This is a genomic window from Pseudomonas sp. LFM046 (assembly GCF_000949385.2).
GTDB lineage: Bacteria > Pseudomonadota > Gammaproteobacteria > Pseudomonadales > Pseudomonadaceae > Metapseudomonas.
Window position 1 is genome coordinate 450,001 of the sequence record NZ_JYKO02000001.1, and the last position, 56,291, is coordinate 506,291.

Consider the following 56,291-nt stretch of genomic DNA (forward strand, 5'->3'; position numbering starts at 1 on the left):
TCGGAGTGAAAGGCTAATCAAGCTCGGAGATAGCTGGTTCTCCTCGAAAGCTATTTAGGTAGCGCCTCACGTATCACTCCAGGGGGTAGAGCACTGTTTCGGCTAGGGGGTCATCCCGACTTACCAAACCGATGCAAACTCCGAATACCTGGAAGTGTCAGCGTGGGAGACACACGGCGGGTGCTAACGTCCGTCGTGAAAAGGGAAACAACCCAGACCGTCAGCTAAGGTCCCAAAGTTGTAGTTAAGTGGGAAACGATGTGGGAAGGCTTAGACAGCTAGGAGGTTGGCTTAGAAGCAGCCATCCTTTAAAGAAAGCGTAATAGCTCACTAGTCGAGTCGGCCTGCGCGGAAGATGTAACGGGGCTCAAACTACACACCGAAGCTACGGGTTCGTCGTAAGACGAGCGGTAGAGGAGCGTTCTGTAAGCCTGTGAAGGTGAGTTGAGAAGCTTGCTGGAGGTATCAGAAGTGCGAATGCTGACATGAGTAACGACAATGGGTGTGAAAAACACCCACGCCGAAAGACCAAGGGTTCCTGCGCAACGTTAATCGACGCAGGGTGAGTCGGCCCCTAAGGCGAGGCAGAAATGCGTAGTCGATGGGAAACGGGTTAATATTCCCGTACTTCTAGTTACTGCGATGGAGGGACGGAGAAGGCTAGGCCAGCTTGGCGTTGGTTGTCCAAGTTTAAGGTGGTAGGCCGAACACTTAGGCAAATCCGGGTGTTCAAGGTCGAGAGCTGATGACGAGTGTTCTCTAGAACACGAAGTGGTCGATGCCATGCTTCCAGGAAAAGCTTCTAAGCTTCAGGTAACTAGGAACCGTACCCCAAACCGACACAGGTGGTTGGGTAGAGAATACCAAGGCGCTTGAGAGAACTCGGGTGAAGGAACTAGGCAAAATGGCACCGTAACTTCGGGAGAAGGTGCGCCGGTGAGGGTGAACGATTTACTCGGTAAGCCCATGCCGGTCGAAGATACCAGGCCGCTGCGACTGTTTATTAAAAACACAGCACTCTGCAAACACGAAAGTGGACGTATAGGGTGTGACGCCTGCCCGGTGCCGGAAGGTTAATTGATGGGGTTAGCGCAAGCGAAGCTCTTGATCGAAGCCCCGGTAAACGGCGGCCGTAACTATAACGGTCCTAAGGTAGCGAAATTCCTTGTCGGGTAAGTTCCGACCTGCACGAATGGCGTAACGATGGCGGCGCTGTCTCCACCCGAGACTCAGTGAAATTGAAATCGCTGTGAAGATGCAGTGTATCCGCGGCTAGACGGAAAGACCCCGTGAACCTTTACTGTAGCTTTGCACTGGACTTTGAGCCTGCTTGTGTAGGATAGGTGGGAGGCTTTGAAGCGAGGACGCCAGTTCTCGTGGAGCCATCCTTGAAATACCACCCTGGCATGCTTGAGGTTCTAACTCTGGTCCGTCATCCGGATCGAGGACAGTGTATGGTGGGCAGTTTGACTGGGGCGGTCTCCTCCTAAAGAGTAACGGAGGAGTACGAAGGTGCGCTCAGACCGGTCGGAAATCGGTCGCAGAGTATAAAGGCAAAAGCGCGCTTGACTGCGAGACAGACACGTCGAGCAGGTACGAAAGTAGGTCTTAGTGATCCGGTGGTTCTGTATGGAAGGGCCATCGCTCAACGGATAAAAGGTACTCCGGGGATAACAGGCTGATACCGCCCAAGAGTTCATATCGACGGCGGTGTTTGGCACCTCGATGTCGGCTCATCACATCCTGGGGCTGAAGCCGGTCCCAAGGGTATGGCTGTTCGCCATTTAAAGTGGTACGCGAGCTGGGTTTAGAACGTCGTGAGACAGTTCGGTCCCTATCTGCCGTGGACGTTTGAGATTTGAGAGGGGCTGCTCCTAGTACGAGAGGACCGGAGTGGACGAACCTCTGGTGTTCCGGTTGTCACGCCAGTGGCACTGCCGGGTAGCTATGTTCGGAAGAGATAACCGCTGAAAGCATCTAAGCGGGAAACTCGCCTCAAGATGAGATCTCACTGGGATCTTGAATCCCCTAAAGGGCCGTCGAAGACTACGACGTTGATAGGTTGGGTGTGTAAGCGCTGTGAGGCGTTGAGCTAACCAATACTAATTGCCCGTGAGGCTTGACCATATAACACCCAAACAATCTGGTGATTGTTGCGTNAGGCTGATACCGCCCAAGAGTTCATATCGACGGCGGTGTTTGGCACCTCGATGTCGGCTCATCACATCCTGGGGCTGAAGCCGGTCCCAAGGGTATGGCTGTTCGCCATTTAAAGTGGTACGCGAGCTGGGTTTAGAACGTCGTGAGACAGTTCGGTCCCTATCTGCCGTGGACGTTTGAGATTTGAGAGGGGCTGCTCCTAGTACGAGAGGACCGGAGTGGACGAACCTCTGGTGTTCCGGTTGTCACGCCAGTGGCACTGCCGGGTAGCTATGTTCGGAAGAGATAACCGCTGAAAGCATCTAAGCGGGAAACTCGCCTCAAGATGAGATCTCACTGGGATCTTGAATCCCCTAAAGGGCCGTCGAAGACTACGACGTTGATAGGTTGGGTGTGTAAGCGCTGTGAGGCGTTGAGCTAACCAATACTAATTGTCCGTGAGGCTTGACCATATAACACCCAAACAATCTGGTGATTGTTGCGTGTGGTGGTGAAGTCGATATAGACCGAAAATTTGCCAGAACCGCAAAAGCCAAACTTGTCACATACCTGATTCGGGGTCGCGTCTCGCGACGAGGCCCCTACCGAATTGCTTGACGACTATAGAGCGTTGGAACCACCTGATCCCATCCCGAACTCAGCAGTGAAACGACGCATCGCCGATGGTAGTGTGGAGCTTCTCCATGTGAGAGTAGGTCATCGTCAAGCTTCTATCCCAAACCCCCGATACGCCCCGGCGTGTCGGGGGTTTGTCTTTGCGCGCGGGAAAAACCGTGCGCTGACGTCAGCCAGTTGCTCTGCGTCTGCTCACGATTTTGAGTGAGGTGCTTGGGTATGCCGGATTTCTATGCAACCTGAGTGTGCATGGATATGATGCCTGCCTCATTGTGAGCCGGATCCAGCACATGCTGACCCTATTGAAACTTCTGCAGGACGGGCACTTCCATTCGGGAGAGGCCTTGGGAGCTGCGCTCGGTGTGAGCAGAAGTGCTGTCTGGAAGCAGTTGCAGCATTTGGAGGCCGAACTCAATCTGCCTATCTACAAGGTGCGTGGGCGTGGCTACCGGCTGCAAGGCCCGTTAAGCCTGCTCGATTGTGATGCCTTGAATAAAGAAGGCAGCCCTTGGCTACACCAGGTATGCGACTCCCTGGACTCGACCAATGCGGAGGTGATGCGGCGTTTGGCCTCGGGCGACGCGCCGCCTTTCGCGGTCATCGCTGAGCGGCAAACCGAAGGTAGAGGTCGTAGAGGGCGTCGTTGGGTCAGTCCCTATGCTCAGAACCTGTACTACAGCCTTGCGCTGCGCATCGATGGCGGTGCTCGTCAGCTGGAAGGCTTGAGCCTAGTCGTCGGGCTCGCTGTGCTGTCTACCTTACGCTCTTTCGGATTGGCTGCTGCGGGACTCAAGTGGCCTAACGATCTCTTGATCAACAATCGCAAGATCGCAGGAATTCTCCTTGAACTAGTTGGTGATCCTGCTGACATCTGTCACGTGGTTGTTGGAATCGGGGTCAACGTGAATATGCAGCTGTCCCCCGAGGAAATTGATCAACCGTGGACCTCCATGCAGAGCGAGTCTGGGGTTCTGGTGGACAGGAATCTACTGGTCGCGCGGTTGAGTGCTTGTCTCCAGGATTACCTTGGGCGGCACCAGCGAGAGGGGTTCTCCGCACTTCGCGAGGAGTGGGAAGCCGGGCATCTCTGGCAGGGAAGGATGGTCAATCTGATTGCGGGTGTGCACCAAATCCAGGGAAGGGTCATAGGAATCGACGCAACAGGCGCAGTGCGCCTGAATGTCGACGGCGAGGAACGAGCTTTTAGCGGTGGAGAGCTCAGTTTGAGGTTGAGTGATGATTCTTGAGCTGGACTGCGGCAACAGTTTTATTAAATGGCGGGTAATCGACGCCTCCCAAGCAGCGACTCTGGCGGGGGGGGTTGTCGGTTCCGACGAGGAACTGATAGCCGCATTGCGCGGAACGGCAGGCTTGGCGCTTCGTTTCTGCCGACTCGTCAGTGTCCGGTCTGATGAGGAGACTCGGTCTCTGACATCGCGCCTGCAGGATGCATTCGGAGTCGCTTGCAGCTGTGCGACACCTGCGCAGGAAATGGCTGGCGTGCGCAATGGATATTCCGAGTATCAGCGGCTTGGACTGGATCGCTGGTTGGCTGTGCTGGGGGCGTATCACATTGCTCACAAGGCCTGCCTGGTCCTGGACCTGGGGACGGCTGTCACCTCTGATCTGGTTTCCGGGGATGGTGAGCACCTGGGCGGTTTTATCTGTCCAGGTATGCCACTGATGCGTAATCAGTTGCGCACCCATACTCGCCGCATTCGCTACGACGATGAGGCGGCAGAAAAGGCGCTATTGGACATGGCCCCCGGACGCTCGACTGTTGAAGCGGTTGAGCGGGGCTGCCTTTTGATGCTGAAAGGCTTCGTCCAGATTCAGATTGAGCTCGCTGCCGAGCATCTTGGAGAAGATTTCGAAGTCTTCCTCACCGGTGGCGACGCACTCCTGGTGCGTGATGTGCTGCCCCGTGCCAGGGTGCTGCCCGATTTGGTGTTCGCCGGACTGGCGATCGCCTGTCCATTGCAATGAGGTCGATCCATGCGTTGGTTGTTCCTGTTCCTCCTTGTCATCAACTTGTTCTATTACGTTTGGCATCAGCAGCAGGCTCCCTTGCGCCCCAAGGAAGTGGAGACGCTTTCGCTGTACAAGGGTGGGCAGCAGGATATTCGTCTGCTCAGTGAGTCTGGAAATGTCCAGCAAAGGCGTAGCGCTGCGCCGGCGGCAGCCACTGAAGAGACCGTCTGCCTTTTTCTGGGCGGCTTCGAGGGTGAGGAGCAGGGCAGGGAGCTCGAGCAGCGTCTGATCAGCCTCGATGTTCGCTCCCAGATTCAGCCGATTGATGCGGCGGCCGGCACGGATTACTGGGTGTACCTCGCACCGCTTGCTTCCCGTGAGGCATCCTTGCGGCAATTGAAAGAACTGCAGGCGCGGAAGATCGACAGCTACATCGTGACCCAGGGAGATCTGGTGAACGGGATTTCGCTTGGGATATTTCCACGCCTGGACTCAGCGGAAAGCGTGATGCAGCGACTGCGCGATGCTGGATATGAGCCTTTTATGCGTGAATTGGCCCGCGCGCACCGGGAATACTGGGTTCGTGTAGCCCCTGAAAGCCGCAGGCTGATTGATGATTCGCTGCTCGAACAACTGTCCCGAGATTTTTTGGGCTTAAAACATCAACTTATGCAGTGCGAGGGTGTTGCATCTCCTCGCTAGCTTGAATAGAATGGCGCCCGCTTCGCAGGGTGGCCCAAAAAGCTAAAATGCGAAGCAGCTGTCAAATGAAGCTAACCTCAAGATTTTAATGAGAAAAAGCTTGACAGCAGGGTGGCAGAAGTTGAGAATGCCGCCTCGTTTGGAGGGGTTCCCGAGCGGCCAAAGGGATCAGACTGTAAATCTGACGTCATAGACTTCGAAGGTTCGAATCCTTCCCCCTCCACCAGATTCAAAGCGAGAGCTGTGAGCTCCGCGGGTATAGTTCAGTGGTAGAACCTCAGCCTTCCAAGCTGATGATGCGGGTTCGATTCCCGCTACCCGCTCCAGGTTTGCTGTTTTCGTAATGTGTTTGGCTCATGTAGCTCAGCTGGTAGAGCACACCCTTGGTAAGGGTGAGGTCAGCGGTTCAAATCCGCTCATGAGCTCCATCCTAACAAAGGCAGATATGAAAATATCTGCCTTTGTTTTAATGGTGGCGTGAATCGCTCAATTCTTGATCGGAGACGTTCTCGATGGCTAAAGAAAAGTTTGAACGTAACAAACCGCACGTCAACGTCGGCACCATTGGTCACGTTGACCATGGCAAGACCACTCTGACTGCTGCTCTGACCAAGGTCTGCTCCGAGACCTGGGGCGGTTCCGCTCGTGCGTTCGACCAGATCGACAACGCGCCGGAAGAGAAGGCTCGCGGTATCACCATCAACACCTCCCACGTTGAGTACGATTCCGCCATTCGTCACTACGCTCACGTTGACTGCCCCGGTCACGCTGACTACGTGAAGAACATGATCACCGGTGCTGCCCAGATGGACGGCGCGATCCTGGTTTGCTCCGCTGCTGACGGCCCCATGCCGCAGACCCGCGAGCACATCCTGCTGTCCCGTCAGGTAGGCGTTCCCTACATCGTCGTGTTCCTGAACAAGGCCGATATGGTTGACGACGCCGAGCTGCTGGAACTGGTCGAAATGGAAGTTCGCGACCTGCTGAACACCTACGACTTCCCGGGCGACGACACTCCGATCGTGGTCGGTTCCGCTCTGATGGCTCTGGAAGGCAAGGACGACAACGAAATCGGCGTTTCCGCCGTTCGTAAGCTGGTAGAGACCCTGGACTCCTACATTCCGGAGCCGGTGCGTGCCATCGACCAGCCGTTCCTGATGCCGATCGAAGACGTGTTCTCCATCTCCGGCCGCGGCACCGTGGTAACCGGTCGTGTTGAGCGCGGCATCGTCAAGGTGGGCGAGGAAATCGAAATCGTCGGTATCCGTCCGACCACCAAGACCACCTGCACCGGCGTTGAAATGTTCCGCAAGCTGCTCGACGAAGGTCGTGCTGGTGAGAACGTTGGCGCCCTGCTGCGCGGTACCAAGCGTGACGATGTAGAGCGTGGTCAGGTTCTGGCCAAGCCGGGCACCATCAAGCCGCACACCAAGTTCGAGTGCGAAGTGTACGTGCTGTCCAAGGAGGAAGGTGGTCGTCACACCCCGTTCTTCAAGGGCTACCGTCCGCAGTTCTACTTCCGTACCACCGACGTAACCGGTAACTGCGAACTGCCGGAAGGCGTTGAGATGGTAATGCCGGGCGACAACATCAAGATGGTTGTCACCCTGATCGCCCCGATCGCCATGGAAGATGGTCTGCGCTTCGCGATCCGCGAAGGCGGTCGTACCGTTGGTGCCGGTGTTGTAGCCAAGATCATCGAATAACGACTTGATCTTGGCGTGTCAGGCCGGCATAATGGTCGGCCTGACTTTGTTACAGGCCAGTAGCTCAATTGGCAGAGCGGCGGTCTCCAAAACCGCAGGTTGGGGGTTCGATTCCCTCCTGGCCTGCCAGATTCCAAGAACGAGAATCTGGCATTTCTCTCACAGGATCCTAGCTGATGAATGCCAAGGCTGAAGCCAAAGAAACACGCTTCGACGTTCTGAAGTGGGTCGCTGTGGTGGCTCTTGTCGCTGTCGGCGTAGTCGGTAATCAGTATTTTTCAGCTGAGCCGATCCTGTACCGCGTCCTCGCGCTTCTTGCTCTTGCCGCTGTTGCTGCTGTTGTGGCTCTGCAGACTGCAAAGGGTCAGGCTTTCTTTGCTCTTGCTAAGGAAGCTCGTGCGGAGATTCGCAAGGTTGTTTGGCCGACCCGTCAGGAAACCACCCAGACCACTCTGATCGTTGTGGCTGTCGTGCTGGTAATGGCGCTGCTGCTGTGGGGGCTTGATACCCTGCTCGGCTGGCTTGTTTCGTTGATTGTTGGTTAATAGGTGCGCCGTGGCTAAGCGTTGGTACGTTGTGCATGCCTACTCGGGTTACGAGAAGCATGTCATGCGCTCGCTGATCGAGCGCGTCAAGCTGGCCGGCATGGAAGATGAGTTCGGCGAGATTCTGGTTCCCACCGAGGAAGTGGTGGAGATGCGTAATGGCCAGAAGCGCAAAAGCGAACGCAAGTTCTTCCCCGGCTACGTGCTGGTTCAGATGGAGATGAGCGAGGCGACTTGGCACTTGATCAAGGATACGCCGCGCGTTATGGGCTTTATTGGCGGTACTGCTGACAAGCCTGCTCCGATTACCGAAAAGGAAGCTGAAGCTATCCTGCGTCGCGTAGCTGACAGCGGTGATAAGCCGAAGCCGAAGACTCTGTTTGAGCCGGGTGAGACTGTTCGTGTAATCGACGGTCCGTTTGCCGACTTCAACGGTGTCGTCGAAGAGGTTAACTACGAGAAGAGCCGGATCCAGGTGGCCGTGCTCATCTTCGGCCGCTCTACCCCGGTAGAGCTGGAGTTCAGTCAGGTCGAGAAGGCTTAACTGAAAATGGCATCCCAACCCCGCAGCCCTAGGTTGCGGGGTTTTGTCGTCACTGGGATAAACGCGAAAGCAATCGGGGAGCCTTCGGGCGCTTGAACCCGTAACTGGAGTTTTAAATGGCTAAGAAGATTCAAGCTTATATCAAGCTGCAAGTGAAGGCCGGTCAGGCCAACCCGTCGCCGCCGGTCGGCCCTGCTCTGGGTCAGCACGGCGTGAACATCATGGAATTCTGCAAGGCGTTCAACGCCAAGACTCAGGGCCTCGAGCCGGGTCTGCCGACTCCTGTGATCATCACCGTATACAGCGACCGCAGCTTCACCTTCGAGACCAAGAGCACCCCGGCTTCCGTGCTGCTGAAAAAAGCGGCCGGCATCGCCAGCGGTTCTCCGCGTCCCAACACCCAGAAAGTAGGCACCGTTACCCGTGCTCAGCTGGAAGAGATCGCTAAAGCCAAGAAGGCTGATCTGACTGCAGCTGACCTGGATGCGGCCGTGCGTAGCATCGCCGGTTCCGCTCGTAGCATGGGCCTGAACGTGGAGGGTGTGTAATGGCTAAGCTGACCAAGCGCCAAAAGGCAATCGCCGAGAAAGTAGAAGCTGGCAAGCAGTACGCTTTCGAAGACGCCGCCAAACTGTTGGCTGAACTGGCTACCTCCAAGTTCAAAGAGTCCGTAGACGTTTCCATCAACCTGGGCGTCGATCCGCGTAAATCCGACCAGGTCGTTCGTGGTGCCACCGTTCTGCCGAACGGCACCGGTAAGAGCGTCCGCGTTGCCGTGTTCACCCAGGGCCCGGCTGCTGAAGCTGCTCTGGCTGCTGGTGCCGAGAAAGTCGGTATGGATGAACTGGCTGCCGAAATGAAAGCTGGCGACCTGAACTACGACGTCGTAATCGCCTCCCCGGACGCGATGCGTGTTGTTGGTCAGCTGGGCCAGATTCTCGGCCCGCGCGGTCTGATGCCGAACCCGAAAGTCGGCACCGTGACCCCGGACGTCGCCACCGCTGTTAAGAACGCCAAAGCCGGTCAGGTACGTTTCCGTACTGACAAGAACGGCATCATCCACGCTTCCGTGGGCAAGGTCGACTTCGAGCCCGTCAAGCTGAAGCAGAACGTAGAAGCTCTGCTGGCTGATCTGAAGCGTCTGAAGCCGTCCACCTCCAAGGGTGTGTACCTGAAGCGCGTGACCCTGAGCACCACCATGGGCCCGGGTCTGCAGATCGATCAGGCTTCCCTCGAAGGCTAAGTGATAAAAGCGCGACGGATTCGTCCGTCGCGCCAGGTATTGGGGTCCCTGCCTGGCGGGGGCTGTCCAAGACCGTAGGCGGCGAAAGCCTTAAACCGGGGAGTAATTCCCTTGCCTACGCAGATGGTGCTCCCGATTCGTTTACCGAATCAGACACCAAAACGCCGTCCGGCTCCGGCTGGACGAAACGGTAACATCCAGGAGTTAGACCCGTGGCAATTAAACTCGAAGACAAGAAGGCCATCGTCGCTGAAGTCAACGAGGCTGCCAAAGCTGGCCTGTCCGCTGTCGTGGCTGATGCCCGTGGCGTGACCGTAGCCGCTATGACCGGACTCCGTAAAGAGGCCCGCGAAGCTGGCGTTTACGTACGTGTCGTACGTAACACCCTGGCTCGCCGCGCCGTTGCCGGCACTCAGTTCGAAGTGCTCAACGACGTGTTCAAAGGCCCGACCCTGATTGCGTTCTCCAATGAACATCCGGGCGCTGCCGCCCGTATCTTCAAGGAATTCGCCAAGGGTCAGGACAAGTTCGAGATCAAAGCCGCTGCATTCGAGGGCCAGTTCCTCGCAGCCAATCAGATCGACGTACTGGCGACCCTGCCGACCTACAACGAAGCCGTTGCACAGCTGATGAGCGTAATCCAAGGCGCTACCAGCAAGCTGGCTCGTACTCTGGCGGCTATTCGCGACCAGAAAGAAGGCGCTGCTGCCTGATCCAGGCTGCATAGTCACTTTCACGAAATCTTTTAATTTTGATGGCCGCGAAGGCTGTCCACCAATACAGGAATTAGAGTCATGGCTCTGACCAACGAAGACATCATCAACGCCGTATCCGAAATGTCCGTCATGCAGATCGTTGAACTGATCAAGGCGATGGAAGAGAAGTTCGGTGTTACCGCTGCTGCTGCCGTTGCCGCTGGCCCGGCTGCTGCCGCTGCTGTTGTTGAAGAACAAACCGAGTTCACCATTGTTCTGGCCGAAGCTGGCGAGAAGAAAGTGAACGTGATCAAGGTCGTTCGCGAACTGACCGGTCTGGGCCTGAAAGAAGCCAAGGCTGTTGTTGACGGCGCCCCGGGCGTGGTCAAGGAAGGCGCTTCCAAGGAAGAGGCCGAAGCTGCCAAGAAGGCTCTGGAAGAAGCTGGCGCCAAAGTCGAGCTCAAGTAAGCGACGACCTTGCGTCTACAGCCTCCGCGCCTCGCGCAAGGCTGACGGCTGGTGGCTTATGCCACCGGCCTTTTTCCGTTCTAGGTGGTTGTCTCCGAGGCACCACCTGGAGCGTGAACCGACCTCCATTGGGAGGCGGCGCAAACCAAGGGGTTTGCACGATTTTCTGGCTACTCCCGTCGGAGGGGCCAAACAAGCAGGTGACCAAGCTGGGGAACGCTGATGGCTTACTCATACACTGAGAAAAAACGTATCCGCAAAGACTTTAGCAAGTTGCCGGACGTCATGGATGTACCCTACCTCCTGGCCATCCAGCTGGATTCGTATCGCGAATTCCTGCAGGCGGGAGTCAGCAAAGAGCATTTCCGTGACATCGGCCTGCACGCGGCCTTCAAGTCTGTTTTCCCGATCATCAGCTATTCCGGTAACGCCGCTCTGGAATACGTCGGCTATCGCCTGGGCGAGCCGGCTTTCGATGTCAAGGAATGCGTGCTGCGCGGTGTGACCTTCGCCGTGCCGCTGCGGGTAAAAGTCCGTCTGATCATTTTCGACAAAGAGTCGTCGAACAAAGCGATCAAGGACATCAAGGAACAAGAAGTCTACATGGGGGAAATCCCCCTGATGACCGAGAACGGTACCTTCATCATCAACGGTACCGAGCGTGTCATCGTTTCCCAGCTGCACCGTTCGCCGGGCGTGTTCTTCGATCACGACCGCGGCAAGACCCACAGCTCGGGCAAGCTGCTGTACTCCGCTCGTATCATCCCTTACCGCGGCTCCTGGCTGGACTTCGAGTTCGATCCGAAGGACTGCGTATTCGTCCGTATCGACCGTCGCCGCAAACTGCCGGCCACCGTCCTGCTGCGCGCGTTGAACTACACCACTGAAGAAGTGCTGAACGCGTTCTACGCGACCAACGTCTTCCACGTGAAAGGCGAAGGCCTGCACCTGGAGCTGGTTCCGCAGCGTCTGCGCGGTGAAATCGCCGTGTTCGACATCAAGGATCAGACTGGCAAGGTGATCGTGGAGCAGGGCCGTCGTATCACTGCCCGCCACATCAACCAGCTGGAAAAGGCTGGCATCAAGGAGCTGGAAGTACCGCTGGATTACGTGCTTGGCCGTACCTCTGCCAAGGCCATCGTGCATCCGGCTACCGGCGAGATCATCGCGGAGTGCAACACCGAGCTGACCACCGACCTGCTGGTGAAAATCGCCAAGGCTCAGGTCGTCCGCATCGAGACCCTGTACACCAACGACATCGACTGCGGTCCGTTCATCTCCGATACCCTGAAGATCGACTCCACCAGCAACCAGCTGGAAGCCCTGGTCGAGATCTACCGCATGATGCGCCCGGGCGAGCCGCCGACCAAGGAAGCCGCCGAGACCCTGTTCAATAACCTGTTCTTCAGTGCCGAGCGTTACGACCTGTCCGCCGTTGGCCGCATGAAGTTCAACCGCCGCATCGGTCGTACCGAGATCGAAGGCTCCGGTGTGCTGAGCAAGGAAGACATCGTTGACGTACTGAAGACCCTGGTCGATATCCGTAACGGCAAGGGCATCGTCGACGACATCGACCACCTGGGTAACCGTCGCGTACGTTGCGTCGGTGAAATGGCCGAGAACCAGTTCCGCGTTGGCCTGGTGCGTGTAGAGCGCGCGGTCAAGGAACGTCTGTCCATGGCGGAAAGCGAAGGCCTGATGCCGCAGGACCTGATCAACGCCAAGCCGGTGGCGGCCGCGATCAAGGAGTTCTTCGGTTCCAGCCAGCTGTCCCAGTTCATGGACCAGAACAACCCGCTCTCCGAAATCACCCACAAGCGCCGCGTTTCCGCACTCGGCCCAGGTGGTCTGACCCGTGAGCGCGCAGGCTTCGAGGTTCGTGACGTACACCCGACCCACTACGGCCGCGTGTGCCCGATCGAAACCCCTGAAGGTCCGAACATCGGACTGATCAACTCCCTGGCCACCTACGCCCGCACCAACCAGTACGGCTTCCTGGAAAGCCCGTACCGCGTGGTCAAGGAAGGTCAGGTCACTGACGACATCGTCTTCCTCTCCGCGATCGAAGAGGCTGACCACGTCATCGCCCAGGCCTCCGCCACCCTGAACGAACAAGGGCAGCTGGTGGACGAACTGGTAGCCGTGCGTCACCTGAACGAATTCACCGTGAAGGCGCCGGAAGACGTGACCCTGATGGACGTGTCGCCGAAGCAGGTCGTCTCCGTCGCTGCCTCGCTGATTCCGTTCCTCGAGCACGACGACGCCAACCGTGCACTCATGGGCTCCAACATGCAGCGTCAGGCCGTGCCGACCCTGCGTGCCGACAAGCCTCTGGTGGGTACCGGCATGGAGCGCAACGTAGCGCGCGACTCCGGTGTGTGTGTGGTTGCCCGTCGTGGTGGCGTGATCGATTCCGTCGACGCCAGCCGTATCGTGGTTCGCGTCAATGACGACGAAGTCGAGACCGGCGAAGCCGGTGTGGACATCTACAACCTGACCAAATACACCCGTTCCAACCAGAACACCTGCATCAACCAGCGTCCGCTGGTGCAGAAGGGTGATGTGGTCGCGCGTGCCGACATCCTCGCCGATGGTCCGTCCACCGACATGGGTGAACTCGCTCTGGGTCAGAACATGCGCGTAGCGTTCATGCCCTGGAACGGCTTCAACTTCGAGGACTCCATCTGCTTGTCCGAGCGCGTGGTGCAGGAAGATCGCTTCACCACCATCCACATTCAGGAGCTGACTTGCGTCGCTCGTGACACCAAGCTCGGCCCAGAAGAAATCACCGCGGACATCCCGAACGTGGGTGAGGCTGCGCTGAACAAGCTGGACGAAGCTGGCATCGTCTACGTTGGCGCTGAAGTGCAGGCTGGCGACATCCTGGTCGGCAAGGTCACTCCGAAAGGCGAGACTCAGCTGACTCCGGAAGAGAAGCTGCTGCGCGCGATCTTCGGTGAGAAGGCGTCCGACGTGAAGGACACCTCCCTGCGCGTGCCGACCGGCACCAAGGGCACCGTGATCGACGTCCAGGTCTTCACTCGCGACGGCGTTGAGCGCGACTCCCGCGCCCTGTCCATCGAGAAGATGCAGCTGGACGAGATCCGCAAGGACCTGAACGAAGAGTTCCGCATCGTCGAAGGCGCAACCTTCGAGCGTCTGCGTTCCGCTCTGGTTGGCCAGATCGCCGAAGGCGGCGCCGGCCTGAAGAAGGGCACCGAGATCACCGACGAGTACCTCGACGGCCTCGAGCGCGGCCAGTGGTTCAAGCTGCGCATGGCGGAAGACGCTCTGAACGAGCAGCTGGAAAAGGCCCAGGCCTACCTGTCCGACCGTCGCCAGATGCTGGACGACAAGTTCGAAGACAAGAAGCGCAAGCTGCAGCAGGGCGACGACCTGGCTCCGGGCGTCCTGAAGATCGTCAAGGTCTACCTGGCTATCAAACGTCGCATCCAGCCGGGCGACAAGATGGCGGGCCGTCACGGTAACAAGGGTGTGGTCTCCGTGATCATGCCGGTCGAAGACATGCCGCACGACGCCAACGGCACTCCGGTGGACATCGTTCTGAACCCGCTGGGCGTACCGTCTCGTATGAACGTCGGTCAGATCCTCGAAACCCACCTGGGCCTCGCAGCCAAGGGTCTGGGCGAGAAGATCAATCGCATGATGGAAGAGCAGCGCAAGATCGCTGAGCTGCGCGAGTTCCTCCACGAGATTTACAACGAGATCGGTGGCCGTCAGGAAAACCTGAACGAGCTGAGCGACCAGGAAATCCTGGATCTGGCGAAGAACCTGAAGGGCGGCGTTCCCATGGCCACCCCGGTGTTCGACGGCGCCAAGGAAAGCGAGATTAAGGCCATGCTGAAGCTCGCTGACCTGCCGGAAAGCGGCCAGATGCGCCTGTTCGACGGTCGTACCGGCAACCAGTTCGAGCGTCCGACCACTGTCGGCTACATGTACATGCTCAAGCTGAACCACCTGGTCGACGACAAGATGCACGCACGTTCCACCGGTTCCTACAGCCTGGTTACCCAGCAGCCGCTGGGTGGTAAGGCGCAGTTCGGTGGCCAGCGTTTCGGGGAGATGGAGGTGTGGGCATTGGAAGCCTACGGCGCTGCCTACACCCTGCAGGAAATGCTGACCGTGAAATCGGACGACGTGAACGGTCGTACCAAGATGTACAAGAACATCGTGGACGGCGATCACCGCATGGAGGCCGGTATGCCCGAGTCCTTCAACGTGCTGATCAAAGAGATCCGCTCGCTCGGCATCGACATCGAACTGGAAACCGAATAACACGCGACGCCCAAAACGCTACGGCTGGTCAAGGCCGGTCGTAGCGGGTCCGTGAGGAGGAAAGGCCTTGAAAGACTTGCTGAATCTGTTGAAAAACCAGGGTCAAATCGAAGAGTTCGATGCCATCCGTATTGGTCTGGCCTCGCCCGAGATGATCCGTTCCTGGTCCTTCGGTGAAGTGAAGAAGCCGGAGACCATCAACTACCGTACCTTCAAGCCGGAGCGTGATGGCCTGTTCTGCGCCAAGATCTTCGGCCCGGTGAAGGACTACGAGTGCCTGTGCGGTAAGTACAAGCGCCTCAAGCATCGCGGTGTGATCTGCGAGAAGTGCGGTGTGGAAGTCGCCCTGGCCAAGGTGCGCCGTGAGCGTATGGGCCACATCGAGCTGGCTTCGCCCGTTGCCCACATCTGGTTCCTGAAGTCCCTGCCGTCCCGTATCGGCCTGCTGCTGGACATGACCCTGCGTGACATCGAGCGCGTGCTCTATTTCGAGAGCTACGTGGTGATCGATCCGGGCATGACTACCCTGGAAAAGGGGCAGCTGCTGAACGATGAGCAGTACTTCGAAGCCCTCGAAGAGTTCGGTGACGACTTCGACGCCCGCATGGGTGCCGAGGCTGTTCGCGAGCTGCTGAACGCCATCGATCTGGATCACGAGATCGGCCGCCTGCGCGAAGAAATTCCGCAGACCAACTCGGAAACCAAGATCAAGAAGCTGTCCAAGCGCCTGAAGCTGATGGAAGCCTTCAAGGACTCCGGCAACCACCCTGAGTGGATGGTTCTGACCGTCCTGCCGGTGCTGCCGCCGGACCTGCGTCCGCTGGTTCCGCTGGATGGCGGTCGCTTCGCGACTTCCGACCTGAACGATCTGTACCGTCGGGTCATCAACCGTAACAACCGTCTGAAGCGCCTGCTCGACCTGGCCGCTCCGGACATCATCGTGCGCAACGAAAAGCGCATGCTGCAGGAAGCCGTCGACGCCCTGCTGGACAACGGCCGCCGTGGCCGTGCCATCACCGGTTCGAACAAGCGCCCGCTGAAGTCCCTTGCCGACATGATCAAGGGTAAGCAGGGTCGCTTCCGTCAGAACCTGCTTGGCAAGCGCGTGGACTACTCCGGCCGTTCGGTAATTACCGTAGGTCCGACCCTGCGTCTGCACCAGTGCGGCCTGCCCAAGAAGATGGCTCTGGAGCTGTTCAAGCCGTTCATCTTCGGCAAGCTGGAAGCCCGTGGCATGGCCACCACCATCAAGGCGGCCAAGAAGATGGTCGAGCGCGAACTGCCCGAGGTTTGGGACGTTCTCGCCGAAGTCATCCGCGAGCATCCGGTTCTCCTGAACCGTGCACCGACGCTGCACCGTCTGGGTATCCAGGCGTTCGAGCCCGTGCTGATCGAAGGCAAGGCCATCCAGTTGCACCCGCTGGTCTGCGCCGCGTACAACGCCGACTTCGACGGTGACCAGATGGCCGTTCACGTTCCGCTGACCCTCGAGGCACAGCTGGAAGCGCGCGCGCTGATGATGTCCACCAACAACATCCTGTCGCCCGCCAACGGCGAGCCGATCATCGTGCCGTCCCAGGACGTGGTTCTGGGTCTGTACTACATGACTCGCGAAGCCGTTAACGCCAAGGGCGAAGGCCGCGTGTTCGCCGACCTGCAGGAAGTTGACCGCGTATTCCGTGCCGGCGAAGCGTCCCTGCACGCCCGAGTCAAGGTCCGGATCAACGAGACCGTCAAGGATAAGGATGGCGGTATTACCAAGAACACCCGCATCGTCGACACCACCGTCGGCCGTGCGCTGCTGTTCCAGGTAGTTCCGGCCGGACTGTCGTTCGACGTGGTCAACCAGCCGATGAAGAAGAAGGCGATCTCCAAGCTGATCAACCAGTGCTACCGCGTGGTGGGTCTGAAGGACACCGTCATCTTCGCTGACCAGCTGATGTACACCGGTTTCGCGTACTCCACCATTTCCGGCGTTTCCATCGGCGTGAACGACTTCGTCATTCCGGACGAGAAGGCTCGCATCATCGATGCCGCCACCGAGGAAGTGAAGGAGATCGAATCTCAGTACGCCTCCGGCCTGGTAACCCAGGGCGAGAAGTACAACAAGGTGATCGACCTGTGGTCGAAGGCCAACGACGAAGTGTCCAAGGCGATGATGGCCAACCTCTCGAAAGAGAAGGTGGTGGATCGCGAGGGCAAGGAAGTCGACCAGGAGTCCTTCAACTCCATGTACATGATGGCGGACTCCGGTGCGCGGGGTTCCGCAGCCCAGATCCGTCAGCTGGCCGGTATGCGCGGCCTGATGGCCAAGCCGGACGGCTCCATCATCGAGACGCCGATTACCGCGAACTTCCGTGAAGGTCTGAACGTACTCCAGTACTTCATCTCCACCCACGGTGCTCGTAAGGGTCTGGCGGATACCGCACTGAAGACCGCGAACTCCGGTTACCTGACCCGTCGTCTCGTCGACGTCGCCCAGGACCTGGTAGTGACCGAGATCGATTGCGGCACCGAGCATGGCCTGCTCATGACTCCGCACATCGAAGGCGGCGACGTAGTTGAGCCGCTGGGTGAGCGCGTTCTGGGCCGTGTAATCGCCCGTGACGTGTTCAAGCCTGGCAGCGACGATGGCGAAGTCATCGTTCCGGCCGGCACCCTGATCGACGAGAAGTGGGTCGAGTTCATCGAGCGCATGAGCGTCGACGAAGTGGTCGTGCGTTCGCCGATCACCTGCGAAACCCGCTATGGCATCTGCGCCAAGTGCTACGGTCGCGACCTGGCTCGTGGTCACCAGGTGAACATCGGTGAAGCTGTCGGCGTTATCGCCGCCCAGTCCATCGGTGAGCCGGGTACCCAGCTGACCATGCGTACCTTCCACATCGGTGGTGCGGCCAGCCGGACCTCGGCTGCCGACAACGTCCAGGTGAAGAACGGCGGCACCATCCGCCTGCACAACCTGAAGCACGTAGAGCGTGCCGACGGCGCCCTGGTTGCGGTATCCCGTTCCGGTGAGCTGGCTGTTGCCGACGACTTCGGTCGTGAGCGCGAGCGCTACAAGCTGCCGTACGGTGCCGTGATTTCCGTGAAGGAAGGCGACAAGGTCGATCCGGGCGCAATCGTTGCCAAGTGGGACCCGCACACCCACCCGATCGTGACCGAGATGAAGGGTACCGTGACCTTCGTCGGCATGGAGGAAGGCATCACCATCAAGCGTCAGACCGACGAACTGACCGGCCTGACCAACATCGAGGTTCTGGATGCGAAGGATCGTCCGGCTGCCGGCAAGGACATTCGTCCGGCCGTGAAACTGGTCGACGCCAACGGCAAGGAGCTGCTGCTGCCGGGCACCGACGTTCCCGCCCAGTACTTCCTGCCGGCGAACGCCCTGGTTGGCGTGGCCGACGGTGCCCAGGTGGGTGTGGGTGACGTTATCGCCCGTATCCCGCAAGAAACCTCGAAGACCCGCGACATCACCGGTGGTCTGCCGCGAGTGGCCGACCTCTTCGAAGCGCGTCGTCCGAAAGAGCCGTCCATCCTTGCGGAAATCAGCGGCACCATCTCCTTCGGCAAGGAGACCAAGGGCAAGCGTCGCCTGGTCATCACTCCGAACGACGGTACCGATCCTTACGAGGAGCTGATTCCGAAGTGGCGTCACCTGAACGTGTTCGAAGGCGAACAGGTAAACCGCGGTGAAGTGATCTCCGACGGTCCGAGCAACCCGCACGACATCCTGCGCCTGCTGGGCGTCAGCTCGCTGGCCAAGTACATCGTCAACGAGATCCAGGACGTCTACCGCCTGCAGGGTGTGAAGATCAACGACAAGCACATCGAGACCATCCTGCGTCAGATGCTGCGTAAGGTGGAGATTGCCGAGTCCGGCGATTCCAGCTTCATCAAGGGCGACCAGATGGAGCTGACCCAGGTGCTGGAAGAGAACGAGCGTCTGGCGACCGAAGACCGCTTCATCGCCAAGTACGAGCGCGTTCTGCTGGGTATCACCAAGGCCTCGCTGTCTACCGAGTCGTTCATCTCCGCGGCGTCCTTCCAGGAAACCACCCGCGTCCTCACCGAGGCGGCGGTTACCGGCAAGCGCGATTACCTGCGCGGCCTGAAGGAAAACGTGGTGGTGGGTCGTCTGATCCCGGCCGGTACTGGCTTGGCCTACCACAGTGAGCGCAAGCGTCAGCGCGATGCCGGCAAGCCGGTTCGCGTGAGCGCCAGCGAAGTGGAAGCAGCGCTGACCGAAGCGTTGAACTCCAGCAGCAACTAAGTGCGATGCCCCCGGAGGTCTTGACCACCGGGGGCTTTGCCTTGACGGGGGCATTGAGTCTCTTTAGACTCATGCACCCCTAAATTTGGCAGGGCGCATTGCCCTGTCATTTTGCTTTCTTTGTAAGGCAATAGCGTCGAAAGACAACAGTGGAGCAATTAGATGGCAACTATTAACCAGCTGGTGCGTAAGCCGCGCAGCCGTATCGTCGAGAAATCCGACGTACCTGCGCTGCAGAACTGCCCGCAGCGTCGTGGCGTATGCACCCGCGTCTACACCACCACGCCGAAGAAACCGAACTCCGCACTCCGTAAGGTTTGCCGTGTTCGCCTGACCAACGGCTTCGAAGTAACTTCGTACATCGGTGGTGAGGGTCACAACCTGCAAGAGCACAGCGTAGTGCTGATCCGTGGCGGTCGTGTAAAGGACCTTCCGGGTGTGCGTTACCACACTGTTCGCGGTTCGCTGGATACCACCGGCGTTAAAGACCGTAAGCAGGGTCGTTCCAAGTACGGTACCAAGCGTCCGAAGTAATTCGGTGCTTGACCAGTTTTCATATTCATTGAGTCGATAAGAGTAAGGTCGGGCGTAACCAAATGGTTATGGTCCCGGGCTAACCTGAAGACCGTTTGAGGGCTTATCAATGCCAAGACGTCGTGTAGCAGCAAAGCGTGAGATTCTGGACGATCCGAAATACGGAAGCCTGATTCTCGCCAAGTTCATGAACCACGTGATGGAAAGCGGCAAGAAGGCTGTAGCCGAGCGCATCGTTTACGGTGCCCTGGATACCGTCAAAGCACGCAAGAACAGCGATCCCCTGGAAATCTTCGAGAAAGCTCTCGACGCCATCGCTCCGCTGGTCGAAGTCAAGTCCCGCCGTGTAGGCGGTGCCACTTACCAGGTTCCGGTCGAAGTTCGTCCGTCCCGTCGTAATGCGCTGGCCATGCGCTGGCTGGTTGAGTCCGCGCGCAAGCGTGGCGAGAAATCCATGGCCCTGCGTCTCGCAGGCGAGCTGCTGGATGCCTTCGATGGCAAAGGCGCTGCTGTCAAGAAGCGTGAAGACGTGCACCGCATGGCAGAGGCCAACAAGGCCTTCTCGCATTATCGCTTCTAATCTAGCGAGGATTTTTTCGTGGCTCGTACAACCCCTATCAACCGCTACCGTAACATCGGTATCTGCGCCCACGTAGATGCCGGTAAGACCACTACTACGGAGCGGATCCTGTTCTACACAGGTCTCAGCCACAAGATGGGTGAGGTGCACGACGGCGCCGCCACTACCGACTGGATGGTGCAGGAGCAGGAGCGTGGTATCACCATTACCTCCGCTGCCGTGACCACCTTCTGGCAGGGTTCCCGTGGCCAGTACGACAAGTACCGCGTCAACGTAATCGACACCCCCGGCCACGTAGACTTCACCATCGAAGTAGAGCGCTCCCTGCGCGTTCTCGACGGTGCTGTCGTTGTGTTCTGCGGTACCTCCGGCGTTGAGCCTCAGTCTGAAACCGTATGGCGTCAGGCCAACAAGTACGGCGTTCCGCGCGTCGTCTACGTGAACAAGATGGACCGTGCTGGTGCCAACTTCCTTCGCGTGGTCGGCCAGATCAAGCAGCGCCTGGGCCACACCCCGGTTCCGGTGCAGCTGCCGATCGGTGCTGAAGACGACTTCGAAGGCCAGATCGACCTGATCAAGATGAAGGCGATCTACTGGAACGAAGACGACAAGGGCACTACCTACCGCGAGGAGGATATCCCTGCCGAGCTCCAGAGCCTGGCCGAAGAGTGGCGCAACAACATGGTTGAAGCTGCCGCCGAAGCCAGCGAAGAGCTGATGAACAAGTACCTGGAAGAGGGTGAGCTGACTGCCGAGGAAATCAAGGCTGGTCTGCGTGCTCGTACCTTGGCCAGCGAAATCGTTCCGGCCGTTTGCGGTTCCTCCTTCAAGAACAAGGGCGTGCCCCTGGTTCTCGACGCCGTGATCGACTTCCTGCCGGCTCCGACCGAGATCCCGCCGATTCAGGGTGTCCACCCGGACAGCACTGAGGAGAACGAGATCCAGGACGAGCGTCGCGCTGATGATGCTGAGCCCTTCTCGGCTCTGGCGTTCAAGATTGCGACCGACCCCTTCGTGGGCACCCTGACCTTTGCTCGTGTTTACTCCGGTGTTCTGACCTCTGGCGACTCCGTGTTGAACTCGGTGAAGGGCAAGAAAGAGCGCGTTGGTCGTATGGTGCAGATGCACGCTAACCAGCGTGACGAGATCAAGGAAGTTCGCGCTGGCGACATCGCGGCCCTGATCGGCATGAAGGACGTCACCACTGGTGACACCCTGTGCGACATCGAGAAGCCTATCGTTCTCGAGCGTATGGACTTCCCGGAGCCTGTGATCTCGGTTGCTGTTGAGCCGAAGACCAAGGCCGACCAGGAGAAGATGGGTATTGCTCTGGGCAAGCTGGCCCAGGAAGACCCGTCCTTCCGCGTCAAGACCGACGAAGAGACTGGCCAGACCATCATCTCCGGTATGGGTGAGCTGCACCTGGATATCATCGTCGACCGCATGAAGCGCGAGTTCGGCGTTGAGGCCAACATCGGCAAGCCGCAGGTTTCCTATCGCGAGACCATTTCCAAGGACAACGTCGAGATCGAAGGCAAGTTCGTTCGTCAGTCCGGTGGTCGTGGTCAGTTCGGTCACTGCTGGATCCGCTTCTCGTCTGCTGATGTGGACGAAAAAGGCAACATCGCCGAAGGCCTGGTGTTCACCAACGAAGTCGTGGGTGGTGTGGTTCCGAAGGAATACATCCCGGCGATCCAGAAGGGTATCGAAGAGCAGATGAAGAACGGCGTCGTTGCCGGCTATCCGCTCATCGGCCTGAAGGCTACCGTGTTCGATGGTTCCTACCACGACGTCGACTCCAACGAGATGGCGTTCAAGATCGCTGCCTCCATGGCGACCAAGCAGCTGGCCCAGAAGGGCGGCGGTAAAGTGCTTGAGCCGATCATGAAGGTAGAGGTGGTGACCCCCGAGGACTACATGGGTGACGTGATGGGTGACCTGAACCGTCGTCGTGGTCTGATTCAGGGGATGGAAGACTCGGTTTCCGGTAAGGTTATTCGTGCCGAGGTTCCGCTGGGTGAGATGTTCGGTTATGCGACCGACGTTCGTTCCATGTCCCAGGGTCGCGCGAGCTACTCCATGGAATTCTCCAAATACGCCGAAGCTCCGTCGAACATCGTCGAAGCACTGGTTAAAAAACAAGGTTGATTCAGCCCTTTAAGTAAGAGGTTTACTGTCGTGGCTAAGGAAAAATTTGAACGTAACAAACCGCACGTCAACGTCGGCACCATTGGTCACGTTGACCATGGCAAGACCACTCTGACTGCTGCTCTGACCAAGGTCTGCTCCGAGACCTGGGGCGGTTCCGCTCGTGCGTTCGACCAGATCGACAACGCGCCGGAAGAGAAGGCTCGCGGTATCACCATCAACACCTCCCACGTTGAGTACGATTCCGCCATTCGTCACTACGCTCACGTTGACTGCCCCGGTCACGCTGACTACGTGAAGAACATGATCACCGGTGCTGCCCAGATGGACGGCGCGATCCTGGTTTGCTCCGCTGCTGACGGTCCCATGCCGCAGACCCGCGAGCACATCCTGCTGTCCCGTCAGGTAGGCGTTCCCTACATCGTCGTGTTCCTGAACAAGGCCGACATGGTTGACGACGCCGAGCTGCTGGAACTGGTCGAAATGGAAGTTCGCGACCTGCTGAACACCTACGACTTCCCGGGCGACGACACTCCGATCGTGGTCGGTTCCGCTCTGATGGCTCTGGAAGGCAAGGACGACAACGAAATCGGCGTTTCCGCCGTTCGTAAGCTGGTAGAGACCCTGGACTCCTACATTCCGGAGCCGGTGCGTGCCATCGACCAGCCGTTCCTGATGCCGATCGAAGACGTGTTCTCCATCTCCGGTCGCGGCACCGTGGTAACCGGTCGTGTTGAGCGCGGCATCGTCAAGGTGGGCGAGGAAATCGAAATCGTCGGTATCCGTCCGACCACCAAGACCACCTGCACCGGCGTTGAAATGTTCCGCAAGCTGCTCGACGAAGGTCGTGCTGGTGAGAACGTTGGCGCCCTGCTGCGCGGCACCAAGCGTGACGACGTAGAGCGTGGTCAGGTTCTGGCCAAGCCGGGCACCATCAAGCCGCACACCAAGTTCGAGTGCGAAGTGTACGTGCTGTCCAAGGAAGAAGGTGGTCGTCACACCCCGTTCTTCAAGGGCTACCGTCCGCAGTTCTACTTCCGTACCACCGACGTAACCGGTAACTGCGAACTGCCGGAAGGCGTTGAGATGGTAATGCCGGGCGACAACATCAAGATGGTTGTCACCCTGATCGCTCCGATCGCCATGGAAGACGGCCTGCGCTTCGCGATCCGCGAAGGCGGTCGTACCGTTGGTGCCGGCGTGGTTGCCAAGATCATCGAGTAATCGAAGATCTCGCTAAAAAGAAAGGGCCCTTCGGGGCCCTTTTCTTTTGATTGGTCAAAAGTTGACACCCTGTTGGCGCATCCGTACAATCACGCCTCCTTTTAACGGGCGTAGTCCGTCCGTTGGGGGCAAGCAGAGATAGAGTCTGAGGTCAAAATGCAAAACCAACAAATCCGTATTCGGTTGAAGGCTTTTGACCATCGCCTGATCGATCAATCCACCCAGGAAATCGTGGAAACCGCGAAACGTACTGGTGCTCAGGTGCGTGGTCCTATTCCTCTGCCTACTCGTAAGGAGCGGTACACCGTTCTGATCTCCCCGCACGTCAACAAAGACGCGCGTGATCAGTACGAAATCCGCACTCATAAGCGTGTTCTGGACATCGTCCAGCCGACGGATAAAACCGTTGATGCGCTGATGAAGCTCGACCTTGCGGCAGGCGTGGAAGTGCAGATCAGCCTCGGCTAAAAACCTTCGGTTTTTAGTCGTGTAACGCTCTGAAATGGGCGGCCATAGCGGGTGAAAGCCCCGTACACTCATGAGGTTTACAACATGACTATTGGTGTAGTCGGTCGTAAATGCGGCATGACCCGCATTTTCACCGAAGAAGGTGTCTCCATTCCGGTTACGGTCATTGAGATCGAGCCGAATCGTGTGACCCAGTTCAAAAGCGAAGAAAGCGATGGCTATCGCGCCGTGCAGGTAACTGTCGGTGAGCGTCGTGCCTCTCGCGTGACCAAGGCGCAAGCCGGTCACTTTGCCAAGGCAAGCGTGGCTGCTGGTCGCGGTGTCTGGGAATTCCGTCTTGAAGAAGGCGAGTACCAGGCCGGTGATCAGATCACTGCCGAGCTGTTCCAGGCGGGCCAACTGGTAGACGTTACCGGTCAGTCCAAGGGTAAAGGCTATGCCGGTACCATCAAGCGCTGGAACTTCCGCGGTCAGGATAACACCCACGGTAACTCCGTTTCCCACCGCGCTCCGGGTTCTATTGGCCAGTGCCAGACTCCTGGTCGTGTCTTCAAGGGCAAGAAGATGTCCGGTCACCTCGGTGCCGAGCGTGTGACTGTTCAGTCCCTGGAAGTTGTGCGTGTCGATGCAGAACGCAATCTGCTGCTGGTGAAAGGTGCCGTTCCCGGCGCTACCGGTGGTGATGTGGTTGTGCGTCCGGCAGCCAAGGCTCGCGGTTAAGAGGGGAAGCTGAGATGCAATTGAATGTAAATGGCGCTCAGGCTATCGAAGTCTCCGAGCGTACCTTTGGCGGTGAGTTCAACGAGACCCTGGTTCACCAGGCTGTTGTCGCCTACATGGCCGGTGGCCGTCAGGGCACTCGCGCGCAGAAGACCCGTTCCGAAGTTTCCGGCGGTGGCAAGAAGCCGTGGCGTCAGAAGGGCACCGGTCGTGCTCGTGCTGGCACCATTCGCAGCCCCATCTGGCGCTCCGGTGGTACCACCTTCGCTGCCAAGCCTCAGGATCACTCCCAGAAGCTCAATAAGAAGATGTACCGCGCTGCCCTGCGCTCCATCCTCGCCGAGCTGGTTCGTCAGGACCGTCTGGTGGTGGTTGAGGACTTCGCCGTTGAAGCCCCGAAAACCAAGGCTCTGCTGGGCAAGCTGGAAGGTCTGGGCCTGACCGACGTGCTGATCGTTTCCGATGCCGTTGATCAGAATCTGTATCTGGCCGCTCGCAACCTGCCGCACGTTGACGTTCGTGACGTACAGGGTTCCGACCCCGTCAGCCTGATCGCCTACGACAAGGTGCTGATCACCGTCTCCGCCGTGAAGAAATTCGAGGAGCTGCTGGCATGAACCAGGAACGCGTATTTAAGGTGCTGGTTGGCCCGCACATCTCCGAGAAAGCCACCATGCTGGCAGACAGCAAGGGTCAGTTCGTTTTCAAGGTTGCCACCGATGCAACCAAGCTGGAAATCAAGAAGGCCGTAGAAAGCCTGTTCAGCGTGAAAGTCGCTCGCGTCACCACCCTCAATGTGAAGGGCAAGACCAAGCGTACCGTTCGCGGTCTGGGCAAGCGTAACGACTGGAAAAAAGCGTACATCGCTCTCCAGCCGGGCCAAGATCTCGATTTCGCCAGCAGCGCTGAGTAAAGGGGTGCATCATGGCAATCGTTAAATGCAAACCGACCTCCGCTGGCCGCCGTTTCGTGGTCAAGGTGGTCAACCAGGAGCTGCACAAAGGCGCTCCTTACGCCCCGCTGGTCGAGAAAAAATCGAAGAGCGGTGGTCGTAACAACAACGGCCGCATCACCACTCGCCACATTGGCGGTGGTCACAAGCAGCACTACCGTCTGGTCGACTTCCGTCGCAACAAGGATGGCATCCCTGCCACCGTTGAGCGCATCGAATACGATCCGAACCGTACTGCTCACATCGCTCTGCTGAAGTACGCCGATGGCGAGCGTCGCTACATCATCGCGCCGAAAGGCGTGAGCGCTGGCGACCAGCTGATCTCGGGCGTCAACGCACCGATCAAGGCCGGTAACACCCTGCCGCTGCGCAACATCCCGGTTGGTAGCACCGTTCACGGCATCGAACTCAAGCCCGGCAAAGGCGCGCAAATCGCCCGTTCCGCTGGTGCTTCCGTTCAGCTGGTAGCTCGTGAAGGCGCCTACGTGACCCTGCGTCTGCGTTCCGGCGAAATGCGCAAAGTCCTGGCTGAGTGCCGTGCGACCCTGGGCGAAGTCTCGAACTCCGAGCACAGCCTGCGTTCGCTGGGTAAAGCTGGTGCCAAGCGCTGGCGTGGTGTTCGCCCGACCGTTCGCGGCGTGGCGATGAACCCGGTAGACCACCCGCATGGTGGTGGTGAAGGTCGTACCTCTGGTGGCCGTCATCCGGTGTCCCCGTGGGGCTTCCCGACCAAGGGTGCGAAGACCCGGTCGAACAAGCGCACCGACAACATGATCGTCCGTCGCCGTAAATAACTGAGGATACGACAGTGCCGCGTTCTCTGAAAAAAGGTCCTTTTATCGATCTTCACCTACTGAAGAAGGTCGAAGTGGCGGTGGAAAAAAACGATCGCAAGCCGGTTAAAACCTGGTCGCGTCGCTCCATCGTACTGCCGCAAATGGTTGGTCTGACCATCGCGGTTCACAACGGTCGTCAACATGTCCCGGTCCTCGTGAACGAAGACATGGTCGGCCACAAACTCGGCGAGTTCGCAGCCACCCGCACCTATCGCGGTCATGCTGCGGACAAGAAAGCCAAGCGTTAAGGGGTAAGGAAATGGAAGTAGCCGCTAAGCTGTCGGGCGCTCGAATCTCCGCCCAGAAAGCCCGCTTGGTCGCCGACCAGATCCGCGGGAAGAAGGTGGGCGAAGCGCTCAACCTGCTGACTTTCAGCAGCAAGAAAGCCGCTGAAATCATGAAGAAAGTGCTGGAGTCGGCCGTGGCCAACGCCGAGCACAACGAAGGCGCCGATGTGGACGATCTGAAAGTCTCCACCGTCTTCGTCAACGAAGGGCGTTCGCTGAAGCGCATCATGCCGCGCGCCAAGGGCCGTGCTGATCGCATCGTCAAGCGGTCTTGCCATATCACTGTCAAGGTTGCGGACAAGTAACGGAGTCGATCAGATGGGTCAGAAAGTACATCCCACTGGCATTCGCCTGGGCATCGTCAAGGAGCACACCTCCGTTTGGTACGCAGATAAGCGCACTTATGCCGACTATCTGCTGGCCGACCTGCAGGTTCGTGAGTACCTCCAAGACAAACTAAAAAGCGCGTCCGTAAGCCGTATCGATATCCATCGTCCGGCTCAAACCGCACGCATCACCATCCACACCGCTCGTCCCGGCATCGTGATCGGCAAGAAAGGTGAAGATGTTGAGAAGCTGCGTCAGGACCTGACCAAGCAAATGGGTGTGCCGGTGCACATCAATATCGAAGAGATCCGCAAGCCGGAACTCGACGGTATGCTGGTTGCGCAGAGCGTAGCTCAGCAGCTGGAGCGTCGCGTGATGTTCCGTCGCGCCATGAAGCGCGCTGTACAGAACGCCATGCGCATTGGTGCCAAGGGCATCAAGATCCAGGTTAGTGGTCGTCTCGGCGGCGCGGAAATCGCCCGTACCGAGTGGTATCGCGAAGGTCGTGTGCCTCTGCACACCCTGCGTGCCGATATCGACTACGCAACCTATGAAGCGCACACCACTTACGGTGTGATCGGTGTGAAGGTTTGGATCTTCAAGGGTGAGGTCATTGGTGGCCGCCAGGAAGAGCTGAAGCCCGTAGCGCCTGCTCCTCGTAAAAAAGCTGCTAAGTAAGGGGTACGCCAAATGCTGCAACCAAAGCGTACGAAGTTCCGCAAGCAGATGACTGGCCACAACCGTGGTCTGGCTCATCGCGGTAGCAAGGTCAGCTTCGGCGAGTTCGCGCTGAAGGCTACTGGCCGTGGTCGTCTCACTGCCCGCCAGATCGAGGCTGCACGTCGTGCCCTCACCCGTCACGTGAAGCGTGGTGGCAAGATCTGGATCCGTGTGTTCCCTGACAAGCCCGTTACCAAGAAGCCCCTGGAAGTACGTATGGGTAAAGGTAAGGGTGGCGTCGAGTACTGGGTAGCCCAGATTCAACCGGGCAAGGTCCTGTACGAGATCGAGGGTGTTTCCGAAGAGCTGGCGCGTGAGGCATTCGCCCTGGCTGCTGCAAAGCTGCCGCTCGCCACCTCCTTTGTTAAGCGGACGGTGATGTGATGAAAGCGAATGAACTTCGTGAAAAATCCGTACAGCAGCTGAACGAGCAACTGCTCGGCCTGCTGCGCGACCAGTTCAATCTGCGCATGCAGAAGGCAACTGGCCAGTTGGGGCAGTCTCACCTGCTCTCGCAAGTGAAGCGCGACATCGCTCGCGTGAAAACTGTGCTCAACCAGCAAGCAGGTAAGTAATCATGGCTGAAGCTCAGAAAACCGTCCGCACGCTGACCGGCCGCGTCGTCAGCGACAAGATGGACAAGACCATCACCGTTCTGATCGAGCGCCGCGTAAAGCACCCGATCTACGGTAAATACGTGAAGCGTTCGACCAAGCTGCACGCTCACGACGAAACCAACCAGTGCCGCATCGGCGACAAGGTCACCATTCGTGAGACCCGTCCGCTGGCCAAGACCAAGTCCTGGTCCCTGGTGGAAATCGTCGAACGTGCCGTGGAAGTCTAAGGACTAAGGGTCGGAGAAAGATATGATTCAGACTCAATCCATGCTCGACGTCGCTGACAACAGCGGTGCTCGTCGCGTTATGTGCATCAAGGTCCTTGGTGGTTCGCACCGTCGCTACGCCGGTATCGGCGACATCATCAAAGTGACCGTGAAAGAAGCGATTCCGCGCGGCAAGGTGAAGAAAGGCCAGGTAATGACCGCTGTTGTGGTCCGTACCAAGCATGGCGTTCGTCGCCCTGACGGCTCGATCATCCGCTTCGACGGCAACGCCGCCGTCCTGCTGAACAACAAGCAGGAGCCGATCGGCACCCGTATCTTCGGGCCCGTGACCCGTGAACTGCGTTCCGAGAAGTTCATGAAGATCGTCTCGCTCGCCCCCGAAGTGCTGTAAGGAGAAGCCGTCATGCAAAAGATTCGTCGTGACGACGAGATCATCGTCATCGCCGGCAAGGACAAGGGCAAGCGTGGCAAGGTGCTGAAGGTTCTCGCCGACAGCCGTGTGCTGGTCAGCGGTGTAAACCTGATCAAGCGCCACACCAAGCCCAACCCCATGGCCGGTATCCAGGGCGGTATCGTCGAGCGGGAGGCGCCCCTGCACCTCTCCAACGTTGCCATCTTCAATGGCGAAACCAACAAGGCTGACCGCGTTGGTTTCAAGGTTGAAGACGGTAAAAAAATTCGTGTCTTCAAGTCGACCCAAAAGCCGGTTGATGCTTGAGAACTGCTAGGTAGATAACCATGGCACGACTGAAAGAGATTTACCGGAACGAAATCGCTCCCAAGCTGAAGGAACAACTTCAGCTTGCCAACGTGATGGAAATTCCGCGCATCACCAAGATCACCCTGAACATGGGTCTGGGCGAAGCCATCGGTGACAAGAAAGTCATCGAGAACGCTGTAGCCGACCTGGAAAAGATCACCGGCCAGAAAGCTGTCGTGACCTACGCCCGCAAGTCCATTGCAGGCTTCAAGGTTCGCGAGGGCTGGCCGATCGGCGTCAAGGTCACCCTGCGCCGTGATCGCATGTACGAGTTCCTGGATCGTCTGCTGTCCATCTCCCTGCCGCGCGTGCGCGACTTCCGCGGCCTGAATGCCAAGTCCTTCGACGGTCGTGGCAACTACAGCATGGGTGTGAAAGAGCAGATCATCTTCCCGGAAATCGATTACGACAAAATCGATGCGCTGCGCGGTCTGGACATCACCCTGACCACCACCGCCCGTACGGATGATGAAGGTCGTGCCCTGCTGCGCGCCTTCAACTTCCCGTTCCGCAACTGATTGGAGTAGGAACATGGCCAAGCAAAGCATGAAGAACCGTGAGCTGAAGCGTCAGCAAACGGTTGCCAAGTACGCCAAGAAGCGTGCTGAGCTGAAAGCTATCATCGCCAACCCGAACTCCACTCCGGAAGCTCGCTGGGAAGCCCAGGTAGCCCTGCAGAAGCAGCCCCGTGACGCCAGCGCTTCGCGCCTGCGTAACCGCTGCCGCATCACCGGTCGTCCGCACGGCGTTTACCGCAAGTTCGGCCTCGGCCGTAACAAGCTGCGTGAAGCCGCCATGCGTGGTGATGTGCCCGGCCTGGTGAAAGCCAGCTGGTAATGATCGTTGATCGAGTCGGCTCGTCCGGCTCGATCCAGGTCATCAGAATCAAGCCCCTTTTGGGGCTTGATTCGTTTCTGGAGTATCTCTAGAATGTCCGGCTCGCCGAGTCTGGCCTCAGTCCGTCCAGTGCTCGCGTGTGACTCTAGCCGCAAGGCTATTTCTTTTTGTATCAGGAGCATCTAGCCCATGAGTATGCAGGACCCGTTAGCGGACATGCTAACTCGTATCCGTAATGCCCAGATGGCTGAAAAGTCTGTCGTAAGCATGCCGTCCTCCAAGCTGAAGGTGGCAGTAGCCAACGTTCTGAAGAACGAAGGTTACATCACGGGATACCAAGTCAGCAGCGACATCAAGCCTCTGCTGTCCATCGAGCTGAAGTACTTCGAAGGCCGTCCGGTCATCGAAGAGCTGAAGCGCGTAAGTCGTCCTGGCCTGCGCCAGTACAAGTCCGTCGATCAGCTGCCGAAAGTACGTGGCGGCCTGGGCGTGTCGATCGTTTCCACCAACAAGGGTGTGATGACTGATCGTGCTGCTCGCGCTGCTGGTGTTGGCGGCGAAGTGCTTTGCACTGTGTTCTAAGGGGGTTGAAGCATGTCTCGCGTTGCTAAGAACCCCGTCAAGCTGCCCGCTGGCGTTGAAGTCAAGATCGCCGGCCAGCAGCTTTCGGTGAAGGGTGCCAAGGGCGCTCTGGAACTGAAAGTGCATCCGTCCGTGGAAGTCCTGCAGGAGTCCGGTGAGCTGCGTTTCGCTGCTCGCAATGGCGACCAGCAGAACAAGGCCATGGCCGGTACCACCCGTGCGTTGGTTAACAACATGGTGATCGGCGTCAGCCAGGGCTTCGAGCGCAAGCTCCAGCTGGTGGGCGTTGGTTACAAAGCTCAGGCCAAAGGTCAAACGCTGTCCCTGGCTCTCGGCTTCTCGCATCCGGTGGATTACGAACTGCCGCAAGGCATCACCGCTGAAACCCCCAGCCAGACCGATATCCTGATCAAGGGCATCGACAAGCAGCTGGTCGGTCAAGTGGCCGCTGAGATCCGCGACTTCCGTCCGCCGGAGCCTTACAAAGGCAAGGGTGTACGTTACGCCGACGAAGTCGTCCGTCGTAAAGAAGCTAAGAAGAAGTAGGGCATAGCAAATGAGCGTAAAGAAAGAAACTCGTCTGCGTCGCGCTCGCAAGGCACGCCTGAAAATGCGCGAGCTGGAAGCCGTACGCCTCTGCGTGTACCGCTCTTCCCAGCATATCTACGCCCAGGTCATTTCGGCCGACGGCGCCAAGGTTCTGGCAAGCGCCTCTACCCTGGACAAAGAACTGCGTGACGGCGCCACCGGCAACGTCGACGCGGCCAAGAAGGTTGGTCAGCTGGTTGCCGAGCGCGCGAAAGCCGCTGGCGTCACTCAGGTGGCATTCGATCGTTCTGGCTTCAAGTACCACGGCCGCGTCAAGGCGCTGGCTGATGCTGCTCGTGAAGGCGGGCTGGAGTTCTAAGTTATGGCAAATAACGAGCAAAAGCGCGACGAAGGCTACATCGAGAAGCTGGTCCAGGTTAACCGCGTTGCCAAGACCGTAAAAGGTGGTCGTATCTTCACCTTCACCGCGCTGACTGTAGTTGGCGACGGCAAAGGTCGTGTTGGCTTCGGCCGCGGCAAGTCCCGCGAAGTGCCGGCTGCCATCCAGAAGGCGATGGAAGCTGCCCGCCGCAACATGATCCAGGTTGATCTGGACGGCACCACCCTGCAGTACCCGATCAAGTCCGCCCATGGCGCCTCCAAGGTGTTCATGCAGCCGGCTTCCGAAGGTACCGGTATCATCGCCGGCGGCGCCATGCGTGCCGTTCTGGAAGTGGCCGGTGTGCAGAACGTTCTGGCCAAGTGCTACGGCTCTACCAATCCGGTGAACGTGGTTTACGCCACCTTCAAGGGTCTGAAGAACATGCAGTCCCCTGAGTCCGTTGCGGCCAAGCGTGGTAAGAGCGTCGAGGAGATTCTCTAATCATGGCAACTGTCAAAGTAACGCTGATCAAGAGCGTTAACGGCCGTCTGGCTAACCACAAGGCTTGCGTCAAGGGTCTCGGCCTGCGTCGCATTGGTCACACCGTTGAAGTTCAGGACACCCCTGAAAATCGCGGCATGATCAACAAGGCTTACTACCTTCTGCGTGTCGAGGGTTAATCCATGAAACTGAACGATCTGCGTTCCGCGCCGGGTGCCCGTCGCGAAAAGCACCGTCCGGGCCGTGGCATCGGTAGCGGTTTGGGTAAGACTGGTGGCCGCGGTCACAAAGGTCAGACCTCTCGCTCCGGTGGCACCATTGCTCCGGGCTTTGAAGGCGGTCAGCAGCCGCTGCACCGTCGTCTGCCGAAGTTCGGCTTCGTTTCGCTGAAGGCCATGGATCGCGCTGAAGTGCGCACTTCCGAGCTGGCCAAGGTCGAAGGCGACGTCGTCACTCTGCAGGCGCTGAAGGATGCCAACGTGATTAACCAGAACGTGCAGCGTGTGAAAATCATGCTGTCCGGCGACGTTACTCGCGCGGTCACCCTGAAAGGTATCGCCGCCACCAAAGGTGCGCGTGCGGCTATCGAAGCAGCTGGCGGTAAGTTCGAGGACTAAATGGCTAAGCAAGGTGCTCTCTCCGCGCTCAGCAATGGCGGGTTGTCCGAGCTCTGGGCTCGACTGCGTTTCCTGTTCCTGGCGATCATCGTCTACCGGATCGGCGCGCACATCCCAGTGCCCGGTATCAACCCTGACCGGCTGGCCGACCTGTTCCGGCAGAACGAGGGGACCATTCTTAGCCTGTTCAACATGTTCTCCGGCGGCGCGCTGGAGCGGATGAGCATCTTTGCACTGGGGATCATGCCGTACATCTCGGCATCGATCATCATGCAGCTCATGACCGCGATCAGCCCGCAGCTGGAGCAGTTGAAGAAGGAAGGTGAAGCTGGCCGTCGCAAGATCAGCCAGTACACCCGCTACGGCACCGTAGCCCTGGCATTGGTACAGGCCATCGGCATGTCCGTTGGTCTGGCCAGTCAGGGCGTCGCTTTCTCGACTGATTTCGGCTTCTACTTCGTGGCTGTCACCACCTTCGTGGCTGGTGCGATGTTCATGATGTGGCTGGGCGAGCAGATCACAGAGCGCGGTGTCGGCAACGGCATCTCGATGCTGATTTTTTCTGGCATCGTGGCCGGTCTGCCGAGGGCGATCGGGCAGTCTTTCGAGTCTGCACGTCAGGGCGATATCAACATCTTCGCTCTGGTCGCCATCGGTCTGTTGGCAGTAGCGATCATCGGTTTCGTGGTGTTCATTGAGCGTGGTCAGCGTCGCATTGCGGTGCATTACGCCAAGCGTCAGCAGGGCCGCAAGGTCTTCGCTGCGCAGACCAGCCACCTGCCGTTGAAGGTGAACATGGCCGGCGTTATCCCGGCTATTTTTGCCAGCAGCATCCTGCTGTTCCCGGCCTCTCTGGGCGCCTGGTTCGGCCAGTCCGAAAGCATGGGCTGGCTGCAGGACGTCGCACAGGCTATCGCTCCTGGTCAGCCGTTGAACATTCTGCTGTTTAGTGCAGGGATCGTATTCTTCTGCTTCTTCTACACAGCGCTGATGTTCAATCCGAAAGACGTGGCGGAGAACCTGAAGAAGTCCGGTGCCTTTATTCCGGGTATCCGTCCGGGTGAGCAGTCGGCACGCTATATCGATGGCGTACTGACCCGCTTGACCATGTTCGGTGCTCTGTACATGACGGCTGTTTGCCTGCTGCCCCAGTTCCTGGTGGTTGCAGCGAATGTACCGTTCTACCTTGGCGGGACCTCGTTGCTGATCGTGGTAGTGGTTGTGATGGACTTTATGGCCCAAGTACAATCCCACCTCGTTTCGCACCAGTACGAATCCCTGATGAAGAAAGCCAACCTGAAGGGCTACGGCAGCGGAATGCTCCGCTGACCGGTTCCGTAAGGTTCTAGGAGTTACTGATGAAAGTTCGTGCATCGGTGAAAAAGCTGTGCCGCAACTGCAAGATCATCCGTCGCGACGGTATCGTTCGCGTGATCTGCAGCGCGGAGCCGCGTCACAAGCAGCGCCAAGGCTGAGTGTGATTCACGCGTTATGAGCCCGGCAGCTAGTGCGCTGCCGGGTTGATTATTCGTTTTTACAGCGCTAATATCTCGCGCCCTTTTCTTGGCTTCCGGGGCGTAGGTAGCTGTCAACTGGAGTTTCACTGAATGGCCCGTATTGCAGGCGTCAACATTCCAGATAACAAGCACACTGTTATCTCGCTGACCTACATCTACGGTGTTGGTCGCACCACTGCGCAGAACATCTGCGCTGTCACCGGCGTAAATCCGGCGGCAAAGATCAAGGATCTCTCTGACGAGCAGATCGAACAGCTGCGTGGCGAAGTCGCGAAGCTCACCACCGAAGGTGACCTGCGTCGCGAAATCAACATGAACATCAAGCGTCTGATGGACCTGGGCTGCTACCGCGGTCTGCGTCATCGTCGTGGTCTGCCGGTTCATGGCCAGCGCACCAAGACCAACGCGCGTACCCGTAAGGGCCCGCGTAAGCCGATCCGCAAGTAATTGCGCCCGCGAATCGACAGGAATTAAGTCATGGCTAAGCCTGCTGCTCGTCCTCGTAAGAAAGTCAAAAAGACAGTGGTGGATGGGATCGCCCATATCCACGCTTCTTTCAACAACACCATCGTTACCATCACTGATCGTCAGGGCAATGCTCTGTCCTGGGCGACCTCCGGTGGTTCCGGTTTCCGCGGCTCCCGTAAGAGCACCCCGTTCGCTGCCCAGGTTGCAGCTGAGCGTGCCGGTCAGGCTGCTCTGGAATACGGCCTGAAGAACCTCGACGTGAACGTCAAGGGCCCGGGCCCGGGTCGCGAATCCGCTGTGCGTGCTCTGAACGCCTGCGGCTACAAGATCGCCAGCATCACCGACGTGACGCCTATCCCGCACAACGGGTGCCGTCCGCCGAAGAAGCGTCGCGTGTAAAAGGAGACAGTGAGAAATGGCTCGTTACATTGGTCCCAAGTGCAAACTGTCCCGTCGTGAAGGTACCGACCTCTTCCTGAAGAGTGGTGCTCGCGCGCTCGAATCCAAGTGCAACATCGAATCCGCTCCTGGCCAGCACGGTGCCCGTCGTGGCCGTCTGTCCGACTACGGCACCCAGCTGCGTGAAAAGCAGAAAGTGCGCCGTATCTACGGTGTCCTGGAGCGTCAGTTCGGCAACTACTACAAAGAAGCTGCTTCCCGCAAAGGCGCTACCGGTGAAAACCTGCTGCAACTCCTCGAGTGCCGCCTGGACAACGTCGTGTACCGCATGGGCTTCGGCGCTACTCGTTCCGAGTCCCGTCAGCTGGTTTCCCACAAGGCCATCAGCGTGAACGGTCAGACCGTGAACGTTCCGTCCTACCAGGTCAAAGCTGGTGACGTGGTTGCCGTTCGCGAGAAGTCGAAGAACCAACTGCGTATCGCCCAAGCCCTCGAACTGTGCGGTCAGCGTGGCCGTGTGGAGTGGGTTGAGGTTGACGCAGAGAAGAAGTCCGGCGTGTTCAAGAGCGTGCCGGCTCGCAGCGATCTGTCCGCCGACATCAACGAAAACCTGATTGTCGAGCTCTACTCCAAGTAAGGGCTAGAAAATAGGTGCATCCATGCAGAGTTCGGTAAATGAGTTCCTGACCCCCCGCCACATTGATGTGCAGGTGGTCAGTCCGACCCGCGCCAAGATCACGCTCGAGCCTCTCGAGCGTGGTTTCGGCCATACCCTGGGCAACGCGCTGCGTCGCATCCTGTTGTCCTCCATGCCTGGCTGTGCAGTAGTCGAGGCCGAAATCGATGGCGTACTCCACGAGTACAGCGCCATCGAGGGTGTTCAGGAAGATGTCATCGAGATCCTCCTGAACCTCAAAGGCTTGGCCATCAAGCTGCACGGCCGTGACGAAGTAACGCTGAACCTTTCCAAGAAAGGCTCGGGCGTGGTCACTGCTGCCGATATTCAGCTGGATCATGATGTCGAAATCGTCAACGGCGACCACGTGATCGCCAACCTGGCGGATAACGGCGTTCTGAACATGAAGCTCAAGGTGTCTCGCGGTCGTGGCTATGAGCCTGCCGACGCGCGCCAGAGCGACGAAGACGAGAGCCGCAGCATTGGTCGTCTGCAGCTCGACGCCTCGTTCAGCCCGGTCCGCCGTGTTGCCTACGTGGTTGAAAACGCCCGTGTGGAGCAGCGCACCAACCTGGACAAGCTGGTCATCGATCTGGAAACCAACGGCACCCTGGACCCTGAAGAGGCCATCCGTCGTGCCGCTACCATCCTGCAACACCAGCTGGCTGCGTTCGTCGACCTCAAGGGCGACAGCGAGCCGGTAGTGGTTGAGCAGGAAGACGAGATCGATCCGATCCTGCTGCGTCCGGTTGATGACCTCGAGCTGACCGTACGTTCGGCCAACTGCCTGAAGGCGGAGAACATCTACTACATCGGCGACCTGATTCAGCGTACCGAAGTAGAGCTGTTGAAGACTCCGAACCTGGGCAAGAAGTCCCTGACCGAGATCAAGGACGTCCTGGCCTCCCGTGGTCTGTCCCTCGGCATGCGCCTCGACAACTGGCCGCCGGCAAGTCTCAAGAAGGACGACAAGGCGACTGCCTGATCGTCGTAATCACCGAACGTCGTAGTTTGGTAAGGAATTGAACCATGCGTCATCGTAAAAGTGGCCGTCACCTGAGCCGCACCAGCGCACACCGCAAGGCCATGTTCCAGAACATGGCAGTGTCGCTGTTCGAGCACGAACTGATCAAAACCACCCTGCCCAAGGCCAAAGAACTGCGTCGCGTTGCCGAGCCGCTGATCACCCTGGCCAAGGAAGACAGCGTCGCCAACCGTCGTCTGGCTTTCGACCGTACCCGTTCGAAAGCTGCCGTAGGCAAGCTGTTCAACGACCTGGGCAAGCGCTACGCCAACCGTCAGGGCGGCTACCTGCGCATCCTGAAGTGCGGTTTCCGCGCTGGCGACAACGCTCCCATGGCTTACGTCGAGCTGGTTGACCGTCCGGTCGCTGGTGAAGTCGAAGCTGCTGCCGAGTAAGTCGGTCGTTGCATGAAAAACCGGGCCTAGTGCCCGGTTTTTTATTTTCTGTTGCTCCGGTTCCTTTCTCTCCTCCCCCCATCGCTAAAGCAGTGACTTCTCGGTTTTGCTGCGTTCTCCTGCTGTTCTGCCATTCTTCCGTGTTGGGGGCCGCTATTCCGCTAGCTCATCCTGCGGCACTCGCTAAGAGAAAAAAGCTATTGGTTCGTTGTGCTCCATAAATTGGTACCTCGATTGAAGGAGGTCTAGTCTTCTTCTGAATCGTCAGCCACAACAGAAAGGCTGACCCGTTGAGGAGAAGGAGGGAGCAATGACGAATCAAGGCAAATGCCCGTTCAATCATGTCGCTGGTGGCGGCACTACCAATCAGGACTGGTGGCCCAACCAGCTTCGCGTGGATCTGCTCAATCAGCATTCGGACAAGTCCAATCCGCTCGGCGAGCAGTTCAATTACGCCGCAGAATTCAAGAAACTCGACTACAAGGCCCTGAAGGCCGATCTGGTCAAGCTCATGACCGACTCCCAGGACTGGTGGCCGGCCGACTTCGGCCACTACGGTCCGCAGATGATCCGCATGGCCTGGCACGCCGCCGGCACTTACCGCACCACTGACGGTCGCGGCGGTGCCGGTCGTGGCCAGCAGCGCTTCGCGCCGCTCAACTCCTGGCCGGACAACGTCAACATCGACAAGACTCGCCGCCTGCTCTGGCCAATCAAGCAGAAGTACGGCCAGAAGATCTCCTGGGCTGACCTGTTGATCCTCGCCGGTAACGTGGCGCTGGAGTCCATGGGCTTCCGTACCTTCGGCTTCGGTGCCGGTCGCGAAGACGTGTGGGAACCGGATCTGGACGTGAACTGGGGCGCTGAAATCGCCTGGCTGGGCGTGGATCCGGATCGCGTCACCGGTGACCGCGAGCTGTCGGCGCCGTTCGGTGCCACCCATATGGGCCTGATCTATGTGAACCCCGAAGGTCCGAATGCCAGCGGCGACTACATGCTCGCGGCGAAGGACATCCGCTCTACGTTCGGCCGCATGGCCATGGATGACGAGGAAACCGTCGCCCTGATCGCCGGTGGACACACCTTTGGCAAGGCTCACGGCGCCGCTGCGGAATCGCACAAGGGCCCGGAACCGGAGGGCGCGCCAATAGAAGCCCAGGGGCTGGGCTGGATCAGCAGCTTCGGCAGCGGTCACGGCAAGGACACCATCTCCAGCGGGATCGAGGTCACCTGGACCAAGACTCCGGCGTTGTGGAGCAATAACTTCTTCGAGAATCTGTTCAAGTACGAGTGGGAGCTGACGCAGTCGCCAGCCGGTGCCAAGCAGTGGGTCGCCAAGGACGCGCCGGAGATCATTCCGGACGCTCACGTCCCGGGCAAGTTCCACAAGCCCACCATGCTGACGACCGACCTGACCCTGCGTTTCGACCCCGCGTTCGGCAAGATCTCCAAACGCTTCCTGGACGACCCGCAGGCCTTCGCCGACGCTTTCGCCCGCGCCTGGTTCAAGCTGACCCACCGCGACATGGGACCGAAAGCGCGCTACCTCGGTCCGGAAGTGCCGAAGGAAGACCTGATCTGGCAAGACCCGCTGCCGGCCGCCACCCATAACCCCAGTGCTGCCGACATCGCTGATCTCAAGGCCAGGATTGCTGCATCCGGGCTGTCGGTCGGTGATCTGGTCTCGGTGGCCTGGGCCTCGGCCTCGACCTTCCGTGGTGGCGATAAGCGTGGTGGCGCCAACGGCGCTCGTCTGGCCCTGGCACCGCAGAAGGACTGGGCGGTCAACCAGCGCGCTATCAAGGCACTGCCCAAGCTGGTAGAGATCCAGAAGGCGTCCGGCAAGGCCTCGCTGGCCGACGTGATCGTGCTGGCCGGCAACGTGGGCGTGGAGCAGGCTGCCAAGGCTGCCGGCGTGAGCGTGGATGTGCCCTTCGCGGCCGGGCGGGTCGACGCCAGCCAGGATCACACCGACGTTGACTCCTTTGCCGTGCTCGAACCTATCGCCGATGGCTTCCGCAACTACCGCAACGGCAAGATCGGTGTCCCGACCGAGTCCATGTTGGTGGACAAGGCGCAGCTACTGACCCTGAGCGCACCGGAGCTGACCGCCTTGGTAGGCGGCCTGCGCGTTCTGGGCGCCAACCATGACGGCAGCCAGCATGGTGTATTCACCAACCAGGTTGGCGTGCTCAGCAACGACTTCTTCGTCAACCTGCTGGACATGGGGATTGCGTGGGCGCCGGCCGGTGCCGATGCCGAGGTCTTTGAAGGACGGGATCGCAAGAGCGGTCAGGTGAAGTTCACCGGTACCCGTAATGACCTGATCTTCGGCTCCAACTCGGTGCTGCGCGCCTATGCAGAGCTCTACGCCAGTACCGATGCCAAGGAGAAGTTCGTCAAGGACTTCGTCGCGGCCTGGACCAAGGTGATGAACCTGGATCGTTTCGATCTGGCCTGATTCACCGGCAGTTAGAAAAAGCCCCGCATTCGCGGGGCTTTTTCGTGTCAGGCGCGATCTCGCTCCAGCAGGTGCTTGAGGAAGCGTCCGGTGTGGGACTGCGCCATCTCCGCCACTTCCTCCGGCGTGCCGGTGGCGATGATCTGGCCGCCCTTGGAGCCGCCTTCGGGGCCCAGGTCCACCAGCCAGTCAGCGGTCTTGATGACGTCGAGGTTGTGCTCGATGACCACCACCGTGTTGCCGTGATCGCGCAGGCGGTGCAGCACGTCCAGCAGTTGCTGGATATCCGCGAAGTGCAAACCGGTGGTCGGTTCGTCGAGGATGTACAGCGTCTTGCCGGTATCGCGCTTGGACAACTCGCGGGACAGCTTCACCCGCTGCGCCTCGCCGCCCGACAGGGTGGTGGCCGATTGGCCCAGGCGGATGTAGGACAGGCCGACGTCGATCAGGGTTTGCAGCTTGCGCGCGATGGCCGGGACCGCGTCGAAGAATTCGCGGGCCTCTTCGATGGTCATCTCCAGCACCTCGTGGATGCTCTTGCCCTTGTAGCGGATCTCCAGGGTTTCGCGGTTGTAGCGCTTGCCCTTGCAGACGTCGCAGGGGACGTAGATGTCCGGCAGGAAGTGCATCTCCACCTTGATCACGCCGTCGCCCTGACAGGCCTCGCAACGGCCCCCCTTCACGTTGAAGGAGAAACGCCCCGGCCCATAGCCACGGGAACGGGACTCCGGCACCCCGGCGAACAGCTCGCGGATCGGCGTGAACAACCCGGTATAGGTTGCCGGGTTGGAACGCGGGGTGCGACCGATGGGGCTCTGGTCGATGTCGACCACCTTGTCCAGGTGCTGCAGGCCATCGAAGCTGTCGTGAGGCGCCGCTTCGAGGCTGGTGGCGCCGTTCAGCGCAGTGGCGGTGATGGGGAACAGGGTGTTGTTGATCAGGGTGGACTTGCCCGAGCCGGACACGCCCGTCACGCAGGTCAGCAGGCCCACCGGGATCTCCAGGTTCACCTGCTGCAGGTTGTTGCCGCAGGCGCCCTTGAGCTTGAGGGCCTTCTTCTTGTCCCGTGGGGTGCGGTTGGGCGGCACCTCGATTTTTACCCGCCCGGAGAGATACTTGCCGGTGAGGGAATTGGGGTGCGCCATGACTTCGTCCGGGGTGCCCTCGGCGACGATCTGGCCGCCGTGCACACCGGCGCCCGGGCCGATGTCCACCACGTAGTCGGCCAGGCGGATCGCGTCCTCGTCATGCTCGACCACGATCACCGTGTTGCCCAGGTTGCGCAGGTGGGTGAGGGTGGCCAACAGGCGCTCGTTGTCCCGCTGGTGCAGGCCGATGGAGGGCTCGTCGAGGATGTACATCACCCCCACCAGGCCGGCGCCGATCTGGCTCGCCAGGCGGATGCGCTGGGCTTCGCCGCCGGAAAGGGTGTCGGCGCTGCGGTCCAGGGTCAGGTAGTCGAGGCCGACGTTGACCAGGAACTGCAGGCGCTCGCGGATCTCCTTGAGGATTTTCTCGGCGATCTCGCCGCGCCGTCCGGTCAGGCTCAGGACGCCGAAATAATCAGCCGCATCGCCTACCGGCAGGCCGGTAACCGCCGGCAGGGTCTTGTCGCCCACCCAGACGTGGCGGGCCTCACGACGCAGGCGGGTGCCACGGCAGTCCGGGCAGGGCTGGGTGCTGAGGAACTTGGCCAGCTCCTCGCGCACGGTGGCCGACTCGGTCTCGCGGTAGCGGCGCTCCAGGTTGGGGATGATCCCCTCGAAGGGGTGCGAGCGCTTGACGATATCGCCACGGTCGTTGAGGTAGCGGAAGTCCACATCCTCGCGACCGCTGCCAAAGAGGATCACCTTCTGGTGCTCGGCGGAGAGCTCGTCGAACGGCTTCTCCAGGCTGAAGCCGTAATGTGCGGCCAGCGAGCCGAGCATCTGGAAGTAATAGACGTTGCGCCGGTCCCAGCCGCGAATGGCGCCCTCGGCCAGGGTCAGTTCGCCGTTGACCAGGCGCTTGGCGTCGAAAAACTGTTTAACCCCCAGTCCATCGCAGGTGGGGCAGGCGCCGGCCGGGTTGTTGAAGGAGAACAGCTTGGGCTCCAGCTCGCTGATGGAGTGGCCGCAATGGGGGCAGGCGAAGCGCGCGGAGAAGATGATCTCGTCACCCGGCTCGTCATCCATGGGTGCCACCAGGGCGATGCCGTCAGCCATGTTGATGGCCGTCTCGAAGGACTCCGCCAGGCGCTGCTGCAGGTCCTCGCGCACCTTGAAGCGGTCGACCACCACGTCGATGGAGTGCTTCTTCTGCTTGTCCAGCTTGGGCAGTTCATCCAGCTCGTAAATCCTGCCGTCCACTCGTGCGCGGACGAAGCCCTGGGCGCGCAGCTCCTCGAACACCGCCAGGTGCTCGCCCTTGCGCTCACGTACCACGGGGGCCAGCAGCATCAGCTTGCGGCCTTCGGGCAGGGCCAGCACCTGGTCCACCATCTGGCTGACGGTCTGGGCTTCCAGCGGTACATCATGGTCCGGGCAGCGCGGCGTACCGACGCGGGCGTAGAGCAGGCGCAGGTAGTCGTAGATTTCGGTGATGGTGCCCACGGTGGAACGCGGGTTGTGGGACGTGGACTTCTGCTCGATGGAAATGGCCGGCGACAGGCCTTCGATGGTGTCCACATCGGGCTTTTCCATCATCGAGAGGAACTGCCGGGCGTAGGCCGACAGAGACTCCACGTAGCGGCGCTGGCCCTCTGCGTAGAGGGTATCGAAGGCCAGGGACGACTTGCCGGAACCGGACAGTCCGGTGATCACGATGAGCTTGTCGCGGGGCAGGGTGAGGTCGACGTTCTTCAGGTTATGGGTGCGTGCCCCACGGATCAGGATCTTGTCCACAACGGCCTCACTTGGCGGGCGGAAACCCGCGATTATACGGCCCGCCACAGGCGCGCGGCAAAGCGTCACGACTGTCACGGAGCAAGCGCGGACTGCTAGAATGCGCGGCATTTTTCAGGCACCGGCGACGGCCGGGCAGGGACGCCTGGCGCAGTCCCGGAACGTTCTTCCTCGAGGCACCTATGCACGATTCCCACTCAGAACGCATGAGCGGCAGCGAAACGCGCGCGGCCAGCGGCTTGGCCCTGGTCTTTGCCTTCCGCATGCTTGGCATGTTCATGGTCCTGCCGGTTCTGGCCACCTACGGCCAGGACCTCGCCGGCGCCACCCCGGCCCTGATCGGCCTGGCCATCGGTGCCTACGGCCTGACCCAGGCCGTGCTGCAGATTCCCTTTGGCGTCATTTCCGACCGCATCGGCCGTCTGCCGGTGATCTACATCGGCCTGCTGATCTTCGCTGCCGGCGCTGCCCTGGCGGCCAATGCCGACTCCATCTGGGGCGTGATCGCCGGTCGCGTGCTGCAGGGGGCCGGAGCCATCTCCGCGGCCGTGATGGCGCTGCTTTCCGACCTTACCCGCGAGCAGCACCGGACCAAGGCCATGGCCATGATCGGCATGAGCATCGGCGTGTCCTTCGCCGTGGCCATGGTGGTCGGCCCGCTGCTGACCCGCGCCTTCGGCCTTTCCGGGCTGTTCTGGGCGACCTCCATCATGGCGTTGGTGGGCATCGTCATCATCGCCACCATGGTTCCCCGCGCTGCCCACCCGCTGCAGCACCGCGAATCCGGCGTGGCGCGCCAGGCGCTGCTGCCGACCTTGAGACACCCGGACCTGCTGCGTCTGGACTTCGGCATCCTCGCCCTGCACGCGATCCTCATGGCCAGCTTCGTCGCCCTGCCGCTGGCGCTGGTGGAGAAAGCCGGCCTGCCCAAGGAAGAGCACTGGTGGGTTTACCTCACCGCGCTGCTGGTGGGCTTCTTCGGCATGGTTCCGTTCATCATCTATGGCGAGAAGAAGCGCCAGATGAAACGCGTGCTGGTGGGCGCAGTGGCCGTCCTCTGCGCCTGCGAGCTGTTCTTCTGGCAATTCGGCGACAGCCTGCGCGCCCTGGTATTCGGCGCCATCGTTTTCTTTACCGCGTTCAACCTGCTGGAAGCCTCGCTGCCGTCGCTGATCAGCAAGGTCGCCCCGGCCGGTGGCAAGGGCACGGCGATGGGCGTCTATTCCACCAGCCAGTTCCTCGGTGCAGCCCTCGGCGGCATCCTCGGCGGCTGGCTGTTCCAGCATGGCGGGCTGTCCGTGGTTTTCATCGGATGTGCGGTCATCTGTGCGATTTGGCTGCTTATTGCTGTTACTATGCGTGAACCTCCATACGTGACCAGCCTGCGCTTGCCGCTCAGTGCAGCGGCGGTAGCCGATACCGGGCTGGTGGCGCGTTTGCTGGCAATGCCCGGAGTGGCAGATGCCGTCTTGGTGGCCGAAGAGGCGGCCATCTATATCAAAGTGGATACCGAACTATTGGACCGCACGTCCCTGGAGCGCATGGTCGATCCGGCGCCCGAACGTGCTGAAGCCTAGGAGAACGTCATGGCCCGTGGGGTTAACAAAGTCATTCTGGTTGGCAACGTCGGTGGTGATCCGGAAACCCGCTACCTGCCCAACGGCAACGCGGTGACCAACGTCACCCTGGCCACCAGTGAAAGCTGGAAGGACAAGCAGACCGGTCAGCAGCAGGAGCGCACCGAATGGCACCGCGTGGTGTTCTTCGGCCGCCTCGCCGAAATCGCCGGCGAGTACCTGCGCAAGGGCTCGCAAGTCTACGTCGAAGGTTCCCTGCGCACCCGCGAGTGGGAAAAGGACGGCGTGAAGCGCTACACCACCGAGATCGTGGTCGACATCAACGGCCAGATGCAGCTGCTCGGCGGCCGTCCTGGCAGCGAAGGCGATGCCCCGCGCGCCCCGCGTCCGCAGCGTGAGCCGCAGCAGTCCGCCCCGCAGCAGCGTCCGGCTCCGCAGCCCGCCGCCCAGCCGGCTCCGGACTACGACAGCTTCGACGACGACATCCCGTTCTGAGTCGAGTCGCGCAAGCGGACACACGAAAGGCGCAGCCACCCAGCTGCGCCTTTTTTGTTTCTGGTGCCGACCGCCAGGCGTGGAGATGAGTGTCGTCGTACAACCTGCTGGGCTATGATTGACCGTCAGTTTTCACCGGAATCGACCTTCGCGATGGACAATCCAAGCATCCAGCAACGCCCACGCCGCAAGCACCGCAGCCTGGCGCAGGAGCTGGTGAACGAGCTCTCCCAGCAGATCCAGAATGGCGAGATCAAGCGCGGCGAAAAGCTGCCCACCGAATCGGCCATCATGGAAGCCCAGGGCGTCAGCCGCACCGTCGTGCGCGAGGCCATTTCGCGGCTGCAGGCGGCCGGGCTGGTGGAGACCCGACACGGCATCGGCACCTTTGTGCTGGATACCCCGAGCCCCATGGGCTTTCGCATCGATCCGGCGACCATCGTCACCCTGCGCGACGTGATGGCCATCCTCGAGCTGCGCATCAGCCTGGAAGTGGAGTCCGCCGGGCTCGCGGCCCAGCGTCGCAGTCCGGAGCAACTGGTGGCCATGCGCGAGGCGCTGGACACCTTCCTCAGCGCCGCCCACGGCACCGACGCGGTGGCCTCGGACTTCCAGTTCCACCTGCAGATCGCCCTGGCCACCGGCAATCGCTACTTCACGGACATCATGACCCACCTGGGGACCAGCATCATTCCGCGCACCCGGCTCAACTCGGCGCGTATCGCCCATGACGATCGGGAGCACTACCTCGCTCGCCTGAGCCGTGAGCACGAGGACATCTACGAAGCCATCGCCCGCCAGGACAGCGAGGCGGCCCGCGCGGCCATGCGCCTGCACCTGACCAACAGTCGCGAACGCTTGCGCCAGGCCCACGAAGAGGCGGAGCGAGCCCGGCAGGGCTGAGGCATTCCGCACAGAGCAAGGGCCGCATCGAGCGGCCCTTTTTATTGGGACGTGGACATGAGCAACGCCCGCTGCCTGCTGCGCGCTGGGTGGGGCTGGGGGGTAGGGCGAGTGCCGAGGGGGAGGGCGAATCTTTTTTGTGTCTGGGAGTTGTCCTACAAGATTTGCTGTTATATGTTGTCGTACAACTGATTCGGATTGTCGCAAGCATGGCAGGTGTCGAAGGGCCGAAAGGCCTGGCCACAGGATTGCCGTTTGCACAGTTGTCGATTCATCCAACACCCGGCGAAATAAAGGCTGAACGCCCAGTTTTAGAGCGTTTTCATGGCCGTTGAAACGGGTGGGGCGTTCCACGCCGCCATAGCGGGCGATGAGCGAACGGAGGGATGAACGGCGGTTGGCAGTCTTTTAAGTTGTACGATAACGTATCTCTCAAGCCGGATCGTCCCGGCCTTACTCAAACCGCTTCGCAGGGTGCTCGAATAATGAATCCACAAGAACTCAAGTCCATCCTCTCCTCCGGGCTGCTGTCCTTTCCCGTCACTGACTTCGACGTTGCCGGCAACTTCAACGCCAAGAGCTACGCCCGTCGTCTGGAATGGTTGGCTCCCTACGGTGCTTCGGCGCTCTTCGCCGCAGGCGGTACCGGTGAATTCTTCTCCCTGGCGCCGGACGAGTACTCCTCCATCATCAAGACCGCTGTCGACACCTGTGCTGGCAGCGTACCGATCCTCGCCGGCGTAGGCGGCCCGACCCGCCAGGCCATCCAGTACGCCCAGGAAGCCGAGCGCCTCGGTGCCAAAGGCCTGCTGCTGCTGCCGCACTACCTCACCGAAGCCAGCCAGGAAGGCGTGGCCGATCACGTCGAGCAGGTCTGCAAATCGGTGAACATCGGCGTGGTGGTCTACAACCGCAACGTCTGCCGCCTGACCCCGGCGCTGCTGGAGCGACTGGCCGGGCGCTGCCCGAACCTGATCGGCTACAAGGACGGCCTGGGCGACATCGAGCTGATGGTCTCCATCCGCCGCCGCCTCGGTGACCGCTTCAGCTACCTGGGTGGCTTGCCCACCGCCGAGGTATACGCCGCCGCCTACAAGGCCCTGGGCGTGCCGGTCTACTCCTCCGCCGTCTTCAACTTCATCCCGAAGACCGCGATGGACTTCTACAACGCCGTCGCTGCCGACGACCACGCCACCGTGGGCAAACTGATCGACAGCTTCTTCCTGCCCTATCTGGAAATCCGCAACCGCCGTGCCGGTTACGCCGTCAGCATCGTGAAAGCCGGCGCGCGTATCGTCGGCCACGACGCCGGCCCGGTTCGCGCTCCGCTGACCGACCTGCTGCCGGGTGAGTACGAGCAACTCGCCGCGCTGATCGACGCCCAGGGCGCGCAGTGATCTGCAATCAGGAGAAGGCTCGTGACTGAGAAACGCTTCGACAACTACATCGGCGGGGCGTGGGTGGCCGGCAGCGGCTACTCGCGCAACCTCAACCCCTCCGATCTCAGCGACTGCCTGGGCGAGTACGCCCAGGCCGACGCCGCCCAGGTGGCCCAGGCCATCGAGGCGGCCCGTGCGGCCTTCCCGGCCTGGTCGGTGTCCGGCATCCAGGCCCGCGCCGACGCTCTGGACAAGGTCGGCAGCGAGATCCTCGCCCGTCGTGAAGAACTGGGCACGCTGCTGGCGAGGGAAGAGGGCAAGACCCTGCCCGAAGCCATTGGCGAGGTGAGCCGCGCCGGCAACATCTTCAAGTACTTCGCCGGTGAATGCCTGCGCCTGGCCGGTGAAGTCCTGCCCTCGGTACGTCCTGGCGTCTCGGTGGAAGTCACCCGCGAACCCCTGGGTGTGATCGGCCTGATCACCCCCTGGAACTTCCCCATCGCCATCCCGGCCTGGAAGATCGCCCCGGCTTTGGCCTACGGCAACTGCGTGGTGTTCAAGCCCGCCGACCTGGTGCCGGGCAGCGCCTGGGCCCTGGCCGAGATCATCTCCCGCGCCGGCTTCCCCGCCGGGGTGTTCAATCTGGTGATGGGCAGTGGACGCGTGGTCGGCGAGGCGATGGTCAATGACAACCGAGTCGACGGCATCAGCTTCACCGGCTCCGTCGGTGTTGGCCGCAGCATCGCCGCGACCTGCGTTGCCCGTGGCGCCAAGGTGCAGCTGGAGATGGGCGGCAAGAACCCGCAGGTGATCCTCGACGACGCGGACCTCAAGACCGCCGTCGAACTCGCCGTGCAGAGCGCCTTCTACTCCACCGGCCAGCGCTGCACCGCCAGCAGCCGTCTGATCGTCACCGCCGGCATCCACGACCGCTTCATCGAGGCCATGGCCGAGCGCATGTGCGCCGTCCGTGTCGGTCATGCCTTGCACAGCGGCATCGACATCGGCCCGGTGGTGTCCCAGGCCCAACTGGAGCAGGATCTGCGCTACATCGATATCGGCCGCGACGAAGGCGCGCGCCTGGTGGCCGGTGGCGAGCGGGTGCGCTGCGACACCGACGGCTACTTCCTCGCCCCGGCGCTGTTCGCTGACAGCGAGGCGGGGATGCGCATCAGCCGCGAGGAAATCTTCGGCCCGGTGGCCAACGTCATCCGCGTCGCCAACTACGAAGAAGCGCTGGCGCTGGCCAATGACACCGAATTCGGCCTGTCCGCCGGTATCGCCACCACCTCGCTCACGTACGCCAACCACTTCAAGCGCCACGTCCAGGCCGGGATGGTCATGGTCAACCTGCCCACGGCGGGCGTGGATTACCACGTCCCGTTCGGTGGCCGCAAAGGCTCGTCCTACGGCCCGCGCGAGCAGGGACGCTACGCCCAGGAGTTCTACACCACGGTGAAGACAACCTACGTCGGAGGCTGATCCACCAGACACCCGCGGGGGCCAGGCAAGCCCCCCGTACCCCATCAGGGACTACCGGTAAAACAACAAGCACAGGTAGGAGTTGGTCGTGAAGATCAAACGAGTCAGAGTCACCCCCATCGCGTTCCGCGATGCGCCGCTGCTCAACGCCAGCGGCATCCATGAGCCCTTCGCGCTGCGCTCGATCATCGAGGTGGAAAGCGACAGCGGCTTCATCGGTCTCGGCGAGAGCTACGGCGACGAACCGGTACTGGCGGTACTGCAGGCCATGCAGGACAGTCTCGTCGGCCTCGACCCCTTCGACCTCAACGGCCTGCGCGCCCGCGTCATCAAGACGGTTGCCGCACTCGGCCCGGCAGAAGCCGGTGCGGAACTGGCACCGGGTTCCCATCCGAGCAAGCAGGTGGCCAACGCCTATTCCGCCTTCGAGGTGGCCTTCCTCGACCTCCAGGCCCGCTCCCTGGGCATGCCCCTGGTGGACCTGCTGGGCGGTGCCGTGCGCACCGAAGTCCCCTTCAGCGCCTACCTGTTCTTCAAGTACGCCAAGCACATCGACGCGCCCTACGCGCCTGACTCCTGGGGCGAAGCCCTGTCCGAGGAACAGATCGTCGCCCAGGCCGCGCGCATGATCGAGGCCCATGGCTTCCAGAGCATCAAGCTGAAGGCCGGCGCCCTGGAACCGGAGCACGAAGTCGCCTGCATCAAGGCGCTGAAGAAGGCCTTCCCCAACCATCCGCTGCGCATCGACCCCAACGGCAACTGGTCCCTGGACACCGCCTTGCGCATGGCCGAACTGCTGGGCGGCGACCTGGAGTATTACGAGGACCCCACCCCCGGCCTAGATGGCATGGCCGAACTGCACCGCCGCACCGGCACGCCCCTGGCCACCAACATGGTGGTGACCGACTTTGAGGAATTCCGCCGCAGCGTGGCGCTGAACAGCGTGCAGATCGTCCTCGCCGATCACCACTACTGGGGCGGCCTGCGTGATACCCAGGCGCTGGCGCGGATGTGCGACACCTTCGACCTCGGCCTGTCGATGCATTCCAACTCGCACCTGGGCATCAGCCTGATGGCCATGGCCCACGTGGCCGCCTCGGTGCCGAACCTGACCTACGCCTGCGACACCCACTACCCGTGGCAGGAGGAGGACGAGGAAGTCATCAAGGGCGGCAAGCTGCCGATCCGCAATGGCTGCGTCAGCATCACCCGCGCACCGGGCCTGGGCGTGGAACTGGACCAGGATCAACTGGCCAAACTTCATGAACAGTACCTGTCCATCGACATCCGAAGTCGCGACGACGCGCGGCAGATGCGCAAATACGACCCGGCCTGGAAGATCAGCAAACCGAGGTTCTGAACCCCATCCGCTGCCTGCGGAATGACACGCAATCCTCGCGCGGCAACCCGCGCGAGCTCTTCGACAAGAACAATTCAGAGAGAAGAACCATGGGCGAAGTACTGAAAAGAACCCGTGTGCGTTACCTGATCCTGCTCATGCTGTTCCTGGTGACCACGATCAACTACGCCGACCGCGCCACCATTTCCATCGCCGGCTCCGCCATCCAGAAGGAGCTCGGCGTCGACGCCGTCATGCTCGGCTACATCTTCTCCGCCTTCGGTTGGGCCTACGTGCTCGGCCAGATCCCGGGCGGCTGGCTGCTGGACCGCTTCGGCTCCAAGCGCGTCTACGCCTTCAGCATCTTCAGCTGGTCGGTCTTCACCCTGCTGCAGGGCTTCGTCGACGCGGTGCCAGTCGCCTGGTCGGTGGTGACCCTGTTCATGCTGCGCTTCCTGGTGGGCTTCGCCGAGGCGCCGTCTTTCCCGGGCAACGCACGCATCGTCGCCGCCTGGTTCCCCACCGCCGAGCGCGGCACCGCGTCCGCCATCTTCAACTCCGCCCAGTACTTCGCCACGGTGATCTTCGCCCCGCTGATGGGCTGGATCGTCCACAGCCTGGGCTGGGAGCACGTGTTCATCGTCATGGGCACCATCGGCATCCTGTTCTCCGGAGTCTGGCTGAAGTTCATCTACAACCCCAAGGAACACCCGCTGATCAACCAGGCCGAGATCGACCATCTCGCCAGCAACGGTGCCCTGGTGGACATGGACCAGAACCGTCGCCTGCCGGGCAACGGACCGAAGTGGGAGCACATCAGGCAACTGGTCAGCAACCGCATGATGGCGGGTATCTACCTCGGCCAGTTCTGCATCAACGCGCTCACGTATTTCTTCCTCACCTGGTTCCCGGTGTACCTGGTGCAGGAGCGCGGCATGACCATCCTCAAGGCGGGCATCATCGCCTCCCTGCCGGCCATCTGCGGCTTCATCGGCGGCGTGCTGGGCGGGGTGATTTCCGACTGGCTGCTGCGCCGTGGCCACTCCCTCAGCGTGGCGCGCAAGACCCCGATCGTCGGCGGCATGCTGCTGTCCATGACCATGATCCTGTGCAACTACGTGGACGCCGACTGGATGGTGGTGGGCTTCATGGCCCTGGCCTTCTTCGGCAAGGGCATCGGCGCCCTCGGCTGGGCGGTGATGTCGGATACCGCGCCCAAGCAGATCGCCGGCCTGGCCGGAGGCATCTTCAACACCTGCGGCAACCTGTCGTCCATCACCACCCCGATCGTCATCGGCTACATCATCGCCGCCACCGGTTCCTTCAAGTGGGCCCTGGTGTTCGTCGGCATCAACGCCTTCCTCGCCGCCTTCAGCTACCTGTTCATCGTCGGCGAGATCAAGCGTGTGGAACTCAAGGGCACAAAGCTTGAAATCGGTGGCCCGGCGGCTACTTCCGAAGCCCCCACCGCCAGCCCGGTCCGTTAACCCGAGAAGGACAGCAAGATGATCCAGCACCCACTGCCCAGCAGCACCCCGCGCATCACCGAGCTCACCGTCGTGCCGGTGGCCGGTCAGGACAGCATGCTGCTCAACCTCAGCGGCGCCCACGGCCCGTACTTCACCCGCAACGTGGTGATCCTGAAAGACAACGCCGGCCACGTCGGCGTGGGCGAAGTGCCCGGCGGCGAAGCCATCCGCCAGACCCTGGAAGACGCCCGCAGCCTGCTGGTCGGCCAGTCCATCGGCCACTACCAGCACCTGCTCAACCAGGTGCGCCGGGCGTTCGCGGATCGCGATGCCGGCGGCCGTGGCCTGCAGACCTTCGACCTGCGCATCGCCATCCATGCCGTTACCGCCCTGGAAGCGGCCCTGCTCGACCTGCTCGGCCAGCACCTGGAGGTGCCGGTGGCGGCCCTGCTCGGCGAAGGCCAGCAGCGCGACGAAGTGGAGATGCTCGGTTACCTGTTCTACGTCGGCGACCGCAACAAGACCGACCTGGGCTACCGCAGCGAGGCGGATGCCGACGACGCCTGGTTCCGCCTGCGCGACGAAGAGGCGCTGACGCCGGAGACGGTGGTGCGCCTGGCTGAGGCCGCCCACGCCCGCTACGGTTTCAACGACTTCAAGCTCAAGGGCGGCGTGCTCCGCGGTGAAGAGGAAATCGAAGCGGTGACCGCCCTGGCCGAACGCTTCCCCGAGGCGCGCATCACCCTCGACCCCAACGGCGCCTGGTCCCTCAAGGAGGCCATCGCCCTGTGCCGCGACCAGCACCACGTGCTGGCCTACGCCGAGGACCCCTGTGGCGCCGAGAACGGCTACTCCGGACGCGAGGTGATGGCCGAGTTCCGCCGCGCCACCGGCCTGCCCACCGCCACCAACATGATCGCCACCGACTGGCGCCAGATGGGCCACGCCATCTCCCTGCAATCGGTGGACATCCCCCTGGCCGACCCGCACTTCTGGACCCTGCAGGGCTCGGTGCGGGTGGCGCAGATGTGCAACGACTGGGGCCTGACCTGGGGCTCGCACTCCAACAACCACTTCGACATCTCGTTGGCCATGTTCACCCACGTCGCCGCGGCGGCGCCGGGCAAGATCACCGCCATCGACACCCACTGGATCTGGCAGGACGGCCAGCGCCTGACCAAGGAGCCGCTGCGCATCGTCGGTGGTAAGGTCGCGGTCCCACAAAAGCCGGGCCTCGGTGTCGAACTGGACATGGACGAACTGGCCCGCGCCCACGCGCTGTACAAGGCCAAGGGCCTGGGCGCCCGCGACGATGCGGTGGCCATGCAGTACCTGGTGCCGAACTGGACCTTCAACAACAAGCGCCCTTGCCTGGTGCGCTGAAATACCAGCCGCATCACAAACCCGTTTGGTGGGCTTCAGCCCACCGTCGATGCCAGAACCCAGAACAACACCGGAGTCAGCCATGCAGTTGATCCAACACCAGGACTCCCCGCGCCACGTACGCCTGCACCCGGACGACAACGTCGCCATCGTGGTGAACGAACAGGGCGTGGCCGAAGGCGGGCGGTTTCCCGATGGCCTGGTCACCCGTGAAGCCATTCCCCAGAGTCACAAGGTCACCCTGGTGGACATCCCCGCCGGCGGCGCCGTGCTGCGTTACGGCACCGTCATCGGCCATGCCCTGCGGGAGATTCCCCGTGGCAGCTGGGTACGCGAGGAACTGCTGAGCATTCCCGAGGCGCCGGAGCTGGACCACTTGCCCCTGGCCTCCGCCGTGCCGCCGACCTTGGCACCGCTGGACGGTTATACCTTCGAAGGCTTCCGCAACCCGGACGGCAGCGTCGGCACCCGTAACATCCTCGGCGTCACCACCACCGTGCAGTGCGTCACCGGCGTGCTGGACCACTGTGTGGAGCGCGTGCGCAAGGAACTCCTGCCGAAGTATCCGAACGTCGATGACGTCGTCGCCCTGACCCACAGCTACGGCTGCGGCGTGGCGATCAACGCACCGGATGCGGTGATCCCGATTCGCACCCTGCACAACATCGCGCGCAACCCTAACCTCGGCGGCCAGGCGCTGGTGATCGGCCTCGGTTGCGAGAAACTCCAGGCCGAGCAACTGATGCCAGGGGACGAACTCACCGCTGGCCAGGACGAGGAAGCCTGGCTGTTCCGCCTGCAGGATTCAGCCAGCGGCTTTGCCGGCATGGTCGAGCAGATCATGGGCATGATCGAGGACCGCCTGCAGGTCCTCGACCAGCGCCGCCGGGAAACCTGCCCGGCTTCCGAGCTGGTGCTGGGCATGCAGTGCGGCGGCAGCGACGCCTTTTCCGGCGTCACCGCCAACCCGGCCCTGGGCGTGGCCGCCGACCTGCTGGTGCGGGCTGGCGCCACCGTGATGTTTTCCGAGAACACCGAGGTGCGTGACGGCATCCATCTGCTCACCCCGCGCGCCGCCACTCCGGAAGTGGCCCGGGCGCTGGTGCGGGAGATGGACTGGTACGACCGCTACCTCGCCCGTGGCATGGCCGACCGCAGCGCCAACACCACCCCCGGCAACAAGAAGGGCGGGCTGAACAACATCGTCGAAAAGGCCATGGGCTCCATCGCCAAATCGGGCAACAGCGCCATCAACGGCGTGGTCGCTCCCGGCGAGCGCGTGCGTGGCAAGGGCCTGCAGTATTGCGCCACCCCGGCCAGCGACTTCATCTGCGGCACCCTGCAACTGGCGGCGGGCATGAATCTCCATGTCTTCACCACCGGACGCGGTACGCCCTATGGCCTGGCCGTGGTCCCGGTGATCAAGGTCTCCACCCGCACCCAACTGGCCGAACGCTGGCCCGACCTGATCGACGTCGACGCCGGGCGCATCACTTCCGGCCGTATCACCCTCGAAGAGCTGGGCTGGGAGCTGTTCCGCTACTACCTCGATGTGGCCAGCGGCAAGGCGCACACCTGGGCGGAGAAGCACCGGCTGCACAACGACCTCACGCTGTTCAACCCGGCCCCTGTAACCTGAGCCGGCCAATCATTCGAGGAACACCAGGATGGCACCCAAGGTCCTTCACATCGGCCCGTTGACCGAGCGCTTCAACCAGCGCCTGGCCGACGAGCACGAGGTGGTGCAGCTGTGGCGGCAGGGTGATGCCCTGGCCTACCTCGACGAGCACGGCGGCCAGTTCGATGTCGTCGTGACCTCGGCGCGCTTCGGCTACTCCGCCGCCATGTTGGCGCGCATGCCCAATGTGCGTGCCATCTGCAGCTTCGGCGTCGGCTACGACGCCATCGCCGTCGACCTGGCCCGCGAGCGCGGCATTCAGGTCAGCTCCACGCCGGACGTGCTGAACGACTGCGTGGCCGACCTGGCCATGGGGCTGCTGATCGATTGTTCCCGGCGCATCAGCGCGGCCGACCGCTTCGTCCGCGCAGGGCTCTGGCCCGCCGGCAACTTCCCATTGGCGCGCAAGGTCAGCGGCAAGCGCCTGGGCATCGTCGGCCTCGGCCGCATCGGCAAGGACGTGGCCCGTCGCGCCAGCGGTTTCGATATGCAGGTGCGCTACCACAACCGCCGCCCGGATGCCGACAGCTCATACGGCTTCGAGCCGGACCTGCCGGCGTTGGCGCGCTGGGCCGATTTCCTGGTGCTGACCTGCCCGGGCGGCGCGGCCACTCATCACCTGATTTCGGCACCGGTGCTCGACGCCCTCGGCCCGGAGGGCATCCTGATCAACGTCGCCCGTGGTTCGGTGGTGGACGAACAGGCCCTGGTGTCGGCGCTGACGGAAGGGCGCCTGGGCGGTGCCGGCCTGGACGTGTTCCAGGCCGAGCCAAGCGTGCCTGAAGCCCTGCTGACGCTGGACAACGTGGTGCTGGCGCCGCACATCGGCAGCGGCACCCTGGATACCCGCCTGCAGATGGAAGAACTGGTGTTTGCCAACCTGCGGGCCTTCCTCGACGAGGGCGAAGTGCTGACCCCGGTGGTCTGACCAGCCCCCCACGCATTTGAGCTGCAGCTTCGCAGCCCGTAGGTTGGGCTGAAGAATGAAGCCCAACGTCACGGTGTATCGAGGGACCCGGATCGTTGGGCTTCGCTGCGCTCAGCGCCAACCTGCGGCCGAGCCAGAGCGCTAGCGATACCAGCGCGGCGTGTAGACCCAGTCCTCGCCGTTCCCTTTCGGCACCCGACGAGTCAGCGACGAGCCGATGATCACCAGCGTGCGCATATCCACTTGCTCGGGGCGCAGCTCGCCCAGGCTGGTGAGGGTCAGCTTCTCCGCCGGGCGGCCGATGTCGCGGCCCAGCACCACCACCGTTTCCGGGCGGCGGTGGCGGGCGACGATTTCCAGGGCGCGGCCCAGTTGCCAGGGGCGTGCCTTGGAGATCGGGTTGTAGAACGCCATGGCCAGGTCGGCAGCGGCCGCGTGGTCTAGGCGCTGCTCGATCACCTCCCACGGCTTGAGGTTGTCCGAGAGCGACAGCAGGCAGAAATCGTGGCCCAGCGGCGCGCCGGCCTTGGCTGCGGTGGCCAGTGCGGCGGAGACGCCGGGGAACACCTGCAGCTCCACCTGCTGCCATTCCGGTACGCGGCATTCATCCAGGGCCTCCAGCACGGCGGCAGCCATGGCGAACACGCCGGGGTCGCCCGACGACACCACCACCACACGCCGGCCGCTGGCGGCCAACTCGAAGGCATGGCGGGCCCGTTGCAACTCTTCGCGATTATCGGTGCAGTGCGCCACCTGGTCGGGACGCAACGG

At 60.8% G+C, this 56,291-nt stretch carries 57 protein-coding genes, 4 tRNA genes and 2 rRNA genes (2 of these 63 only partly in view); 61 read left to right on the forward strand and 2 right to left on the reverse strand.

Features of this window, described 5'->3' with window-relative positions:
- From TQ98_RS02090 to katG, 51 genes are all read left to right on the forward strand, one after another.
- Positions 1-2,127: ribosomal RNA gene (locus tag TQ98_RS02090) — 23S ribosomal RNA — on the forward strand; it begins 763 nt to the left of the window's first position.
- A 625-nt stretch (positions 2,128-2,752) separates the two neighbouring features.
- A 5S ribosomal RNA gene (rrf, locus tag TQ98_RS02095) occupies positions 2,753-2,868 on the forward strand.
- Between the two features lie 197 nt (positions 2,869-3,065).
- Positions 3,066-4,022, forward strand: coding sequence for a bifunctional biotin--[acetyl-CoA-carboxylase] ligase/biotin operon repressor BirA (gene birA, locus TQ98_RS02100; protein ID WP_044870881.1), 957 nt, complete (start codon positions 3,066-3,068; stop codon positions 4,020-4,022).
- A complete protein-coding gene (locus tag TQ98_RS02105; protein ID WP_044870880.1) occupies positions 4,012-4,761 on the forward strand; it encodes a pantothenate kinase in 750 nt (249 codons plus the stop codon). The genes birA and TQ98_RS02105 overlap by 11 nt, the downstream gene beginning before the upstream one ends.
- 9 nt (positions 4,762-4,770) lie before the next feature.
- Positions 4,771-5,448 (forward strand): SPOR domain-containing protein, encoded by a 678-nt coding sequence (locus TQ98_RS02110; RefSeq protein ID WP_044870879.1) that lies wholly within the window; start codon positions 4,771-4,773, stop codon positions 5,446-5,448.
- Between the two features lie 141 nt (positions 5,449-5,589).
- Positions 5,590-5,674: transfer RNA gene (locus TQ98_RS02115), tRNA-Tyr, on the forward strand.
- Between the two features lie 26 nt (positions 5,675-5,700).
- Positions 5,701-5,774: transfer RNA gene (locus TQ98_RS02120), tRNA-Gly, on the forward strand.
- A 26-nt stretch (positions 5,775-5,800) separates the two neighbouring features.
- Positions 5,801-5,876 (forward strand) — tRNA-Thr (locus TQ98_RS02125).
- An 84-nt stretch (positions 5,877-5,960) separates the two neighbouring features.
- On the forward strand, positions 5,961-7,154 hold the full coding sequence (tuf, locus tag TQ98_RS02130) for an elongation factor Tu (RefSeq protein ID WP_103102850.1): 1,194 nt from the start codon (positions 5,961-5,963) through the stop codon (positions 7,152-7,154).
- A gap of 53 nt (positions 7,155-7,207) precedes the next feature.
- A tRNA-Trp gene (locus tag TQ98_RS02135) sits at positions 7,208-7,283 on the forward strand.
- Between the two features lie 47 nt (positions 7,284-7,330).
- Entirely contained in the window at positions 7,331-7,699 is a 369-nt protein-coding gene (secE, locus tag TQ98_RS02140) for a preprotein translocase subunit SecE (protein WP_044870890.1), read from the forward strand.
- Positions 7,700-7,709: 10 nt separating this feature from the next.
- On the forward strand, positions 7,710-8,243 hold the full coding sequence (nusG, locus tag TQ98_RS02145; protein WP_044870889.1) for a transcription termination/antitermination protein NusG: 534 nt from the start codon (positions 7,710-7,712) through the stop codon (positions 8,241-8,243).
- Positions 8,244-8,359: 116 nt separating this feature from the next.
- On the forward strand, positions 8,360-8,791 hold the full coding sequence (rplK, locus tag TQ98_RS02150) for a 50S ribosomal protein L11 (RefSeq protein WP_003448698.1): 432 nt from the start codon (positions 8,360-8,362) through the stop codon (positions 8,789-8,791).
- Positions 8,791-9,486 (forward strand): 50S ribosomal protein L1, encoded by a 696-nt coding sequence (rplA, locus tag TQ98_RS02155; protein ID WP_044870888.1) that lies wholly within the window; start codon positions 8,791-8,793, stop codon positions 9,484-9,486. Before rplK ends, rplA begins: the two co-directional genes overlap by 1 nt.
- A gap of 212 nt (positions 9,487-9,698) precedes the next feature.
- A complete protein-coding gene (gene rplJ, locus TQ98_RS02160; protein WP_016490524.1) occupies positions 9,699-10,199 on the forward strand; it encodes a 50S ribosomal protein L10 in 501 nt (166 codons plus the stop codon).
- 81 nt (positions 10,200-10,280) lie between these two features.
- The gene (gene rplL / locus TQ98_RS02165; protein WP_044870887.1) at positions 10,281-10,649 is read left to right on the forward strand and encodes a 50S ribosomal protein L7/L12; all 369 of its coding nucleotides are present in this window, start codon (positions 10,281-10,283) and stop codon (positions 10,647-10,649) included.
- 222 nt (positions 10,650-10,871) lie between these two features.
- Complete coding sequence (rpoB, locus tag TQ98_RS02170; protein WP_103102851.1) at positions 10,872-14,945, forward strand: DNA-directed RNA polymerase subunit beta; 4,074 nt, start codon at positions 10,872-10,874, stop codon at positions 14,943-14,945.
- 67 nt (positions 14,946-15,012) lie between these two features.
- Positions 15,013-19,218, forward strand: a complete 4,206-nt coding sequence (gene rpoC / locus TQ98_RS02175) for a DNA-directed RNA polymerase subunit beta' (RefSeq protein WP_044870884.1) — start codon at positions 15,013-15,015, stop codon at positions 19,216-19,218.
- 162 nt (positions 19,219-19,380) lie between these two features.
- On the forward strand, positions 19,381-19,752 hold the full coding sequence (gene rpsL, locus TQ98_RS02180) for a 30S ribosomal protein S12 (RefSeq protein WP_044870883.1): 372 nt from the start codon (positions 19,381-19,383) through the stop codon (positions 19,750-19,752).
- Between the two features lie 109 nt (positions 19,753-19,861).
- Complete coding sequence (gene rpsG / locus TQ98_RS02185; protein WP_016490528.1) at positions 19,862-20,332, forward strand: 30S ribosomal protein S7; 471 nt, start codon at positions 19,862-19,864, stop codon at positions 20,330-20,332.
- A gap of 18 nt (positions 20,333-20,350) precedes the next feature.
- Complete coding sequence (gene fusA / locus TQ98_RS02190; RefSeq protein WP_044870882.1) at positions 20,351-22,480, forward strand: elongation factor G; 2,130 nt, start codon at positions 20,351-20,353, stop codon at positions 22,478-22,480.
- Between the two features lie 30 nt (positions 22,481-22,510).
- Complete coding sequence (gene tuf / locus TQ98_RS02195) at positions 22,511-23,704, forward strand: elongation factor Tu (protein ID WP_103102850.1); 1,194 nt, start codon at positions 22,511-22,513, stop codon at positions 23,702-23,704.
- 156 nt (positions 23,705-23,860) lie between these two features.
- Positions 23,861-24,172, forward strand: a complete 312-nt coding sequence (gene rpsJ / locus TQ98_RS02200) for a 30S ribosomal protein S10 (protein WP_003243886.1) — start codon at positions 23,861-23,863, stop codon at positions 24,170-24,172.
- Between the two features lie 84 nt (positions 24,173-24,256).
- Positions 24,257-24,892: a 50S ribosomal protein L3 gene (gene rplC, locus TQ98_RS02205; protein WP_044870897.1), complete on the forward strand. Its 636-nt coding sequence runs from the start codon at positions 24,257-24,259 to the stop codon at positions 24,890-24,892.
- A 14-nt stretch (positions 24,893-24,906) separates the two neighbouring features.
- Entirely contained in the window at positions 24,907-25,509 is a 603-nt protein-coding gene (gene rplD, locus TQ98_RS02210) for a 50S ribosomal protein L4 (protein WP_044870896.1), read from the forward strand.
- Positions 25,506-25,805, forward strand: a complete 300-nt coding sequence (gene rplW, locus TQ98_RS02215; protein ID WP_044870895.1) for a 50S ribosomal protein L23 — start codon at positions 25,506-25,508, stop codon at positions 25,803-25,805. Before rplD ends, rplW begins: the two co-directional genes overlap by 4 nt.
- Before the next feature lie 11 nt (positions 25,806-25,816).
- Entirely contained in the window at positions 25,817-26,638 is an 822-nt protein-coding gene (rplB, locus tag TQ98_RS02220; protein ID WP_044870894.1) for a 50S ribosomal protein L2, read from the forward strand.
- Positions 26,639-26,652: 14 nt separating this feature from the next.
- On the forward strand, positions 26,653-26,928 hold the full coding sequence (gene rpsS, locus TQ98_RS02225) for a 30S ribosomal protein S19 (RefSeq protein ID WP_027590504.1): 276 nt from the start codon (positions 26,653-26,655) through the stop codon (positions 26,926-26,928).
- Positions 26,929-26,939: 11 nt separating this feature from the next.
- Positions 26,940-27,272 carry a 50S ribosomal protein L22 gene (gene rplV / locus TQ98_RS02230; protein WP_007161246.1) on the forward strand — a complete coding sequence of 111 codons (333 nt, stop codon included), beginning with the start codon at positions 26,940-26,942 and terminating at the stop codon, positions 27,270-27,272.
- A 13-nt stretch (positions 27,273-27,285) separates the two neighbouring features.
- The gene (gene rpsC, locus TQ98_RS02235) at positions 27,286-27,972 is read left to right on the forward strand and encodes a 30S ribosomal protein S3 (protein ID WP_044870893.1); all 687 of its coding nucleotides are present in this window, start codon (positions 27,286-27,288) and stop codon (positions 27,970-27,972) included.
- 12 nt (positions 27,973-27,984) lie between these two features.
- Positions 27,985-28,398, forward strand: a complete 414-nt coding sequence (rplP, locus tag TQ98_RS02240) for a 50S ribosomal protein L16 (RefSeq protein ID WP_003448731.1) — start codon at positions 27,985-27,987, stop codon at positions 28,396-28,398.
- Positions 28,398-28,589 carry a 50S ribosomal protein L29 gene (rpmC, locus tag TQ98_RS02245; RefSeq protein ID WP_016490538.1) on the forward strand — a complete coding sequence of 64 codons (192 nt, stop codon included), beginning with the start codon at positions 28,398-28,400 and terminating at the stop codon, positions 28,587-28,589. The genes rplP and rpmC overlap by 1 nt, the downstream gene beginning before the upstream one ends.
- A 2-nt stretch (positions 28,590-28,591) precedes the next feature.
- On the forward strand, positions 28,592-28,858 hold the full coding sequence (rpsQ, locus tag TQ98_RS02250; protein WP_044870892.1) for a 30S ribosomal protein S17: 267 nt from the start codon (positions 28,592-28,594) through the stop codon (positions 28,856-28,858).
- A 22-nt stretch (positions 28,859-28,880) separates the two neighbouring features.
- A complete protein-coding gene (gene rplN / locus TQ98_RS02255) occupies positions 28,881-29,249 on the forward strand; it encodes a 50S ribosomal protein L14 (RefSeq protein WP_003448734.1) in 369 nt (122 codons plus the stop codon).
- Between the two features lie 12 nt (positions 29,250-29,261).
- The gene (gene rplX / locus TQ98_RS02260; protein ID WP_044870891.1) at positions 29,262-29,576 is read left to right on the forward strand and encodes a 50S ribosomal protein L24; all 315 of its coding nucleotides are present in this window, start codon (positions 29,262-29,264) and stop codon (positions 29,574-29,576) included.
- A 20-nt stretch (positions 29,577-29,596) separates the two neighbouring features.
- Positions 29,597-30,136, forward strand: a complete 540-nt coding sequence (gene rplE, locus TQ98_RS02265; protein ID WP_103102852.1) for a 50S ribosomal protein L5 — start codon at positions 29,597-29,599, stop codon at positions 30,134-30,136.
- A gap of 13 nt (positions 30,137-30,149) precedes the next feature.
- Positions 30,150-30,455: a 30S ribosomal protein S14 gene (gene rpsN / locus TQ98_RS02270; protein ID WP_044872687.1), complete on the forward strand. Its 306-nt coding sequence runs from the start codon at positions 30,150-30,152 to the stop codon at positions 30,453-30,455.
- A 189-nt stretch (positions 30,456-30,644) separates the two neighbouring features.
- Positions 30,645-31,037 (forward strand): 30S ribosomal protein S8, encoded by a 393-nt coding sequence (gene rpsH, locus TQ98_RS02275; protein WP_044872686.1) that lies wholly within the window; start codon positions 30,645-30,647, stop codon positions 31,035-31,037.
- 12 nt (positions 31,038-31,049) lie between these two features.
- The gene (gene rplF, locus TQ98_RS02280; protein ID WP_044872685.1) at positions 31,050-31,583 is read left to right on the forward strand and encodes a 50S ribosomal protein L6; all 534 of its coding nucleotides are present in this window, start codon (positions 31,050-31,052) and stop codon (positions 31,581-31,583) included.
- A gap of 10 nt (positions 31,584-31,593) precedes the next feature.
- Positions 31,594-31,944 (forward strand): 50S ribosomal protein L18, encoded by a 351-nt coding sequence (gene rplR / locus TQ98_RS02285; RefSeq protein WP_044872684.1) that lies wholly within the window; start codon positions 31,594-31,596, stop codon positions 31,942-31,944.
- Between the two features lie 3 nt (positions 31,945-31,947).
- Positions 31,948-32,448 (forward strand): 30S ribosomal protein S5, encoded by a 501-nt coding sequence (gene rpsE, locus TQ98_RS02290; protein ID WP_003448746.1) that lies wholly within the window; start codon positions 31,948-31,950, stop codon positions 32,446-32,448.
- Positions 32,449-32,450: 2 nt separating this feature from the next.
- Complete coding sequence (rpmD, locus tag TQ98_RS02295) at positions 32,451-32,627, forward strand: 50S ribosomal protein L30 (RefSeq protein ID WP_016490545.1); 177 nt, start codon at positions 32,451-32,453, stop codon at positions 32,625-32,627.
- 3 nt (positions 32,628-32,630) lie between these two features.
- Positions 32,631-33,065 (forward strand): 50S ribosomal protein L15, encoded by a 435-nt coding sequence (gene rplO / locus TQ98_RS02300; protein WP_016490546.1) that lies wholly within the window; start codon positions 32,631-32,633, stop codon positions 33,063-33,065.
- Entirely contained in the window at positions 33,066-34,394 is a 1,329-nt protein-coding gene (secY, locus tag TQ98_RS02305; RefSeq protein ID WP_044872683.1) for a preprotein translocase subunit SecY, read from the forward strand.
- A 29-nt stretch (positions 34,395-34,423) separates the two neighbouring features.
- The gene (gene rpmJ, locus TQ98_RS02310) at positions 34,424-34,540 is read left to right on the forward strand and encodes a 50S ribosomal protein L36 (protein WP_003093693.1); all 117 of its coding nucleotides are present in this window, start codon (positions 34,424-34,426) and stop codon (positions 34,538-34,540) included.
- A 132-nt stretch (positions 34,541-34,672) separates the two neighbouring features.
- Entirely contained in the window at positions 34,673-35,029 is a 357-nt protein-coding gene (gene rpsM / locus TQ98_RS02315; RefSeq protein WP_028629276.1) for a 30S ribosomal protein S13, read from the forward strand.
- A gap of 30 nt (positions 35,030-35,059) precedes the next feature.
- Positions 35,060-35,449: a 30S ribosomal protein S11 gene (gene rpsK, locus TQ98_RS02320; RefSeq protein WP_003093689.1), complete on the forward strand. Its 390-nt coding sequence runs from the start codon at positions 35,060-35,062 to the stop codon at positions 35,447-35,449.
- Between the two features lie 16 nt (positions 35,450-35,465).
- Positions 35,466-36,086 carry a 30S ribosomal protein S4 gene (gene rpsD, locus TQ98_RS02325; RefSeq protein WP_044872682.1) on the forward strand — a complete coding sequence of 207 codons (621 nt, stop codon included), beginning with the start codon at positions 35,466-35,468 and terminating at the stop codon, positions 36,084-36,086.
- A gap of 22 nt (positions 36,087-36,108) precedes the next feature.
- Complete coding sequence (gene rpoA / locus TQ98_RS02330) at positions 36,109-37,110, forward strand: DNA-directed RNA polymerase subunit alpha (RefSeq protein ID WP_028629274.1); 1,002 nt, start codon at positions 36,109-36,111, stop codon at positions 37,108-37,110.
- 44 nt (positions 37,111-37,154) lie between these two features.
- A complete protein-coding gene (rplQ, locus tag TQ98_RS02335) occupies positions 37,155-37,544 on the forward strand; it encodes a 50S ribosomal protein L17 (protein WP_004419938.1) in 390 nt (129 codons plus the stop codon).
- Between the two features lie 310 nt (positions 37,545-37,854).
- Positions 37,855-40,005, forward strand: a complete 2,151-nt coding sequence (gene katG / locus TQ98_RS02340) for a catalase/peroxidase HPI (RefSeq protein ID WP_103102853.1) — start codon at positions 37,855-37,857, stop codon at positions 40,003-40,005.
- 47 nt (positions 40,006-40,052) lie between these two features.
- Here the strand turns inward: katG and uvrA are convergent, their stop codons facing one another.
- On the reverse strand, positions 40,053-42,887 hold the full coding sequence (gene uvrA, locus TQ98_RS02345; protein ID WP_044872679.1) for an excinuclease ABC subunit UvrA: 2,835 nt from the start codon (positions 42,885-42,887) through the stop codon (positions 40,053-40,055).
- 182 nt (positions 42,888-43,069) lie between these two features.
- Here uvrA and TQ98_RS02350 point away from each other — a divergent pair, with 182 nt between their 5' ends.
- From TQ98_RS02350 to TQ98_RS02395, 10 genes are all read left to right on the forward strand, one after another.
- Complete coding sequence (locus TQ98_RS02350) at positions 43,070-44,464, forward strand: MFS transporter (protein WP_044872678.1); 1,395 nt, start codon at positions 43,070-43,072, stop codon at positions 44,462-44,464.
- Positions 44,465-44,473: 9 nt separating this feature from the next.
- Positions 44,474-44,959, forward strand: a complete 486-nt coding sequence (locus TQ98_RS02355; protein WP_044872677.1) for a single-stranded DNA-binding protein — start codon at positions 44,474-44,476, stop codon at positions 44,957-44,959.
- A gap of 153 nt (positions 44,960-45,112) precedes the next feature.
- On the forward strand, positions 45,113-45,862 hold the full coding sequence (locus TQ98_RS02360; RefSeq protein WP_044872692.1) for a FadR/GntR family transcriptional regulator: 750 nt from the start codon (positions 45,113-45,115) through the stop codon (positions 45,860-45,862).
- A 485-nt stretch (positions 45,863-46,347) separates the two neighbouring features.
- Complete coding sequence (gene kdgD / locus TQ98_RS02365) at positions 46,348-47,259, forward strand: 5-dehydro-4-deoxyglucarate dehydratase (RefSeq protein ID WP_044872676.1); 912 nt, start codon at positions 46,348-46,350, stop codon at positions 47,257-47,259.
- Positions 47,260-47,265: 6 nt separating this feature from the next.
- Complete coding sequence (locus tag TQ98_RS02370; RefSeq protein ID WP_103102854.1) at positions 47,266-48,723, forward strand: aldehyde dehydrogenase family protein; 1,458 nt, start codon at positions 47,266-47,268, stop codon at positions 48,721-48,723.
- An 88-nt stretch (positions 48,724-48,811) separates the two neighbouring features.
- Positions 48,812-50,083, forward strand: coding sequence for a glucarate dehydratase family protein (locus TQ98_RS02375; RefSeq protein ID WP_044872674.1), 1,272 nt, complete (start codon positions 48,812-48,814; stop codon positions 50,081-50,083).
- Between the two features lie 14 nt (positions 50,084-50,097).
- On the forward strand, positions 50,098-51,549 hold the full coding sequence (locus tag TQ98_RS02380; RefSeq protein ID WP_277949302.1) for an MFS transporter: 1,452 nt from the start codon (positions 50,098-50,100) through the stop codon (positions 51,547-51,549).
- An 18-nt stretch (positions 51,550-51,567) separates the two neighbouring features.
- Positions 51,568-52,914, forward strand: a complete 1,347-nt coding sequence (gudD, locus tag TQ98_RS02385) for a glucarate dehydratase (protein ID WP_044872672.1) — start codon at positions 51,568-51,570, stop codon at positions 52,912-52,914.
- A gap of 82 nt (positions 52,915-52,996) precedes the next feature.
- On the forward strand, positions 52,997-54,553 hold the full coding sequence (gene garD / locus TQ98_RS02390; RefSeq protein ID WP_044872671.1) for a galactarate dehydratase: 1,557 nt from the start codon (positions 52,997-52,999) through the stop codon (positions 54,551-54,553).
- 28 nt (positions 54,554-54,581) lie between these two features.
- Positions 54,582-55,520: a 2-hydroxyacid dehydrogenase gene (locus TQ98_RS02395; protein WP_044872670.1), complete on the forward strand. Its 939-nt coding sequence runs from the start codon at positions 54,582-54,584 to the stop codon at positions 55,518-55,520.
- A gap of 141 nt (positions 55,521-55,661) precedes the next feature.
- Here TQ98_RS02395 and cobJ read toward each other — a convergent pair whose 3' ends face one another.
- Positions 55,662-56,291: the 3' portion of a precorrin-3B C(17)-methyltransferase gene (gene cobJ, locus TQ98_RS02400; RefSeq protein WP_044872669.1), read on the reverse strand. It continues 1,020 nt past the right edge of the window; only the last 630 of its 1,650 coding nucleotides appear in the window; its start codon lies beyond the right edge, outside the window; its stop codon occupies positions 55,662-55,664.

What these genes read in the sequence shown, in the direction of transcription:
- birA (WP_044870881.1), top strand. Translation starts at nt 3,066, where the DNA reads ATGCTGACCCTATTGAAACTTCTGCAGGACGGGCACTTCCATTCGGGA.
- TQ98_RS02105 (WP_044870880.1), top strand. Translation starts at nt 4,012, where the DNA reads ATGATTCTTGAGCTGGACTGCGGCAACAGTTTTATTAAATGGCGGGTA.
- TQ98_RS02110 (WP_044870879.1), top strand. Translation starts at nt 4,771, where the DNA reads ATGCGTTGGTTGTTCCTGTTCCTCCTTGTCATCAACTTGTTCTATTAC.
- tuf (WP_103102850.1), top strand. Translation starts at nt 5,961, where the DNA reads ATGGCTAAAGAAAAGTTTGAACGTAACAAACCGCACGTCAACGTCGGC.
- secE (WP_044870890.1), top strand. Translation starts at nt 7,331, where the DNA reads ATGAATGCCAAGGCTGAAGCCAAAGAAACACGCTTCGACGTTCTGAAG.
- rplK (WP_003448698.1), top strand. Translation starts at nt 8,360, where the DNA reads ATGGCTAAGAAGATTCAAGCTTATATCAAGCTGCAAGTGAAGGCCGGT.
- rplA (WP_044870888.1), top strand. Translation starts at nt 8,791, where the DNA reads ATGGCTAAGCTGACCAAGCGCCAAAAGGCAATCGCCGAGAAAGTAGAA.
- rplL (WP_044870887.1), top strand. Translation starts at nt 10,281, where the DNA reads ATGGCTCTGACCAACGAAGACATCATCAACGCCGTATCCGAAATGTCC.
- rpoB (WP_103102851.1), top strand. Translation starts at nt 10,872, where the DNA reads ATGGCTTACTCATACACTGAGAAAAAACGTATCCGCAAAGACTTTAGC.
- rpsL (WP_044870883.1), top strand. Translation starts at nt 19,381, where the DNA reads ATGGCAACTATTAACCAGCTGGTGCGTAAGCCGCGCAGCCGTATCGTC.
- rpsG (WP_016490528.1), top strand. Translation starts at nt 19,862, where the DNA reads ATGCCAAGACGTCGTGTAGCAGCAAAGCGTGAGATTCTGGACGATCCG.
- rpsJ (WP_003243886.1), top strand. Translation starts at nt 23,861, where the DNA reads ATGCAAAACCAACAAATCCGTATTCGGTTGAAGGCTTTTGACCATCGC.
- rplC (WP_044870897.1), top strand. Translation starts at nt 24,257, where the DNA reads ATGACTATTGGTGTAGTCGGTCGTAAATGCGGCATGACCCGCATTTTC.
- rplD (WP_044870896.1), top strand. Translation starts at nt 24,907, where the DNA reads ATGCAATTGAATGTAAATGGCGCTCAGGCTATCGAAGTCTCCGAGCGT.
- rplW (WP_044870895.1), top strand. Translation starts at nt 25,506, where the DNA reads ATGAACCAGGAACGCGTATTTAAGGTGCTGGTTGGCCCGCACATCTCC.
- rplB (WP_044870894.1), top strand. Translation starts at nt 25,817, where the DNA reads ATGGCAATCGTTAAATGCAAACCGACCTCCGCTGGCCGCCGTTTCGTG.
- rplV (WP_007161246.1), top strand. Translation starts at nt 26,940, where the DNA reads ATGGAAGTAGCCGCTAAGCTGTCGGGCGCTCGAATCTCCGCCCAGAAA.
- rpsC (WP_044870893.1), top strand. Translation starts at nt 27,286, where the DNA reads ATGGGTCAGAAAGTACATCCCACTGGCATTCGCCTGGGCATCGTCAAG.
- rplP (WP_003448731.1), top strand. Translation starts at nt 27,985, where the DNA reads ATGCTGCAACCAAAGCGTACGAAGTTCCGCAAGCAGATGACTGGCCAC.
- rpmC (WP_016490538.1), top strand. Translation starts at nt 28,398, where the DNA reads ATGAAAGCGAATGAACTTCGTGAAAAATCCGTACAGCAGCTGAACGAG.
- rpsQ (WP_044870892.1), top strand. Translation starts at nt 28,592, where the DNA reads ATGGCTGAAGCTCAGAAAACCGTCCGCACGCTGACCGGCCGCGTCGTC.
- rplN (WP_003448734.1), top strand. Translation starts at nt 28,881, where the DNA reads ATGATTCAGACTCAATCCATGCTCGACGTCGCTGACAACAGCGGTGCT.
- rplX (WP_044870891.1), top strand. Translation starts at nt 29,262, where the DNA reads ATGCAAAAGATTCGTCGTGACGACGAGATCATCGTCATCGCCGGCAAG.
- rplE (WP_103102852.1), top strand. Translation starts at nt 29,597, where the DNA reads ATGGCACGACTGAAAGAGATTTACCGGAACGAAATCGCTCCCAAGCTG.
- rpsN (WP_044872687.1), top strand. Translation starts at nt 30,150, where the DNA reads ATGGCCAAGCAAAGCATGAAGAACCGTGAGCTGAAGCGTCAGCAAACG.
- rpsH (WP_044872686.1), top strand. Translation starts at nt 30,645, where the DNA reads ATGAGTATGCAGGACCCGTTAGCGGACATGCTAACTCGTATCCGTAAT.
- rplF (WP_044872685.1), top strand. Translation starts at nt 31,050, where the DNA reads ATGTCTCGCGTTGCTAAGAACCCCGTCAAGCTGCCCGCTGGCGTTGAA.
- rplR (WP_044872684.1), top strand. Translation starts at nt 31,594, where the DNA reads ATGAGCGTAAAGAAAGAAACTCGTCTGCGTCGCGCTCGCAAGGCACGC.
- rpsE (WP_003448746.1), top strand. Translation starts at nt 31,948, where the DNA reads ATGGCAAATAACGAGCAAAAGCGCGACGAAGGCTACATCGAGAAGCTG.
- rpmD (WP_016490545.1), top strand. Translation starts at nt 32,451, where the DNA reads ATGGCAACTGTCAAAGTAACGCTGATCAAGAGCGTTAACGGCCGTCTG.
- rplO (WP_016490546.1), top strand. Translation starts at nt 32,631, where the DNA reads ATGAAACTGAACGATCTGCGTTCCGCGCCGGGTGCCCGTCGCGAAAAG.
- secY (WP_044872683.1), top strand. Translation starts at nt 33,066, where the DNA reads ATGGCTAAGCAAGGTGCTCTCTCCGCGCTCAGCAATGGCGGGTTGTCC.
- rpmJ (WP_003093693.1), top strand. Translation starts at nt 34,424, where the DNA reads ATGAAAGTTCGTGCATCGGTGAAAAAGCTGTGCCGCAACTGCAAGATC.
- rpsM (WP_028629276.1), top strand. Translation starts at nt 34,673, where the DNA reads ATGGCCCGTATTGCAGGCGTCAACATTCCAGATAACAAGCACACTGTT.
- rpsK (WP_003093689.1), top strand. Translation starts at nt 35,060, where the DNA reads ATGGCTAAGCCTGCTGCTCGTCCTCGTAAGAAAGTCAAAAAGACAGTG.
- rpsD (WP_044872682.1), top strand. Translation starts at nt 35,466, where the DNA reads ATGGCTCGTTACATTGGTCCCAAGTGCAAACTGTCCCGTCGTGAAGGT.
- rpoA (WP_028629274.1), top strand. Translation starts at nt 36,109, where the DNA reads ATGCAGAGTTCGGTAAATGAGTTCCTGACCCCCCGCCACATTGATGTG.
- rplQ (WP_004419938.1), top strand. Translation starts at nt 37,155, where the DNA reads ATGCGTCATCGTAAAAGTGGCCGTCACCTGAGCCGCACCAGCGCACAC.
- katG (WP_103102853.1), top strand. Translation starts at nt 37,855, where the DNA reads ATGACGAATCAAGGCAAATGCCCGTTCAATCATGTCGCTGGTGGCGGC.
- TQ98_RS02350 (WP_044872678.1), top strand. Translation starts at nt 43,070, where the DNA reads ATGCACGATTCCCACTCAGAACGCATGAGCGGCAGCGAAACGCGCGCG.
- TQ98_RS02355 (WP_044872677.1), top strand. Translation starts at nt 44,474, where the DNA reads ATGGCCCGTGGGGTTAACAAAGTCATTCTGGTTGGCAACGTCGGTGGT.
- TQ98_RS02360 (WP_044872692.1), top strand. Translation starts at nt 45,113, where the DNA reads ATGGACAATCCAAGCATCCAGCAACGCCCACGCCGCAAGCACCGCAGC.
- kdgD (WP_044872676.1), top strand. Translation starts at nt 46,348, where the DNA reads ATGAATCCACAAGAACTCAAGTCCATCCTCTCCTCCGGGCTGCTGTCC.
- gudD (WP_044872672.1), top strand. Translation starts at nt 51,568, where the DNA reads ATGATCCAGCACCCACTGCCCAGCAGCACCCCGCGCATCACCGAGCTC.
- garD (WP_044872671.1), top strand. Translation starts at nt 52,997, where the DNA reads ATGCAGTTGATCCAACACCAGGACTCCCCGCGCCACGTACGCCTGCAC.
- TQ98_RS02395 (WP_044872670.1), top strand. Translation starts at nt 54,582, where the DNA reads ATGGCACCCAAGGTCCTTCACATCGGCCCGTTGACCGAGCGCTTCAAC.